Source organism: Proteocatella sphenisci DSM 23131, from assembly GCF_000423525.1.
Lineage (GTDB): Bacteria > Bacillota > Clostridia > Peptostreptococcales > Filifactoraceae > Proteocatella > Proteocatella sphenisci.
On sequence record NZ_AUID01000003.1, the window covers coordinates 1 to 57,671 of the forward strand.

Genomic DNA, 57,671 nt, shown 5'->3' on the forward strand with positions numbered 1-57,671 from the left:
GTCTATATTCTTAGACTTTGCAAATTTGACCATATTCAGTTTTGGCAACTTTATATAGTTGTCTTTTACATCTATATTTCCATTAACCATTTTTGTAGTGTATGATTGTAATGGATTTTTCTTGGATTTGAATTTTGGGTGCTTATTTTGTTTTTTATAGTACCTCGAATACCCATCGGCAAGGGTTTCAATACTTGCCTGAAGTGCTATACTGTCCACTTCTTTCAAAAATTCATAGTGTTTTTTTAGTTCAGGAAGGTCTTTGATTGAATCATATTTATTGAAGAATTTACTTTTATATTTATTAAATAGAAGTTGACCGCTTTGGTACATTTCTTCCGCGAGATACCAAAGATCCTCTTCATTTTTTTGCTGTGAAAGTGAGAAATTAAACACAAATCGGCTACAACCTATAGTTTTGTTGATTAGAACAACCTGTTCTTGTGTAGGATATATTCTAAATTTGTATGCTTTGTGTTTCAACATTTTCTTCACCTCACCTCAATGTTAATATATTAATATTATACCCCTATTATCTATACTTGTAACACTTGCAACCATTCATCTCCCGCCTTCATTCTCGCTAAAGCGAGCAAGGAGACTTAGAGGCGGGGTTATTCTCGGCACTACTGATAAAATCTATATTTACTATTCCATCTTTGTTATTTTGTCTATAATATTTATCACTGCTCCAAAAATAATCTTTAATATTCCTGCACATATTTGCACTCACTGGATTCTGGTGAACATACCTCAGTAACGAAAGCAAGTATTTGTCATCTACTACAAGTATACCTTTATATCTATTTTCAAAAACATGTCCTGTACGCTTATTTTTTCGATTATATTCTCTGCTAAACTGATTATTAATCCTGTGCATTATATCCTTGAGGGGAACGATTCCTAACCTGATTACCAAATGATAAATCCCACCAGGATATTCCAATCTAGGTTTTCTACTCAACAAAAACACCTCCTGATTTCATATTATCAGAAGGCGTGAATTTTAGCAATATTCCAAAAATATATTTTTTAAATATTCTTTTAGAGTAGGTTAGTGACCGGCACCGACACTGAATTCCATAAACAAGAGCATTAACCAAAGCTGGTTTTGGTCTACAGACTTATGGGTATAAATTATAATGAAAGATATTCAGTTAATAAACTGGCACTGAATTAATGCGCAAAGGTCATTTTCATGTACACTCATGGCTCCAACATAAAAATATTTATTATGTCTTGGAGCTACCTTGTAGAATGTGGATCTTTAGAAATTAATGATATAAAAGGGGGTACGAATTATGGGTTCAATTTTTTATATAGTTGGCGCGATCGTTGTTATTGGCTTTATACTAAAGGTTCTAGGAATATTATAAAAAGAAAACAATTTATTGGAAAATGACAATATTAATGAATGAGAATGCCCGCAGAACGGTCGAATGATAGCTCTGTGGGTTTTTTTATTTATCGTAAGATTCCTTCTCGATTCTCCATCTAAAGTTATTTGGATAAATATACGAGTTCATCAGGTGAATACATCTTAAGCTTATCCATCAGATTCTCTCTGTGCTTATGTTTATGATATTCTAAATATGGTTCTTTCCAAAGTTAATATAAGTTATTGACAGGCACCGGCATTTTATTGCACCATGATCTTACCGTTTTCGCGGAAGGTCTTCACGATTGGAAACCACTGAGAAAGTCTGTATTCGCAAGTAGTGTTGCTTAAACTCATTGCATAATCCTCCTAAAGTTTTTAGAGTTAACTTTAAAAACTTTAAAAAATCGCAAATTAGAGTTTTTAAAGCTTGATCAAATTCAATAAGAATATCATCTCATATCCGGAAGATTATTTTAAAGTACGTATAATTCACCGTATACATACAAAGAAATGGGTTATCAAGATTTAATCAGCTGCAAAAAAATAAGAGATACCTGGTTTAATATGCCAGGATCTCTGTTGTAAAAAAAAACAACATCTAACTATTCGTAAAACGCACATTTTTGGAATAGTTGGTTGTAAATACATGTTTTCAAATTGCATCCGTTTTTCATGAAACCAATGGAATTTATTTAATAAAAGCGGACATTTAATATTGTAATTTTTCACTTCTTCAGTAAGTTAATAAGTTAGTGATAAGTTAGTGACAGGCACCGACATTATTATCAATCCTATTACTAGTTTGTTGAGTAGCATTGAAAATAAAAAAGAAATTTCTTAGATTCAGGAAAGTATCATAATAAACTGTATCAGGAATAATATTTCTGCAATATAGTACACGTATTGCGGCAAGCATTGACCTAACTTGCTGATTTCTTTTAATATTAAAATATTCTATAGTTGGGTCAGTAGAATTGGTATCTGTAATTGATGAGTATGCTTCAGAATACTCAAATAAATCTTCCAGGAACTCTGCTAGTTCCTCTATAGCTACTTCCTCTTTAATGAGTTTATACACTGAATTAGCATTTTCTGCATTCTTCTATATGTAGCATTTCGTAAAATGGTTAATCAAATTATCAATATCACTTAAATGACTATTGTTTTCAATTATTTTAGTCCATTTTTCTTTCGCTTCATCTATAAAATCCTCTTGTCTAGGTTGGATATATTTCATTATGTGATTTTTTAACAATTCTATCTGCTTCAATTTTTGGCCTCGAGCATTTAAAACTTCAAAAATATTGTATATTTCTTCTTCTTGATCAGATATAATCTCGACAACATTAATTTCAAGTAAACGATTCAGAAACGTGTCCAAAGTACTAAAATCATAGGATTCAAACTCATCTGAAAAATACTTAAACAGATTATACATTTTATTGCTTCTGCTCAATGATTTTCCTTTTCTTGATGCATCAATAACCTCTTTGATATCATTATCTAACTCAGGATTATCAATCATTATAATTTGCTCAGAGTCTGCCGATAATGACACTATAAATGTACTGTATATATATTCTGCTCTTTTCTTTGAAACTTCAGAATCAATATTCTTGAATTGCTTATATAAGGCCAAAAGCATCAAATAAACTGTTGTAATCCTTTGCTGCCCATCAATAATTTCATAGTCAACAATGCCTTCAATTTTTTCGCTCTTTTTCTTTGCTGAGAAGCTATTTAAAACAATTGTACCTAAGAAGTGAGACCATTTCATTTTATCTTTTGCTTGCATTGTGAATTTAACATCAGTTAGTAATTCGTGCCAGTTTGATTCTTTCCAAACATATTCCCTTTGATATCTTGGTATGACATATCTACATGGTCGTTGATATAAATCTGCAATCTTTCTGTTTTCAGTATTGAATGCCACAATCTCACCTTCCTTTAATATAACAATAGATTCTTTTGTTCTACTTTCCCTGCAGCAACCTCAGCCAAAGATCCAACTTCCTTCTCAACAATTCCCAATAAGTACTGTAAGAAATCATCCCTCAAATCACTTCTTCTAAGAGCTGTCTCCACAGTTGCTTCTAGGAATCCTTGTTTGTTACCTACATCGTATCTTTTGCCGATGAAGTCATAAGCGTACATATCTTCTTTAAGTGCCAGCTCTTTCAGTGCATCCGTCAGCTGAATCTCTCCACCTTTACCAGGCTTCGTTTTCGCTAAAATATCAAAGATACCTGGATTGATGATGTATCTTCCCAGAATTGCAACATTAGATGGTGCTTCATCTACCGCAGGTTTCTCAACTAGGCCCTTCACGGTGTAAACTCTATCCGATACACGCTCTCCATCAACTATCCCATATTTACACACATCTTCATCTTTAACGGTTTGAACACCTAACACGGATGTCTGGTATTCATCATAAACATCAATCATCTGCTTAAGACATGGCGTGTCCTCATTATATACAACATCATCACCAAGCATAACTGCAAATGGTTCGTTGCCTACAAAGGTCTTTGCACAGTAAATAGCATGTCCTAACCCCTTGGCTTCCTTCTGTCTAATATAATGGATATCGACAAAATCTGTAATGTCTCTAACCACCTTCAATAGTTCTTCATTGGCTTTTTTCTCAAGTTCTAGTTCCAATTCAACATTTCTATCGAAATGGTCCTCGATTGCTCTCTTGCTCTTGCCTGTAATTATCAGAATCTCTTCAATTCCACTATCAATTGCTTCTTGTATAATATATTGAATTGTAGGTGTATCTACAATTGGTAACATTTCCTTTGGCATAGCTTTTGTAGCTGGTAAGAATCTCGTTCCAAGGCCAGCTGCTGGTATGACTGCTTTGCGTACTTTCATCAGTATCAATCCTCCCCGTTTTTCAAATCTAGACTTAGTTTGATAGCCCTTCTATGTTGAAACAGCCCTAAACGATGTTAGGGCTTGTCCATTAATCTCTACTAAATAAGTCTCTAGTGTAGACCTTGTCCACAACATCTCTAATCTCATCGGACAATCTGTTTGCTACAATGACATCAGAGATTTTCTTAAACTCATCAAAGTCCTTGATTACTCTTGAATGGTAGAATTCATCTTCATGAAGTGCAGGTTCAAACACCACAACCTCAATACCCTTGGCCTTGATACGTTTCATGACACCTTGGATAGCAGACTGACGGAAGTTATCTGAATCAGTTTTCATAGTCAGTCTATAGATACCGACAATTTTTGGTTGTCTTTTAATAATCATATCAGCTATATGGTCTTTTCTTGTGCGGTTAGCATCAACTATTGCAGACATCACGTTTTGGGGCACGTCTGAGTAGTTTGCTAATAACTGCTTTGTATCCTTTGGTAAGCAGTATCCACCGTAGCCAAATGATGGGTTATTATAGTGACTACCTATACGAGGATCTAATCCAACGCCTTCAATAATTTGTTGTGAATTAAGACCTCTCACCTCAGCATATGAATCTAGCTCATTAAAGTACGCTACTCTTAAAGCAAGGTAAGTATTGGCAAATAACTTAATAGCTTCTGCTTCTGTTGACTCAGTATAAAGAATATCAATATCCTCTTTAATGGCGCCTTGTGCTAGAAGCTCAGCAAATATCTTAGCTCTTTTAGACTGCTCTCCTACAACAATTCTTGATGGATAAAGATTATCATAAAGTGCTTTTCCTTCCCTCAAAAACTCTGGTGAAAATATAATGTTATCTGTTTCAAATTTCTCTTTTATTGATTCAGTATATCCAACCGGCACTGTAGATTTAATAATCATCACCGCTTCTGGATTAATTGAAAGTACATTTGCTATAACTGCTTCTACTGTCCTCGTATTAAAATAGTTCTTTTCTGGATCGTAATTTGTTGGTGTAGAAATGATGACATATTCAGCATCTTTGAATGCTTCAAAGTTATCAGTTGTTGCAGTTAAATTAAGGTCCTTAGTAGCTAAATACTCTTCAATTTCAGGATCTGCTATCGGTGACTTTTTGTTATTAATCATGTCAACTTTTTCTTTGATGATATCTAGTGCGATTACCTCGTTATGTTGCGCTAAAAGTATGGCATTGGACAGACCAACATAGCCTGTTCCAGCGATAGTTATTTTCATTGATTCTTACCCCCTTGTTTATTCTATTGATATTGATATATAAATTTCTAGTCAAACTTCCTTCTAATAATAATTGTGTTAATTTCTTCTTTGTACTTTAGTAACACTATCGTTACTGAAGAGATCATAATAAACCATCTAATGATAATATTATTGATGAGAATGTAATAAAATACACTTCCAACAAGGAGAATCAATATTGGTTTCATAACTAAACCGAGTGGAAATAACTTAGGTTCAAGTTTTCGTGAATATTTATAGTGCAATCCAAAAGAAATAGTGTATGAAAATAAAGTTGTAACAGCCGCTGCAAAATATCCATATTCAGGTATAAAGATATAATTCAAAATTAAATTAACAAACGCAGCTACAATTGTGTTCAAAGCAATTCTTCTAGTTTTTAGGTGATAATGCTCTATGTTAACAAATAACGTGTATATGAATATTATATAACTTGAAATAACAACGAATGGTACTATTGTTTTCCCTTCCCAAAATTCGCTCGGCGCAAGAACTTTCAGCACTTCCGGGGCTACAAAAAGGATTGAAAACGTTGATAGAGTCATAATGTTTATTATGATTTTAACTTTATTATTGATAGTTTCGTGTAGATCAGACTTTAATTTTTCAATAAACCAAGGCACCCATACACCATCAAGAGATAAGGAAATTACCATTGATATCATACTGAAATTGTATATTAGACTATATATTCCCGTTTGCGAAGAACTCGCAAGTGATGTAATCATTATTCTGTCTGACTGGCTTAAGACATTTAAAGCTAAGCCATGTGCAATTATTGGCACAGAAACCTTCAAGGCAAATAGCCAATACTCCTTAACTTTAATCACCTTACTCTTCATGAAGATTCTAATTACTATTAGAATCGCAAATATCAATAATACCATAAAACTTGGAATAATTTTCCCAAGATACTTATTTTCATCTAATAAAAAATAGATTACACATACTGAGATAATTGTAGTGATTAAATTTGGCAATATTAATAGAAGTGTTCTCAGTTTATAGTTAAATTTCATCATCAAATACATACTATAGTTACCAATCATTGCAGAAGCAAAACCTTGCATTAAACAGATTATTGCAAGTATAATATTAACCTGACTATTTAATAATGTCATAATAGTAACAATCAATGTTGACAATGTTAAAGCGTATAAAATACTAAAGAATGTAATTGATGACATAAAGTCATCAATATCTTCTTCATACTTTGTGAAAGCCGCTCGTATGCCATTTGTAAAAGTCATACCTAAAACTATAGATGCAATTGCAACAATAGATGAGTAAGTATTTATAATGCCATAATCCGCGGAACTCAATATTCTAGTATATATCGGTATAGTTAAAAAAGCGACGCCCTTATTGAATAAATTCCCAAACAAGTATAAGGAACCCGCTTTTATTATATTATCTTTTTTTCTCAAATTGGTTCCCCTTTTCGAATTTTATGATTCTACTGGATCTCTAATTAAATTATCACATCAAAACTTACCCTCTTAAAAACCTCAAGTGATCCACCTCGAGTTGCATTCATTATTTTAATACCATTTTTGTCGGCATATTTTTTTGCTGCTTCATATCCAACAGTCATTCTATCTCCTGCAGTTTTATATCTTGAATCATAATGGCCCGATTCAACAAAGTGCTGCTTGCTCATATCATTTGAATAATTATTATCACACCCTAATAGATATATTTCATTAAATCCTAGATATATAGCTAGTTGAATCATTGAAAAGGTCACACTAAAACCATCATAAACGACATCTTTACAATCATTGCTAAATTTCACAAAATACCTATTTCTGAATCTATATTCGAAAGCATTATAATACTTATTTAAAGGATATTTAGTCCATTCTTTGTTAACATTAAATTTTTTTGCAATATTATCTGAGACAAAAACTCTAGACAACCCTAATTCTTTCAGTTTGCTTTCCACCTTAGAGTATACACCTTCATCTTGAATACCGTAATATGTGGGCCTCCACTCGGTATTATCTAAAGCAAGACATATTGAATTCATGCTTATTGTATATTCATCTTTCAATTTTTCTAAATCAGATATCGTTAAACTTGGACCTGTGCAAATGATGAAACACCTTTCTCCTTTATGTTTATTCTTGAAATTTTCTAATTGCCTATATTCGTTACTTGATATGTTATACTTTCTAAGAAAAGCCTTTAACCTAAATATTATGTTAAAAAAATAATACTTAAATCTATAACCATTTATAAATAATTTGTATAGTTGATCATTACTCTTTATCAATTTTTTAATTCCTTTTATATTCATTTCAATCTCTCCTGAACTTTAAACTAAATAGATATTATTTATTCTTGACTCCATTTCATTGCAACTTCTGGATATCTATCTAAAACTGCTCTAATTTGTTTATCATTTAAATTCTGACCTACATTGACTTTTGTCAATGACACATCTCTGAATGCTATAATATCAACGTAAGTAATCGAGTTGCTATTAACTTTAACTGTTCTAACATTATTAATTGTAGCCATTGCTTTTAACCAAATATCATCAGCTAAAGGGCATAGTTCTTTTATCTGATTTTTGTCAAACAAATTTTCATTAAGTAAGTTAGGAGGATAAAGCACTCCTTGACAACCAATTGGCATAATATTGTGAGATGGTCCAATTACTCCATCTGATCCAGATTTCCATTCAGAGTACTTATTAATTTTTCCATCTTTAAAAGTTATTGCATGGGCTAAGTTGCAGCATACAGACTCTGGGTATTTTTTATGTGTCTCCAATAAATTTTCTAGTAATGACTCCGGATAAAAGGTATCATCATCCACAGTTACAATGATTTTTTCAGGATGGTGTAGCATCGAATAATAATATTTTTTATGAGAGCGTAGATCATCACAAAATTTTATTTCTAAACCATATTTCTGAAGTGCTAATAATCTTTTGGGCAACTCATCTCTCGATTCAAATTGAGATTCAGCCAGCCATAATATGATTTTTTGCGGTCTAACAGTTTGTCGCATAAGCGATTCTATTGTTAACCACACTTTATTTATTCTAGCAGGAAATGTCGTTAACGATATTATTACGTTTTCATTTTTGCAATTATACTCTCTATTCGAGTATTTTGAATGTAGGGGATAATAGATATTAAGAATTAATTTTACAATTCTGTAAATTATTAAATATCCTTTCTTTCCTTTCATTGAATACAACTTACTATAAATGAAATCAATCACTTCTCTTGCCTCCTTTTTTTGACAGTTTTACAAGCGCAAAAACTAATCCAAGTAGTATCCATATTGATTTTCTTTGCTCATTTGTAGAGGAAATCGACGAAAATATTGGAAATATTGATAAAATTGCGAAAGTAAAGTAGTTATAATTACATTTTTCGAAAAACAAATTCCTATACTTGAAAAGAATAAATAGTGAATAGACAATGATAAATAAGAACCCAGCAGTCCAAATAAAACCATAATCGGAAAAAATAAAAAGAATCATATTATGAGGTGCGGTAAAACTAACGTTGTAACTTGTCCCTAACCCAGCACCATGTAGAAAATTATCTACTCCTGTATTAATTAACGAGCCATAAAGATTATCTCTAGCGCTATAATACATTTGCGAACTGTCTATTTTAAGAAATTCATCAATTATATCATAAACATTGACCTCTAAAACTATTATAAAAATGGAAATAATACCTAATATAATGGGAATAGAGATTAATAATGAACGCATCTTAGAAGAGATTATATCCTTCATAAAGAATAAGAACAATACGATTAATGTCGATATCATTGCCAGTCTCGAACCAGTATTAGCTATTACAAAAAAAGTAGCTATTAATATTAAACTACCTTTTAGTATTTTTCTTTTTTGAAATAATGACATTATTACAAACGAGCCTCCAAAGATTAGAAATTGAGACAAGTCATTTGGATTTGTGAATGCAACCCCTGGATACCTTAATCCAAAATCAGTAATTCTATAAATAAATAACTCGTTGTTAAAAAAGAGATAATTGCCAGTGGCCATTTCATAACCCGCCATTCCAAGAATGAATATCACAAAATATTTAATTCCCTTAGTGAAAACAATTACTTCATCTTTATTAAGTGAGGCTATATAAAGCATAGTAATTATACCAGTTATCAGTGAAGTTAATATTCTAATACCTTCTATATGATTAGAACTCCAGAGAAGAGAAGCTATAGAATAGAATATAAAAAAAATAAAATAAAACACTATATAGTTAATCCCTGCATAACTCTTCTTCAAAAATCTCTTCAGTACCAATACAAAAAGAATCACTGAATACACATTACTTAAACCTATAGATGATATCTTTATAAATGCACCAAAAAAACTAGCAAATGGTATCATCATAATTATGAATAATTCAAATCTGCTTAAGCTATCCTCTTTTCTTGTTTTTATATCCATACAATTCCCTTCTTAGCAATTCTATTTATTTTAATGATTCTTTTGAAATATTGTAATAAGAAAACTTCTCACGCCCAAAACTTGATGCTACTTCTTTCATTTTATCCAAAGCATTTTTATTCTCAAATAAATAATTGATTTTATTTCTAATCTCTTCAACATTTTCATCATACAAAAACTCACAATTCCCTCCAATATCTATGTGAGTTGTGCCCTCCCAGTATTTTACGATCATAGGTTTTCCGAGTCCAGCCACTAATTCCCAATATACCGAGTGTCTCCCTGGAAAAACCACTAAATCTGCTGAAGCAAAAAGCTCATAACTTTGTTTCTCATTAGCCCAACCTATATACTGAATTTTTTCGCCATCACTCAATTGAGTAACTTTATCTTTTAATTCATCAACAATTGATCCAAAAACAAGTAATTTTACTTTCGGATTTTTGATTTCTTTAATAGCTTGCATTAGCAGAATAGTCTGCTTTTTTGCCAAATCTATCTTCCCGCCTGTAACAATCAAAAAATCGTCTTCTTCAATACTGAACCTATTCCGTATTTTAATATTTACCTTGTCATCCAATGCTTCACTAACTTTTTCATCGTCGGCTCCCATAACCAATAGTTCGATTTTTTCTGTAGGCAACCTATAAACACTATTCAAGAAATCTACCCTTGCTGGTAGAACTCCATAAAATTTGCGTGTGTAAGGTTCTATGCTTTTTGCACAAAATCTCCATATTACTCCATGAAGCACATTATTTGAAATCCAATTTGAAGCACTGTTAGAGAAATCTGTATGGCTATCAATATACAATTTTGTTATAGGATTCTTCTTAATATACTTTATGATTTTAAAAATATCCAAAAATTGAATATTGTGTAGAAATAAAATATCTGGTGATTCTTCTGATATTGTATGATAAACTCCTTGATATCTTTTAAACCTAAATGATTGTTTGTGATTGTTCTTTATTGCTAATCTTAACATCTTACATCCGTTGACATCATAATACTCACTGCGATTATCTATTCTAAGTCCACCCTTATCATCTCTAACCCATTGAGAAGTTATGATTGTGACTTCATGACCTAACCTTTTATGATATTTAGTTAATAAGTTTTCCTGATACGCCCATCCATCAGTAACACCAATACCAGCTAAACACACATGAACAATTTTCATATTTATAACTCCTCAACTTAATTTTATCTTTTTACTCTTCCAGAACTATCCCCATCAACAAGAGCTTTTACATCATTTACAGAAACTCTGTTAAAATCCCCTTCTTGAGTATGTTTTAAGCAACTGGCAGCTACTGCAAATTCAACTGCGTCCTGGGCTGTAGCTTTATTAAGTAATGAATATATAATCCCTGCTGCAAAACTATCTCCACTACCAACTCTATCTACTATATCAATCATATATTCTTTTGAAAGAGCATATTTATCTTCATTTGATGAATACAACATTCCAGCCCATTTATTTGATGATGCTGATAAGCTTGTTCTGAGTGTAATAGCCACATACTTACATCCAAATTGATTGCTGATTTTCTTTGCAACTTCTTCGTAGCTTTTATGATCCACACTACCACTTAGAACATCTGTGTTGTTTGCTCTTATTCCAAATACATTGTCAGCATCCTCTTCATTACCGATACAGACATCTACATAGTTCATTAATCCGCTCATTGTTTCTTTTGCTTGATCTTTTGTCCATAACTTGCTTCTGTAGTTTAGGTCACAACTTATTGTGATGCCTTTATCCTTAGCAGCCTTGCATGCTTCTAAAGATATATTTGACATGCTTTCACTTAATGCAGGGTTTATACCTGAAAAGTGAAACCACTCTACATCATCAAATATCTGGTCCCAATCAAAATCTTTAGCAATTGAGTTAGCTATTGCTGAAGAAGCTCTATCATAAAGAACCTTTGAGGGTCTTTGACTAGCACCTTTTTCTAAATAGTATAGTCCTAAACGCTCTCCACCCTTAATCACTTTTGTAGTATCTACGCCAAAGTATCTCAGTGAATTAATTGTAGCTTGTCCCACTTCATTATCTGGAACTTTTGTTACAAAGCAAGAATCAATCCCATAATTCGCAAGCGACACAGCTACATTAGCTTCTGCACCACAAAATGAAGTCTCAAATATATCATTTTGAAAAAGTTTTTTATGTCCTTGTGGAGCTAATCTTAATAGTATTTCACCAAAAGTAATTACTTTCATTGAGATTCTCCTAACCTAACAAATCTCGGTGTTGTAATAAACTCAATATCAATCACTTCTGCAAATCGATTTAACATCTTCTCCATACCTGTATTCATTGCATCCATGACGGTAGCATTTTTAATAAACGCCATATCTTTTTTAGCAAAGTTATCATAAATGTCATGTGAATAACCATCTAATCCAGCAAGCTTAATTTTGTTTACTCCAATATCTATTAGAAGTTTAATTAGCATCATACCGGCATTGTCCTCAACAGCTTCTACATCATTCAGTAAATCTGAGTAATTAACTACAATCCCTTCAACATTACCATTCTTAATATTCGATGTTTTTATTAGCTTTAAATCATCATTATTCTTGAGGTCCTCATAACGCCTTAGATTACTAACAAAAACATAATTACATTCAAACTTCTCTGGCTTAAAGTTGATAGCAATAGTATGATGATTTTCGTCAGATATCACATCAGAAATTTTTTCTTTTTCTTCGTTAATACTACTTCCGGGTGCAATAATGACAACAGTTTTATTCTTAATTTGGGATGCAAGCTGTTTTTTAGCCTTATCATCAGCAATTGCTCTATTCTGATATTGCACATAAAGCTTTTCAATATAATCCTTATCAAAATTGTTTCTCTTAGACTCTTCAAGCCCTTCAAGAATTTCGTTAATGTTCTCAACCGTTAAAGTGCTTTTGTCATCTAAATAAGAAGCATAGTTAGGATGACAGTTATTCATAGCAGATACATAGTGAGGTAATGAGTATCCCCAGAAGTTGCTCGCGTAAATAGAACTTAAAACCTGATCAATTATCTTCAACAGCGGCTTAATTTTATACTTGCTGCCATTTAATTCGTTAAGATATTCGATAAATAACTCTGTATTCAAATTCCCAGCACCACGTCCCATGCCAAATACACTTGAGTCAATTATCAGTTTTCTTTTCGTTTTAAGATCAACTAAGGCCTGCGCATTTGAGTATGCCATTTGAATATTGTTATGAGAATGGTAACCAACGAAAATATCATTAAAGAGATTATGATCAACTAAATAGTATAATCTCATCAGGTCTTTTCTTTTCATCACTCCAAAACTATCTACAATATAAAATGCATAAGGGTTTAACTCATTTGACCTATTTATTAAGTTAATAAACTCTTCATCGGTATATGATACTGATACCATTGGTTGCATGAATAGCTTGTAGCCTTTGCTAATTATTGTTTCGCACATCTTTAATGCTTCATCTAGATCTTTTTTATGAAAGGCAACTCTTATACCATCTATTGAGGTACCATCATATTGAGGTAAGTTCTCAACATCATATTCCCCATAATTAATCATACACACAGTCATGCTATCTTTTCTATGGATCGGAAGATATTGTGCAATTCTCTCAATACTATCAAACAATGATGAGTCTTGATTTCGCTCATTTTTTTCTGTTAAGAATCCACATTCGACTATATCAACTTTTGAGTCTATAAGACTGCTAATTATCTTTTTTATATTTTTTTCGCCAAACTGCCATTGGTTAATATATCCGCCATCGCGCAATGTGCAGTCAAGCACATTTATTTTATTCATTTATATTCCCTCTTTTCGTTTCTTTCATTATTTTTCTTACCTTTTCCAAATCATTTGGAGTATCGACTGCTACGGTATCTGAATCGACTTCTATAAATTGAACTTTATAGCCACTTTCTATAAATCTTAATATTTCAATATCTTCAATACTTTCAACTTTTCCTCTTGGACTATTACAATAAAACTCTAGTGCCTCAGGCTTAAAACCATAAACACAAACTTGCTTATAGTAAGAGTAATCAATACTTCCTTTAGGATAAGGCGCAGCACTTCTTGTCAAATAAATTCCAATTCCATCCTTATTCGTTATTACTTTTGGAACTGTAAAATTCACTACATCAACAGGATCCTTTATGATAGTCATTAGATTGGACACCTGAAGTTCTTTATTACCATAAAATGGCTTGATTGCTTCAATGATTGTCTCCGGTTCAATCATTGGCTCGTCACCTTGGATATTTACATATAAGTCAGCTTCAATTTTTCTAGCGACTTCACCTATACGATCTGTACCTGTTTTATGTTCATCAGATGTCATTATTACGTTGACACCAAGTTCTTCACAGGCAATTTTAATTCTTTCATCTTCGGTGGCTACATAAACAGCTTCAAATTCTTTAACTTTAATGGCTTGTTGATAAACCCACCAAATCATTGGTTTTCCACAGATGTCCGCTAATGGTTTCCCTTCAAATCTACTTGATTTATAACGTGCTGGTATTACTCCAATAATTTTCATATGGCTAAGCCTCCTAATTTATTTTTTCTTTTCTAATATCCATTCAAATAATTTGTCCATCGAATTGAATGCCTTTATACTTTTGTCTTGTAATGACGGAAAAGTATTAAATATTACTTTATCCTTATTATTAATCAAAATCGCAGCAGCATCTGAATTGTTGTAGACAGCTTCTAATAAAATTGTAGATTTCCTTGAGATGCATATATTCTTACTTATGGATGAATTAAAGTCTTCTACCAACTGTATATCTTTTGAATACTTATCATAATCTGATTTCTTGTCTTTTGGATGTAGCTTAACAAACAATTGGAGATTCTTGGAGTTGAGTAAAGGAATTAAACCTTCAATAATTTTAAAATTCACTTCAACTTCTCGAGGTTCTGTAAAGAAAACAATATCTCTTTCACTTTTCTTATTCTCATAATTCACTGAAAACATATTTTTAGCTATATCCTGCCTGTAAATGAACTTATTGGTATCGTACAATTGATTAAGATATAATGAAGCATTAAAGCTGGTTGTGTAGAACTCATCTCCAATAAAACAATATGGAAGTTTGAATCCATACTCTAATCCATGAGGTATGCAAAGAGTATGAATATTGTGCTTTTTGGCAGCTGCTTCTTCTATTAAAGCAAATCGATCCAAGTTATTACCTGTGTAAAACTTCTTGCCTTCATTATTAGCTAAAAAAACATCTATAACTATTGAATATAAAATAGTGTGTACAACTCTTTTCCCATAGTATTTATAAGCATTCGCTGAGCTAAAAGGCCCAATGATATTTTGTATATATTTACTGTAATTTTTCATTTCTTTATAAGAAGTTATCCAGGATTTTGTAACCCAGTAAATCCTTTTATGTTTACTAAAACAGTTGTAAATAGAATTTTTATCATTAAAATCTTCATATCTAAAATCAATATCATTTAAAAAACTAAGCTTCTTCTTAGATGCAGGAGTTCGTATCAAAGATATTTTTTCTTTGTTAGAGCTGACTTCTGATTTATGAGGGATTTTTAGCATTTTTAAAATCAAATAAATCGAAGTTAGAATTAGATTAATTTGACCATAGAACACATTCTTTACCTTATAAAAATTTGAGCTCCCTTTTACTGTAATTCCTTTATTCTTTGCGAAATCTAAGACCAGTGGTAACAAGTTATTATCAGGATTTTCGAGTTCAATGCTTTCTATATCAAGACCAGACAGAAAGATTTCTATTGCTTTATATGGTTGTACACGATTTAAAAAAACTTCATTAACAACCCATATTTCACCAACGTATTTTTCAGCTATCTCGTTGCATTCTTCAAAAACATGATCACTAAACATATCATCTAGTTCATAAATTGTATTATTATATTTAAATTTATTGCCCTGTATAAATAATGAGTTCAAATGCTATCTCCCCCAAACCACTCTATTTACATAATCTGTATATGATAAAATAATTCTCAACACTTTATCTGACACATTTGGCATACTATAATCCGCAACCAACTTCAGTCTATCTCTCTCTTGTGTTTCTAACACTTCTAATCCTTGTAGAATCCTTTCTTTCTTAAGTCCTACCATCATTACTGAAGCCTCTTCCATTGCTTCTGGTCTCTCATGTGCTTGTCTTATGTTTAGTGCCTTAAATCCGAGAATTGATGACTCCTCACTTATTGTTCCACTATCACTCAAAACAGCTTTTGCATACTTCTGAAGTTTCACATAATCATTAAATCCAAGAGGCTTCATTATTTTCACCAATGGATTAAACTCGATTCCTTTAGCTTCAATCATGTTTCTCGTTCTTGGATGTGCACTTAATATTAATGGCATCTGATATTTTTCAGCAATCTTATTTAAGCTATCTACTAAATCCGTGAAATTCTGTTCAGAGCTGATATTTTCTTCTCTATGAGCTGATACAAGAAAGTACTTCTCTACTTCAAGTCCTAACCTTTCAAGTACATCTGACTTCTCAATGTCTTCTTTTCTAGAATTAAGAACTTCAAACATTGGGCTCCCAGTTTTTATAATTCTATCAGCTGGCAGGCCTTCTCTTAGAAGATACTCTCTAGCAATGTCGCTATATGTCAGGTTAATATCTGCTGTATGATCTACAATCTTTCTATTAGTTTCTTCCGGAACTCTCTGATCAAAACATCTGTTTCCTGCTTCCATATGGAAGATTGGAACGTGTCTTCTTTTGGCTGCAATTGCACAAAGGCAACTATTTGTATCGCCTAATACAAGAAATGCATCTGGATTTACTTCCTCGAGAATTGGATCAATTTTAACAAGAATATTACCTATTGTTTCTACTGCACTGCCTGTCGCCGCATTTAAAAAATAGTCTGGTTTTTTTAATTTGAAGTCTTTAAAAAACACTTCATTAAGCTCATAATCATAGTTCTGTCCTGTATGAACTATTATATGGTCTATTGCTTCTGATTCTTCTAATTTATTTATAACAGCTGACAGTCTAATAATCTCTGGTCTTGTACCAACAACTGTCATAACTTTTAATTTCTTCATCAATTATACCTCCAAAAAATAAGTGTCAGGTTTACTTGGGTCAAAGGCTTCATTGGCCCACATTATAGTAACCATATCTGTATCGCCAAGGTTTTCTATGTTATGAGTATAACCTGTTGGTATATCCACAACTTCCATTTTATCCCCATTTACAAAATACTCGATTATTTCATTTGAACCTATTTTTCTGAAACGGATTACACCTTTACCGCTTACAACTAAAAACTTCTCATTTTTGGTATGGTGCCAGTGGTTTCCCTTTGTGATTCCTGGTTTAGAAATATTTACTGAAACCTGACCCCTATCAGGAGTCTTTATAAACTCTGTAAAAGAACCCCTCTGGTCTATATTCATTTTAAGCTCATAACTGAATTTATCTTCTGGCAGATAACTTAAATATGTGCTGTATAGTTTCTTTGTAAATGAATCAGACATATTTGGAACTGACTTGTCTTCTCTGCTTTTTTTAAATGAGTAAATCAAATCTACTATTTCACCAAGTGTTATAGTATGTACTGTTGAAACTTCACAAAATGATTCTGCTTTATTTTCTTTTCCCTCAAGGGCATTGATGAGTTCTGCTACTAAATCATCTATATAGAGAAGGTTCATCACTGCACTTCTGTCATTTACCTGAATAGGCAAATCGTGTGCTATGTTATGACAAAAAGTTGCGATAGCGCTGTTATAATTTGGCTTGCACCACTTTCCAAATACATTAGGAAATCTGTAGACAAGAACCTTTGCTCCTGTCTCTTTACCATAATTAAACAGCAAATCTTCTCCTGCTTTTTTGCTTTCACCGTATGGATTTTTTAATCCAGCTTGAGTTGATGATGAAATCATAACTGGGCAAGTATTATTATGTTTTTTTAGAATATATAAGAAATCTGAAGTAAATCCAAAATTCCCTTCCATGAACTCTGATTGTTCTACTGGACGGTTTACTCCTGCAAGGTTGAATACAAAATCAGCTTGCTTGCAATAATCTTGAAGCAGTGAGACATCTGTGTCTCTGTTATATTCATAAATATCGTTATAATTTCTATTTTTTAGCTCTGCTATCAGATTTTTACCAATAAAGCCATTCGATCCTGTTACTAATATTTTCATTATCTATTCCAACTTTCCAATTGCTCTCTTACAAAATCAAGCTGTAATAGTCTTTCTTTAATCTGCTCTATATTAAGGCGCTCTGTATTATGTGAATTATACTCATTTTCTGATGATAGCTTTTGATCTCCTTCTACAAAGTATTTATCATAATTAAGATCTCTCTTATCAGCAGGTACTTTATAAAAACCGCCCATGTCTTTTGATACTACATGTTCTTCCTTTGTGAGAAGCGTCTCATACAATTTTTCACCGTGGCGTGTTCCAATCACTTTTATCTCATTGTCTGCATTAAAGAGTTCTTTAACCGCCTTAGCCAAATCTCCTACTGTAGATGCCGGTGATTTTTGAACCATTATATCTCCCGCTTCCGCATTTTGGAATGCAAATATAACAAGCTCTACTGCTTCTTCAAGGCTCATCAAGAATCTCGTCATATCTGGATCTGTAACTGTTAAGGTCTGCCCGCTCTTGATTTGTTCAATAAACAAAGGGATAACCGAGCCTCTAGAGGCCATTACATTTCCGTATCTGGTTCCACAAATTAGGGTTTTTTCAGGATCAACGGTCTTTGCTTTTGCAACAAATACCTTCTCCATCATAGCCTTAGATATTCCCATAGCATTAATAGGGTAAGCCGCCTTGTCTGTTGAAAGACATATAACCTTTTTTACACCCATTTCAATAGCACCCGTAAGAACGTTGTCTGTACCAAGTACATTGGTCTTTACTGCCTCTAAAGGGAAAAACTCACAAGAAGGTACCTGCTTAAGAGCTGCTGCATGAAAAATATAGTCTACTCCATGCATCGCATTTTTTACACTTGCAAGATCTCTTACATCTCCAATATAAAATTTAAGCTTATCATTTTTATATAGTTTCCTCATATCATCTTGTTTCTTCTCATCACGAGAGAAGATACGAATTTCTTTAATATCTGTATCTAAGAATCTTTGCATAACTGCATTTCCAAAAGATCCTGTGCCACCTGTGATTAATAAGGTTTTATTTTTAAACATACTACCGCCTCTTTTCTGTATTAAAATGTTCCTCTAATATTTGAACAGACTTTTTAATGTCGAATTTTTTTTCAATATAACTTCTGCCTTTTTTCCCCATATTTTTAAGTTCTGGGTTCTTAGCCATTCTTCTAATTGCTTCAACAATTTCTCCTTTATCACCAGACCAAACCCATTCACCGCATCCAGAATCTTGAATTAAATTTCTTAAATCTGTAACTTTATCGGTTGCCGCAAGTACGGGTTTTGCATATTCCATATAGGATAATACTCTTGATGGATAATTCGGAATTGTAAATCGCGGATCTAAAATTATAAGTCCGACATCACTTTCTTTAGTAATTTGTTCATATTCATCTCTTGGTAAATTCTCAATTACTTTTGCATTGTTAATGGATTCAGATTTTATTGTATTTTCCAGTATATATCTTTCTGTACCTCGTCCTACAAAAAGAAAAAATATATCTTTATCGTTCTTACAATCTATAATTACCTTACTTAGTAAATCGACATATTGTGGTTTTCCCATGTTTCCACCAAAAAGAAATACACACGCATCCTCCGGAATAGAATATTTTTGTCTCATTTCTATTGCAACAGGCTCAATATAATTAGTTATTTTTTTTGTATTAGGAAATAATTCTATCTTACTCTCGTCTAACCAGGGATTGTGGTTAATAATGTATTTCTTGTTCGCTTCAGACATGCAACCAATAATATCTGCCGACTCATATAATTTTTTCTCTTTATATTTGAAAAACTTAAATATAGGGCTATTATTTTTCATTATCCCTATATCAATAGCATTCTGAGGGAATATATCTTTTAACATTAAATATGAAGGACACTGAAAATGCTTCTTAGCCCAACTCACCAAACTCGAATTCGTTACTGGAGGTGCTTCATATAATATGAAGTCAAAGTTCATATCACTTAAATATTTAGAAATCCCTTTTTTCATTAAAGTTGGGATTCTTAAAGTTGTAATTCCTTTTTCTATAAGACCAACATCATAATAGTTCCCAGTTACAACTCTAAGAACACCAAATCCGCGTTCTTTTTTCATCTGCGTTTGGCTTGAATTTCTCGCCTGTTCTGAAACAGCCACTGTTATTTCATGTCCTGATTCACTGAGAGCTTCAGCCAAATCGGTATAGATTGTCGCGCCTTTATTGGGTTCTGGAAATGACGTTGCTATATATAAAATTCTCATTTTACAATCTCCCTGCTATTTCCCACAAATGATACACACTACCACAACTCACATACTTAAATCCCATAGCAGTATAAAACTGAGTAGCAGATATGTTATTCACTTGTGTTCCAACTTTTATTTTTTGTATTCCTTGATCTATAACAAATGATTCCATCGTGTGAATCAATGACTTTCCTACTCGTTGTCCTTGATATTTTTCATCAACAGCAATTAGTTCAATTACACTGCTATCTTCATTAAGAGAAAAAAGTATATAACCTGCTACATTTCCTTCTCTTTCAGATATAACAAAGTATTTATTCTCCTGACCAAAAGCGCATTCAGTCCAGTGGAGATAGATATTCTTTGCTTGTTCTTGAGGTAACTTTGGATCATTAAAAAATCTAGAATAATTAAATGACTTTCTTGCAATATCAACTATCTGCTCATTTCTAGACAAGTTGTTTGTTACATTAGTTTTCTTATCTTGACAGTCTGGCTTATCCCCCAAAATCTTTAGAAACTGAATATTCATATCAGCAAGAAATGCAGCCGTTCTTTTGCCTATCCAATAATTGTTTTCTTTTATATTGTCTAGATTCGAGATTGTAACAAATTCATAGTTTTTACAAAACTCTATTATCTCATATTGACCTTTTTTATCTACAATTCCATTGAGATTCACTCTAGCAGAATTCACTCCAAAGTAATCTGTATCCCATTGTAGCAGCTTGCACTCATAATTTTTATTAGACATTAGCTTTCTCACTGTTCTTGTTACCTTATTTCTGATCTACAAATACAGCTTCTCTTTTAAGTACTGAAACTGCAGTTTTAAAAAAGACTTTGATATCCATCCACATCGTTAAATTGTCAATGTAATAGATATCATTCTTGATTCGTTCCTTCCAGGGAATTGTATTTCTAAAATATGCCTGGTTATACCCAGTAACGCCTGGTCTTATCTCAAGCTTTCGCGCTTCATTTCCTTCATATAGCTCCATATGCTCCGGAAGATCTGGCCTTGGACCAATAATACTCATATCACCCTTGATGATGTTAAGTAGTTGTGGGGTCTCATCAAGGCTTGTTTTTCTAATAAACTTACCTATCTGTGTTAATCTTGGATCATCTTCTGCATTAAAAGTAGAACCATCTTCATTTCTCAAATCAGGCGCATTTATCTTCATTGATCTGAACTTATACATTTTAAAGATTTTTCCATCTTTTCCTAATCTAGACGCATTATAGAAAATTGGGCCTTTGTCCTGAATGTAAATCATAGGACCGACTATAACCAAAATTATAAACCAGAACGGAAGTGCTATAATTGCCAATACTAAATCAAATATACTCTTGAAAAAATTCCGATACATCCCTTCACCCCATTACCTAAGCTCATCAATAGCTTCTTTTAATTTACCCACCACATACTCAATATCCTCATCCGTCAATAAAGTATGCAGTGGCAATGTAATCTCATTTTTATACATATCAAATGCATTAGTATAATCTTCCATCTTAAACCCTAAATTCTTATAGGCTGAATGCATTGGAAGTGGTTTGTAATGAACATTAGTCGCTATTCCTTTTTCAGCCATCTTCGTAATCACATTATTTCTGAATTCTTCATCTTTCCCATTAAGTCTTAACAAGTAAAGGTGTCCGCTTGATGTAAACGTTTCGTCATAATGTTTGATTGGCGTTGCTTCTAATTCACTTAATAAAGAATCATACTTTTCTATGATTTCTTTTCTTCTTTTAAGAATCCCCGGATATCTCTTGAACTGCGCAAGTCCAAGTGAAGCCATGATATCAGTCATATTACATTTATAGTTTGGAGCGACGATATCATATTCCCATGCTCCAAGATTAGTTTTCGCAAGTGCATCCTTTGATTGTCCGTGAAGTGAAAGAAGCATATATTCCTTGTAAATTTCTTCATTATCAATGCCTTCTATATCTCTCCAGGTAACCATTCCGCCTTCACCTGTTGTAAGATTTTTTACAGCATGAAAAGAAAAAGACGTAAAGTCTGCAGCTTCACCACTCATCTTTCCTTTATAAGTAGCTCCTATTGAATGAGCTGCATCTGCAATAACAACTACTCTTCCAAATGCTTTTTGTAGTTCATTTTCAGGTTTGAATAGATTCTTTTTACTTTCAATAGCTTCAAAAATTTTATCGTAATCACACATAACGCCTGCTATATCAACGGGAATTATGGCTTTGGTTTTTTCAGTAATTGCACCGGCAATAGCTTCATAATCAATGTGGAATGAATCTTTACCGGAGTCCACAAGGACTATTTTTGCGCCAACATGATGTATTACACTCGCTGATGCTGTATAAGTATACGCCGATGTGATAACTTCATCTCCAGGGCCAATCCCCAAAAGTCGTAAAGTTAACTCCATTGCAGCTGTTGCCGAATTCAGGGCTGCTGCTTTTGATGTATTACAATACTCAGCAATTTGTTTTTCGAATAGTTTGGTTTTTGGTCCAGTCGTAATCCAACCCGATTTCAATGTATCTACTACCTCATTGATTTCTTCGTCGGTTATATCCGGCGGTGAAAATGGAATCCTTCTAAATTCAGTCATCTGATTTACCCTCTCTAAATTGTTTATTTTTTTATGATGAATATATTATCCCCACCAAAAAACAGCCTTCATATCAAATTCCCCACGCAGGCTGTTCAATATTTTTGTTCAATGTTTCTTATCCTGCTATTTCATTTATTTCTTCTGGTGTTTTGAATGTGTCTACCAGTTCTTTGAGCTTTGATACGGTGATGGTGCTGTTGTAGTGCTTCATGTTATGTTCTACATCTTGTATCCATTCAAATATTTTATCTTCTCTTACTTCATTTGGTTTTCCTATAAATATCTTTGCGCTGTCTGTCTTTGTGATGCCTTCTTCTGCCATGAGTAGTTCTTCAAAGAGTTTTTCTCCTGGCCTCAGTCCTGTAAATTCTATGTTTATGTCTTTTCCTGCTGTTAGTCCTGCAAGTTTTATCATGTTATCTGCAAGGTCTGTTATCTTGACTGGATCTCCCATATCAAGCACGAATATTTCTCCGCCTTTTGCCATTCCTCCTGCGTTTAGAACGAGTGACACGGCTTCTGGTATGGTCATGAAATACCTTATTATATCTGGATGGGTAACGGTTACGGGGCCGCCTTTTTCTATCTGTTTTTTGAACAGTGGAATTACTGAGCCGTTGCTTCCGAGTACGTTTCCAAACCTTACTGCTGCGTATCTGGTATGTTTAGATTTTTTATTCATGGCCTGTATTACCATCTCGCAGGCTCTTTTGGTCGCTCCCATTACGTTTGTAGGATTTACGGCCTTATCTGTGGAAACGAGTATCATCCTGCCTACACCGTATTTGTCACACATGGTTGCTACGTTGTAGGTTCCCAGTATGTTGTTCATTACTGCCTGGTCTGGATTATGCTCCATGAGTGGTACGTGTTTGTGCGCTGCTGCGTGAAACACTACATCTATTTTACCATATTTATCCTTGAAATTACAGAAGAACTTGTCGAGTGTATCTTTTTCTCTTACGGTTATGATTTCTACCTGTGGCACGTAGCCATAGTCGCGCTTGAGTTCTTGTTCTATATCGTATGCGTTATTTTCGTAGTTGTCGATAATGACGAGTCTTTTTGCTCCAAAGTTTACTGCCTGCCTGCATATCTCGGATCCTATTGAACCACCGCCGCCTGTGACAAGGATGTTCTTGCCTTTTATATATGATTCGATGTCTACTTCGTTTACTTTGATGCTGTCTCTTGAAAGAAGGTCTTCTACGTTTATGTTTCGCAGTCTTCCCATAAGCTCGGTCTTGTCGTCATGAGATTTTAGTACCAGCGGTATGCCTGGCAGTATTTTTACTTTGCATTTTGTATCTGAGCATTGTTCTACTATGCGTTTTTTGTCACTTGATTCTAGGCTTGGCATTGCGATTATTATTTTTTCAATCTTTTTACGCTTTACTATTTCCTGTATTTTGTCTGTCGGTCCGTATATAGGTATCCCCAGTATTGATCTTCCTGTCTTTTTAGGATTGTCGTCCACAAAGCACACTGGCTCATATTTAAGGTTTGGGTTGTTTTTTATTTCTTTTAGAAGCTGTACGCCCGCGTCTCCTGCTCCTATTATTGCCAGCCTTTTTTTTGCAACGTGTCCTGTTTGAGCTTCTGATTTATCGCTGTCAGAGAAGATACTGCTGATTAGTCTTTTTCTCTGCTGCAAGGCCGTCTTGTAGGTTATCCTGCTTGCTATAACTATTCCCATGACTATAAGTGGGGCTGCTATCTGTATTCTTACTGGAACGTTGTATGAAGCAAGCTCGCTCAGGACTATAAAAATTCCACCCGCAAAAATAGACGCCACTGAGCACAGCTGATATTCGTCTGCGTCTGCATAGCGCCACATCTGGCCATATATTCCCATAAAATAGTATACGATAAGATATATTACAATAAACAAAAAGAAGGTCTGCTTAAATAGAGGTATGTAGCTTATTACCTGCTCATTGTTAAGCGTCATTACGTATGCAAAGAAATAGCCTACCCCAGCTATTGCCATGTCTATCAGCATAAGAGTGCTTCTTCTGCTAAATATTTTTTGTCTTGTATTCATGATTCCCCCCGGAAATACCTTTATCCCAATTTGTTTATATATTCTTGCTGTTTTTTCATCTTTATGTCATTGTATTCGTCTCTGCAGGCCTGGACTTTGGAAACTTCAAAGTCATATTCTTCGAGTTCGTTTTGCATGTCATAAAGGGCTGCGTATACATTGTTATCACTTTGCGATTCTAGTGCAAATATCTCTTCTTTATATGCTTCGAGTGTGGTGGCAAGAAGTGCCTCGTCTGTTATGTTGTTTTTTGCATATCTCATATTTCCTACTATGCTCTCTAGCTCCCCTGTATAAGATCCCTCGAGTGACTTGAGTTTTTGATAGTATTTGCTCTCTATTGCCGCCTTTGCAGCTTCTGTGCCTGGCTCGCCTTGAGCTGATGGAGCTGCTTCCCCTGCGCCATCCGATTCTACGGCGTATGCTTCTGATATTTCTGTGGCTGACTGGGTACTTTGATCATCTTGCTCGTTTTGATCCTGCTGAGTTGTTTTTTGCGAAGCTCCCTCAGCTTTTTCCATTAAAGCGCTCTGGCTGATTCTGGCTCCTGTCCCTATTATGAACAGTGTTGCTACTGCTATTGCCGTCATCATTGCCATCATCTTCTTTTTTGAGCTCGGACTGTTTTTGTTTCCTGTTTCTAATTTTTGAGTATAAATTTCGATTCCTGCTATAAGCATCTGCGGATTTTTTATGAATATCTTTTCTGCTTCTTTTTCGCCTTCAAGTTCTACTACTTTTTGATATGAAGAACCCAGTAGTGGCTTTCGATGCTGATCTCCATGTGCGTCTGAGGCTACAAAATCTACACTGCTCTTTTTGAGGAGTGTCTCACAAAATGAGGCGATTTTTTTACCTCTTTTTCCGTTTATGCTTGCTGATGTAAGCTGTATAAGGGCTCCCTGATTTCTCAGTTCACAAGCTTTGTCAGGTTTTTTTGTCAGATCTGGATACATCTCTGCATGGGCAATTATGGGCCTTAGTCCTTGTATCTTAAGCTCGTGGACTACTTCACTCATGCGCTCGTATTTGACTTCTCGATCAAATTCTATAAGTATATACTTTGTAGAGTTTATGACAAGTTCTTCTCTGCTTTTTTTGACCACCTCAATATAATCATCTGTTATATAAAATTCAGCTCCAAGATACAAATCGAAATCAGGATAAAGATCCAGAACTGAGGCCTTGAGAAGCTGGAATGAATTCATTACTGAATCCTGAGGCCTGAAATCTATTGGATGATTTTTGTGGGGCGTTGCTATCATAGCTCTTACGCCGTCTTGGTATGCCATTTTTATCATGTTCAGGGATTCCTCGAGTGAAAAGGATCCATCATCTACCATTGGAAGTATATGACAGTGTGTATCAAACATTATTTATCTCCCTTTCCATCGTTTTGATGGTAGTAATAGTAGTATGCATATTTTTTTGAATCTACGGGTACTTTGTTAAGCACTACACCAAGGATGTTTGCGCCTACTTTGGTCAGCGATTCTCTGGTCTTTTTTGCCATTTCTATATTAAGGTCTCCTGATGCGCACACAAGGATAACCCCGTCTATATAGGTGGACATTATAACTGAATCAGTAACCGGTACCACTGGTGGAGCATCTATCATTACGTAATCATAGTCATCTTTGAGCATCTCTATGAATTTTTTCATCTTTTCTGATGAAAGCAGTTCTGATGGATTTTTGGGAATGTTTCCCGCTGTTATTACCGATATGTTGTTATAGTCTATTTTGTGAACGAATTTCTTATAGTCCTGGCCTTTTAGAAGTATATCTGTAAGGCCAGCGGCATTGCTAAGTTCAAAGAATTTGTGAATTCTGGGTTTTCTAAGATCACAGTCTAGTATGAGCACTTTGTTTCCGTTATCTGCCATTGCGGCTGCCACATTGCACAGTGTAGTCGTTTTTCCTTCTCCTGCAGTGGCACTGGTACAAAGTATTGTCTTGAAGTTTTTGTCTATATTTGCAAACTCCAGATTGGTCCTTATTCCTCTGTAAGCCTCGGAAATGGGAGATTTTGGTAATTTTTTGAGTATCAGTTCTTTCATTTTGGCTCCCCCTGTTCATTTAAAACCATTGCATGATCTGGTATAAGACCAAGTATTGGCAGATCAAGGTATTTTTGAACATCATTTTCTGTTTTTATTGTGTTATCCATATATTCAAGAATAAAGGCAATAAAAACTCCTGCCATCAGGCCAAGTATCATGGATATGGCAAGGTTGAGGGCTGTATTTATGTTTATCGGCTTATCTATAGCTATAGCCTTGTCTATGGTCTCTACGTTATTTACCTTAAGTATTCTCATTACTTCTTTTACAAAAACGCCTGATATTTTGTTTGCTATTATTGCTGCATTTTTGGGATCTTCATCCTCCACTGATATCTTGAGGATTTCTGTACCGCCTAATTGCTGGGCTGTGGTTTTTTGGAGCAATTGCTCATAAGTCATGTCCAGTTTAAGGGTTTTTATAGTCTGCTCTAGTACTATCCTTGATTTGACTATTTCTCCATAAGTAACAACAAGCTTCTGGCTAAGGTTTATACTTCCCAGGTCAAGGCTTGAGGCTATGTCTGTCATGTTCTTTGCTCCATTTACCATCATAGTTGTCTCGGACTTGTATAATGGCGTTATCATAAACACGCTGTATATCCCACCTGCCAGAGTACATACCACTGTCAGTATTATAATCAATAGCTTTCTTTTTAATAGAATCTCGAGGAGCTCCCGCAATTCTATGATTTCTTCATTCATAATGCCTCCGGTTATGTCCTTAAATGACTATTTTTTAAGATCAAAATATTTGTTGAGATTATCCAGGTCTTTGGCTGGAATGTTTCCTGTTATTGCATTTTTGAATGCGTTGTATTCAGCTGTACTCATTTGAGATATTTTTGATTTTGCATTCTCAACGTCTGAGTCTATTGAATAGTTGTTATTGGCAATATATTTTGAAAGTGAAGATGAGATTGCCTCAGCTGTCTGTTTTTGAAGATTTGTAGTCAATTTTGGCTGTACCGAACTTTTAAGTTCCTCTACTACAGAGTTTAGGCTTTCTTTAACCTGCTGCGCTGATGGCAGCTTAGATCCTCCACCTCCTGATGATGAACCTCCGCCTGTTGATGAACTTGTGCCCGTTGAAGGCGTTCCTGTTGAAGGCGTTCCTGTTGAAGGTGTGCCGGCTGGATCAGTTTTTCCAGTTTCTTTGCCTGCTTCTTTTTGGATTCCTGAAACTATCCTGTCCAGAATAACTATGCATTCTGCCCTTGTCACAGGTTTCTTTGGTCCAAAGGTTCCGTCCTCATACCCTCCCATGATGCCATTTGACACGACTCTCATTACTGAGTCTGCCGCCCATGGAGATACTTTGCTTAAATCTTTTATAGTAACGCTTTTTGCGCTGTTTTCAAGTTTATATATATTGTTAAGTATTGCTGCCGCCTGTTCTCTTGTTACAGGAAGGTTTGGACCAAATGTTCCATCTGGAAATCCGCCAATATAACCGGCTTTTGTGGCAGCCTTTATCTCACCGTATGCCCAGTGTGAGCTGTTTAGATCTTTGAACTGTGAATCTTGTTGATCTGTAAATCCGTTTATTTTGTTTACTATAGCCACAAATTCTGCTCTTGAAATATTTGAGGCCGGTTTGAATGTTCCGTCTGGAAATCCGCCAACATAGTTTTTTTCTGACATTCTACTTATAGATGCCGCCGCCCAGTTTGAATCCTTTACATCATTGAATCCATTCGCATATATGCTTGATGTCCCCGTAAGCATAAGTGCCAAAGTTAACCCCAATACCCTCTTCTTGTACATGCAGTCCTCCGCTTTAAAATCCAGGAGCCTTTTTTCAAAGGCCCTGGTTATATGTTGATATAAATTTTATTGATATTCTTATTATTTTACTATCTTTAGTGAAAGCGTAGTTTTTGAACCAGTAAGCCCAATCTTTACTACTTCTTTTCCTGTAGCATCAGCAAATGTAACTTCTTTAAGTTTAGAATCTATAGTAGATACTGCACTTGCTATTGCTCTTTCAGCTACTGAAAGTTCAGTTCCCATTACACTCACGCTTATTTTCGCTGGTATAGCTTCACCTTGGAACAGAATTGCAAGGTCTGAAAGTATTGAATCAATTCCTGCTTCAACAAGTTTTTTTGTAAGAAGATTCATGTTGTTTTCAACATTGTCTTTAGCCGCTATTTTTCCTACATAACCTGCAACAACACTATTTTTATTGAATACTTTTAGTGTAGTAGCACCTTTGTAATCTTGGATAGCAGAGTCTAGTACTTTTACATATTTGTCGCCTTTAGCATTTTCTAGATTAAGAATGTCTTTTACTGTAGGCATCGCCTGATTGATAGAATCGTCGCTAACAGGTATTGCTTTGTAAACCTCGCTTACTACTGCAAAGCTCATTTTTGTATTCTCTTTGAAGTCTTTTTTCATTATGCTTATAGGAGTAGTTCCGCTTTTATCAGTTTTTGATACTACAAAGTTATATTTGTATGTGTTGTATGATGGAGCTGTCCCACCGCCGCTGCTGCTTCCGCCGCCACCGCCGCCTGCTATTGAATCTTTTTTGATGCCATCAGTCGTTACAGATCCTGATGTATTTCCTGCTACTGCTTGTTTGTTTATAACTGTACCTGTTACGTCTTTAGCTACTGTGAATTTTGTTCCTACGATGTTAAATGTTACACCGTCTGCTCCTATTGTAGCTTTTTCAACAGTTCCTTCTCCAGATATAACCGCTTGCTTAGCTTCTGGCTTTAATGTAAGAAGTGTTACATTTGAGCCTTTACCTACAGATATCTTTGCGTTTGGAACTCTGATCTCGATCTCTCCTATGAAAGATCCTGTCTCAGCAACTTTTGCTCTTTTTTCTTTCGCCTGAGGCTGAACAGTAGTTTTTATTTCTAATGATGTATTTTCACCCATTACTACTACTTTTTTTGCTCTAACGTTTTCAAGAGTGATAACGCCTTCGCCTTCAGTTGGAGCAACCCATAGAGTGTCTACAGTTTTTCCACTGATTGTTTCGCCATGGCTCTTTACTAGAATATCATTTGCTCCAAGAACTATTCCACCGTTTTGAGATGCTTCTCTATCCTTGATAGTTCTGTTCGCAACTGCCGCCATTGTAGCTCTTATAACATTTTCTGATGGTCTTATAGTTCCATCTTCGTATCCGCCAAAAAGCCCTTTTTCTACTGCTGCAGCCATATCAGATTTTAATGAAGCTGATATTTTTGCATTGTCTTTGAATTTATCAAGCGCACTATTGTTTTTTGAATTAAGCTCCATTGCCTGAACAAGCATTGATGAAAGCTGCTCTCTTGTAGCTGATGCATTTGGATTTAATTTTTCTCCAGGTGCAACTTTTGCAAGATATCCGTTTTCAACAGCTATTGCTATCTCATTTGAGTACCATGCATTCTTTTTAACGTCTGTGTATGTTATTGCTGATACATTTCCGTTTCCTTCAAGCTTGAGAGATTTGTTGATAAGCTTTATTGACTCAGCTATCGTAACTGACTGCTGTGGTCTCATAGTATTATCTGGGTATCCCCCCATTATGCCTTTCTCTGTCATGCTAGTCAAATCACTTACCGCCCAGTGACCCGATATATCAGAGAATCGATCCAATACCTTGCTGTCTGCAAATGCAGGTGTAGCTGTGCTAAGTACTAATGCTGCAGATGCTACAAGAGCTACTGCTCTGTTAAAATGTTTTTTCATTTGTTCCCCTTCCAAATTTTAAGTTTTTTTGCCCCAAAATCATTATAAATGAAATACCCCTCTATATGATTTTACGCAATATTACAATATTATCACAAAAGTTTAGTTATTTCAATAAGTTTAGATAGTTTTTCATTAAATTAAATTATAAGTTTTTATTTATAAAGTAAATAAGCAAAAAGGCGGGATTAAAGAACTTTAACATTCTTCAATCCCGCCACTATAAAACTGGGTTTAGTAACTATTTTTATTTTTGTGTTCCACAATATACTGTCTTAAAAATACATAAAACACTCCCGCCATTAGGCCAAGTACAAGGCCTATAGCCAAATTCATCATAGTGTTGGGTCCTGATTTTGATAGCGGAAGTCTTGGATTTGAAAGCAGCTGGATATTTTGTGCCACAAAGTCGAAATTTTTGGACTCAAGTTTTGTCTCGTCTCCAGTTTCGTTGTATGCATCTATCTTTATATTCATATCCTCTATTTCTTCAAGATACTTTTCATAAAGTATATTATCTTCTAGAAGTTGATTTATCTGCTGTTCTTTTTCAATTACGGTTGTGCTGGCTCCTGCATATCCAAGTGCTTCTCCTAGTGCTACATAGTCTATTGCACCGTATTTATTGCTACTTTTTATACTAGAATTAATATTATCCGTTACTTTTTGTAGAGTTTTGCGGTCACTTTCAAGTGATTTTCCAAGGTTTGATATCTGATTCTGATTCTGTTCTATCTTTACATTGAATGTATTTTCAAAGGTTGATAGCGCCCTTGTCTTGAGTACTATATCCAGATATTCATAGTAATTTTGATATGCCGTCTGAGCAAGTTTTACTGCTTCTTCCGGAGAATTTGCTGAAACTGATATATTCGCAATATTAGATTCTTTTGTAGGAAGTGTGAATTTAGATCTCATAGAACTAAGATTCACCCCTTCGTATCCCATGTCATCTGATGTTTTTTGCATTACAGTCTGCTCAGTAAAAAGATTTATATACTCCAAATTGTTTTCAATAGGCATTGTAATATCGCCATATTTTGTATTCATTATTTCTGGCATATTTATTGATATATTAAGGTTTGTCTCATAAACAGGTTTGATGATGAACACGGAAAGTAGCAGGGCAACAAGTCCAAATACGGCTGTAGTAACAATTATTGTCTTTTTGTTTTTCCATAATATCATCATGAGCTCCCACAGCTCTATTTCGTCATCGTAGCGTGTTAAGTCTGTGTTTAAGTTTTGATCCATGAAATTATCCACCATTTCCTTTATTCTGAAGGTTTGAATGTGTCCACAAGCAATCTAAGCTGCTCTATTATATTACTACTGCTATAAGAATATCTATTCTTCTCCATGTTATCTATCCAGTCAAAGAGCTGTTCTTTGTCTATTGTTCCAGGTTTTCCGATAAATATTTTTTCACTTGATGTAAGTGAAAGCCCTTCTTCTGACATCAAAAGTTCTTCATAAAGCTTTTCTCCAGGCCTAAGACCTGTAAACTCTATATCTATATCTCTTCCCAGCATAAGTCCTGAAAGTCTTATTATATTCTTTGCAAGATCTACTATCTTTACGGGTTCTCCCATATCAAGAACGAATATCTCGCCACCTTTTGCCATCCCTCCCGCATTTAGCACGAGTGACACTGCTTCGGGAATAGTCATAAAGTACCTTATTATGTCGGGATGAGTAACAGTAACCGGCCCACCTTTTTCTATCTGTTTTCTGAAAAGTGGTATAACCGATCCATTGCTCCCAAGCACATTTCCAAATCTTACCGCCGAATAGACCGTATGGTCCGATATGTCATTCATGGCTTGAACTACCATTTCACAGACTCTCTTGGTTGCACCCATTACATTTGTAGGATTGACTGCCTTATCTGTGGAGACAAGTATCATTTTGTCAACTTTGTACTTGTTGCAAAGCTTGGCAACGTTGTATGTTCCTGATACATTGTTTGCTACCGCTTGATCTGGATTGTGTTCCATGAGTGGTACATGTTTGTGAGCCGCAGCATGAAACACTACGTCTATTTTACCATATTTATCAATAAAATTACAGAAAAACTTATCGAGTGAATCATATTCCCTTACAGTAATTATCTCTACCTGAGGAGTAAATCCATAATCTCTCTTAAGCTCTTGCTCTATTTCGTATGCATTATTTTCATAATTATCTACTATAACAAGTCTATTCGCTCCAAAAGTCACTACTTGCCTGCAGATTTCAGACCCAATGGATCCTCCTCCACCTGTTACAAGTATGTTCTTCCCAGAAATGTAAGACGCTATATCTACTTCACTTACTTTTATGCTGTCTCTTGCCAATAGATCTTCTATATCTATATTTCTTAGCCTTCCAATGAGTTCGATATTTCTTTCATAATCTTCAGCTGCAAGCATTACCGGTATGCCTGGAAGTATCTTTATCTTACAGCTTGTATTGGAGCATTGCTCAACTATCCTCTTTTTGTCAGATGAGTTCATACTTGGGACAGCTATTATTATAGTCTCTATTGCAGATGTCTCCACAATATGTTCAATATCTGCAACTGGGCCTCTTATGTCCACTCCATAAATGGTCCTGCCGATTTTCTGGGGGTTGTCATCAACAAAACATACCGGATCATATCTTAGGCTCCTGTTGTTTCTTATCTCCCTTAGTAGCTGAACGCCTGCGTCCCCAGCCCCAACAATGGCAAGTCTGTTATTCTTGTTTTCCTTATTAATATCTGTTTTATTTCTTGAAATTTCAACATGGTTTTGATGTGCTTTTCGGCGTTCTTTTTGAATTACAATTTTATAGATAATCCTGCTTGCTATAACAAGTCCCATTATTATTACCGGAGCTACAATCTGTATCCTTATAGGGACATTATAACCTGCTATTTCTCCAGCGACTACAAATATAGCTCCTGCCACCATCGAAGAAATTGCACACTTCTGATACTCTGAGGCATCCGCATATCGCCACATCTGTTCATATATATGTGTGAAATAAAATGTCGCCGAATATATTACTGCAAGTATGAAGAAGCTCTGTTTAAAAGTATAGGTGTAGCTTGCGACTTGGTCCGCACTCAGTGTAATCAGAAATGCTGCAAAATAACCAATTACCGCAAGCAGTACATCTATAAGCATCAGTGTATTTCGTCTGTTGAAAATCTTATTTTTCATATTTAAATTCCTCTGAAACTTCGGCATTTTCATGCTTATCTATATAGTTAAGCGCGTATCCAGCAGCAATAATTACCCAAAATACCGGCGTTATAACTGGTACAGAGTCATTAAATATACCAGTCGCAAGGTATGCTACTACTGCGCCAAAGCATGCCATTTTATAGTAATATGCTTTAGTTTTATTTTTAGATTTTATTATATTTTTAAATGAAGATACGACATAAGCAAACCACAGCACAAGTGCAGCCAAAAGACCTGTTAAACCACTGTTAACTGCATATAACAGATACATGTTATGCGGTTTGTCTGTTATCATACCTATATTTCCACCATACGCATGTATCTTTGCAAGCATATCATGCTGAGGAAAATCGAGAATAAAGGTGTCTGGTCCATAACCAAAAATAGGTTTGTTTAAAATAAGAGGAAGGGTCCGTGACCAGATATACCCTCTGTTAGAACCAATGCTTTCTTTCCCTTCGAATCCAATGTGTGGAGCTGGCCCCCATTCATATACATTGGATCTATGGTCTATCATTTCTATGCCTTCTCCTGCATACCATTCAAAAATAAAATAGATTTGACTATTGTAAGTGATTCCAGTTTGCACATGGTGTTCCTCTGAATCTTTGGAGACGTTAAAACCTATCAATTCAAAAGGTGCCTTAAGCATATATTTTTTAGACTCAGCATCATAGCTTGCAAGCATATCATTTCCATTTTCATCTCTTAACTCCAACATCCCTTGGCTATTGAAAGTCGTAGATATGGTTCCAAACTGAGTGTCAATTTCTGCTGTATCTTGAGAAAATTTAATATCCTTTATTGCAAAACCATAGGATGGGTCATGTACATAAGCAGAATCTCTGGTAAACAGGGATCTAGCATCATTGGCTGTATTTTTGATGTCATTCACAAAAGAACCTTGCGTTGCAATATTTACGGATAACGATATTATAATTACCGCCATTAAAACTGCAATCAGTGTTTTTGGGCTCTTTATAATATTTTTGATATTCACCGCAGTAATCGCTAAAATGCCTGCTGCAACTCCAACCATGCCTGCCTGTGAGCCCGATTTCACTAACACAAAGATGGTAACAAGCGCTATTATTATACTTGCTATTCTTATCTTTATGTCTTCCTTTTTTGAAGTTGCCAAGACAGTAAAAAACAATATTACCATACTTGCATAACTACCCACATAATTTTGATTCATAAGCGTAAGATATACAGTTTTTCCTGTGTCGATTTTTTCAAGTGCATCGTATCTTGATGCTGGAATAATTAACCTTCTTACAAACTCTGTATTGACAATGTTTTTACCTATAGCCTGGGACACCCCAATTATGGCCATTCCAGTAGCAAGAACTATCATTGCCCACTTTATATATTTAAAATCCTCCACCTTTCTTACAGAAAGATATGTGTATATAAATATAATCGCATAACAAATATGAATAATAAGACCTTCGTGCCTTTCGGGAGCTCCCCATATTGCAGTATCTTTATAATCTGAAAACAGCGTACTTATTAGAAGGCTTAACATTAGCGCTCCCATCGAGCTATATATCACCTTTGAAATTCCATCTTTTTTTATGGTATCTTTTTTGAATGTAAGATACATAATTACAAGCATTCCCAGCGATATAATCATTGTCGCAATGGTCTTTCCATATGTATAAAGATCAGACTCAACATTTGACGACCATACCTTGCCCATAGAATAATCGAGAGGATTTGACATCAGTCTTAGTATAAAAGGCACCATTGCTATAATTAGAATTATTGGCATCATTTCTATTAAATTAAAATACTTGTTATTTTTCAAACTCACTATTACAGCCACGTCTTTATTTTTTGCTTTCTTTGCTATGTTCTTTTTTTTACTCATTTAAACTCTCCCTATTTATATTTTACCTACCCAAATATTATATCTTATAATATATTTAGTGTCCAGTTTTAAGAGTATATATGTAAAAAAAGAAGCCCGAAGGCTTCCTTTCTTTAAGATTTATTATGTTTATATAATTATCCTATTATTGTTACAGTTTTTGTAGCAGCATCCCACTGAAGCTCTACTCCGAATGCAGAAGCAAGAGATCTAAGTTCTATAAAAGTAGAACCGTTTTTGATTTCAGCTTTAGCGTTTAGAGGAATTGGAGTACCGTTTACATACATAGTGCTAGCTCCCATTGTTACTGAAGCAACTTTTGAATCGTTAGAGAATGTAGCAGTCTTAGTGTTTGAATTCCAATCAGCTGTTAATCCTAAAGATTCAGCAAGTGCTCTTACTGGTAACATAGTGTAACCTTTACCAGCTATAAATGGTGCTTCGTTAGCAGTCATCATTTCGCCGTTTACTGTGTAAGATTTTGATCCGATTACGAATACTGTTGTAGTAGCAGTAGCTCCGTACTCTTTAACAACATTTACATAGTCAACTGCATACTCAGCATCTGGCTCTGTTCTGTCTATAAATTCTACAGCGTCTTTCATTTTTGAAACATTTCCTGAGTATTGATCATTAGATCCATATGTGTAACTTCTATCTTCAACTACATATACATCAATAGTCTTAACTCCATCAACTGTAGCTCCATCAACGTTAACTACTACATTTGATATAGTTATAACGCCAGCTTCTTTAACTGATGATGATTCGATTTCAACAACAAGAGTGCTAAGAGCATTTTTAGATCCGCCTTCTTCGTTGAATATGTCTTCATCAACTTTTAATCCATTTGTAGCTTCTACTTTGTAGTCAGATGCAAACGAAAGAGTTTCTCTATTTTTATCGTTAAGGTTAAGAACAATAAATTGATCTGAACCAAGTATTCCAGCCTTAGCTTCTTTTATTATTACATCAGCTGTTGCAAGACTTTCACCTTTTTTAATATCTGTTATTTTAGCTACTTCTACAGTGAATGCAGGAGTAACTTTTGCAATTTCGCACTCAAGTGTTCCGAAATCTCTTGACTCAGCTGTAAGAGTAACAGCTCCATTTTGTGCATAGTCAGCTGAAATTTCTAAGTTGAATTCAAGTTCGTCTTCGTTAGAACCATTTACATAGTAAGTGAACTCGCCATCGTCTTCATCAGTTACTATTCCGCCATCAAGCTTAGTAGCTGACCCACTTATAGATGAAGTAGTTATGTCAGCGCCTTTTACTGTAAAGTCTATAGCTCTGTTGTCAGAAAAAGTACCTTTAACACCTTTAATTGTAACTTTTATTGTAGCATCATCTCCACCATAGATAGAAGGTATTTCTTTTTTCCCTTTTTCTACTGCTGTCATTGCTGCTTCAAAGTCAACAAGTTGTCCAACAACTTCACTTGCAGTTTGTTTAGCTCCGCCTGTAGCAGTAACTTTAAGAGTTATATCGCCCATTGAAGAGTCTCTTCTGTCTACTTTTACTTCAGGTTGGAATAAAACTGAATCAGCATTTGTAAGGGATGAATCTGTAATACTAGCTTTTTCAAAATCACTTGGATTACGTGTTGCAGTTTTCATAGCACCGTCTACAGATACAGCGAATGTTGTATTTGCCCAAGAAAGGTAATCTGGAAGTTCAAATTCTAAAGTAGTTGTATTAGCATCAAAATCTTTAACTTCTACTTTAGAAAGCTGTCCGCCATCCATTCCAAGTTTTTTTTCTGAATCAGCAACTACTATTTTGAAGTCATCTGAAGTAGCTTCTTTGATTACAGCAACTTTTATAGGATCCGCAACACTAAGTTTAGAACTGTTCATTTCATCAACTGTAAGTGTAACATCTCCAGCATTTAACTCTTTGAAATTAGCTTCAAGTCTAAGAAGAATGTCCATTGCATCTTTTCCTACTTGAATATCATTATTAAGAGTAACATAAGCTATGTTTTTAAAAGCAGCGTCGATTGTAACACTAACATCTGCAGCAGGTACTGCATTTGAATTTGTAGTCGATGCATATGTGATTGGATCACCACCAGCATTAAATATAACCGACTGTTGAGCATCTGTTGTGAATTCTGCATCATTGCTTAATGTAAGTTTAGCAACCTTACCTCCGCCTTTAATATCAGAGAATGCACCTTGTGTTAATTTTACACTAAAATCTTCTGCAGTAGCATTTTCGTCAGTGTCATCAAAGCTAAGAACTCCGCCTGTCATAGAACCAGACGCAGCGAATACAGACATTGGTACTAATGATAGAACCATCATTAACACCATTAATAGAGATAATCTCTTTTTCATTGTGTTTTTCCTCCTCGAAAATTTAATATATTTTTATTGAGAGTTAACAGGGTCTCTCTCCCCTATCCAGTATAATTACTCGATATTACGTTTCCCATTATACCAACACCCTCTTGTGATGTCAATTATAACAAGTTAAATGTAACAAAACTGTAATTTACAGGATTTATAACTTAAGTATATTACTTAAATCATTATACCATATCATACTACATTTTTATGTTACAGGTCAATTACATTTTTTTGATTAATTTGTTACAGTAGCGGTTTTTTGAATGTTATCCCATGATATATTAACTCCAAATATTGTTGCAAGTGATCTAAGTTCTATCATAGTTGCTCCATTTTTAATCTCTGCAGGTACTGCAAGTTTGTAAGAAACGCCGTTTACTATCATTTCCCCAGCTCCCAGTTTTACAGTTGCTACTCTTGTCTTGTCTGTAAATGTTGCTGTTTTAGTGTCATTATTCCAGCTTGACGAAAGTCCCAGTGCTCCAGCGAGTGCTCTAACTGGAAGCATAGTGTAACCTTTGTTTATATATGGTGCCTCTGTCGCCTCTTTAGATACTCCTGCTTCTGTGTATGTTTTATTTCCAATTTTAAATACAGTTTCTGATTTTGTCATTCCCAGTATTGTTACATAAGGAGCATCAAATATTACATCACTATTATGTTTTATTTCCATATTAGCAACTCCGCTTACTACCGTTTCAAGCGAATAGACCTTTACTCCTGAAAGTATTATTGTCGATGCTGAGCTCAGCCCGCCCTTGAGTACTCTTAGTTCAATATTTGAATTTGAATCAAGTTTTGGTTCAGAAAACTGTAGCCCGCCTGTAGCTGTTACTGCCAGGTTTTCTATATCGAATCCCATTTTTGTATTATCAAGCGAGAAGTACAATTTATCTCCTGTGCTTAATGTCCCAAGTTTAGATTCTCTTATTTTAATATCATTTGTTTTTGATGATGTTCCTTTTTGACCGAAGGTAGTCATAGGTGCTTCTATAGAGAAGTTTGATGATATGTCTGCTATTTCAACTTTTTTCATGCTGAAATGATCTGCTGTTATTTCCATTGTCGCCTTGCCACTCTCCGCCGGGTCTGCACTTATATCCATCATAAGACTTATAGTCTCCACGCCTGAATTGAGTATTTTTATAGAAAATTCTCCGTCTTTGTAAACTTCTTTTCCATTTATAAGGTTCTTGTCTTCTTTTCCGTTGGATTCTCCAAGTATCATAATTTGTCCTTTAGGTGCTTCTACTGTAACACCCTTGAATACAAGACCAACTCCATTTACATCAAAGTCTATATATTCGCCCTTTGGGAAAGTTTCTTCAATTCCTGAAAGAGTAAGCTCTACAGTTCTTGTCTGCGAACTCTGCATTGAAGGTATAGTTGATTTTCCCTGCTCTGTCACTTTGATATCAGGAGAATTGTCTGTAATTCTTCCTATTTGTGCTGTTTCTGAGTCTGTTATTTTATTTCTTACCTTATATTCTACTGTCACATTTACATTTTTGTATTCTATATCTTTGTCAAGGTCAATTTGTGGGATAACAGTTATCGATCTGTTTGAACTGTTTACTCCGCTTATTCTCATTTCAGTTCTGTCTGTACTGTATGAAGGAGTTATTGCCTTGTTATCAAGTTCAACTTTTGTATTTCTTCCAAAGCTCATGTCATCAGTCAATCTGATCAAGACTTCATTATTTGAAGCAACTGAGTCAAGTCTGTCCATTGTCTCTATCATGAATGCAGAAAGCTCTCCACCATTTTTACCAATTCTCATCTTATCATCATTTACTCTGATGTTCATGTCTCTTTGCATGTCTCCAACTTGATATGCTATTGTCTCAACATGGTCCTTTACACCAGTCTGGTCTCTGTCTCTTATCTCAAGATTTATGTCTCCAAGTGATGACTCTCTAAAGTCCAGTTTCATCATCAGATATATCTTTATATTGTCTTTCGCCTTGTTTTCAAGGGTATTCCCGCTTACCTTCATTACGAATTCATTTTCGCCACCATCAAGAGGCTTTTGAAATACCGTCTCGAATCTGAGCGTTGTACCTTTTGTTATCTCTTTGCCGTCTTGGACTAATTTATAGCTTACAGGATTGCTTGCATTTGCAAGATAAGCATTTTTTAGCTTGAAGCTTACGTAACCTTCTCTTAGTGATACATAGTCTCCAAGTTCTACAACTACTGTTATTTCTTCATTGTCATAGTCTTGCGCTACTTTTGGGGCTCCGTCTGTAACATAAACATTCTCTGAATCCTCTGCCGCAAATGCCGAGAAAGGAAGCAGTGATGTTGTCATCATCATTACCATTAATAAAGATAGTTTCTTTTTCATTTTTTCTCCTCCTTGTATAATTAAATGCCTGAAAATCTTTAAATCTACACTAGTCTTTGTACCCATTGTAACATATTTTATTCATTTTTGCACAGGAGTAACCCCCTTGTACAATCAACTTAACCGTTTTGTAATAAAAGAATGTAGTATTTCTGTTATAATATATACAGTATTTAAGATTATTTATTAATGGGAGGTAATTATGAAATACAACAAAAAAATCGTTGCAGGAATACTCTCTGCATCACTATGTGCGGGTTCATTTGCTTTTGCGGCACCTGCAATGACAAGAAACATTGGCGTTAACTACAACCTTAAATTAAAGGTTAATGGACAAGACTATACTGTGACCGATGAAAACCAAAGACCTTTTAAGACAAGTGACGGAAGATCTTATGTATCTGTAGCTTCTCTTAATAGTATGGGAATAGCTACGTCTACTTACGCGGACAATACTGTGACTATAAAAAATGTTGCATCTGGTCCAAGCTCAACTGAAGTTCAAAGCCAGCTCAATGCAGTCATAGCTCAAAATAACGGTCTTATGACTACAAACAATAATCTGATGACTGAGAATGCAAAACTAAAGGCTGAGTTAGAGACACTTAAGGGATCATCTAGTTCTTCGGATAATACTGGTGATGCATTTGAGGATCTTAGATCAAGTGACAAGAGAGAACTTGTAAGTGATATAGAATCTGACCTTAGGTCTATAAGAGCTGATTCTATATTCCAGAGAAGTCAAAGATTTATAGTAAGTGCTTCTATTGATGATGATTCCGTTTCGCTCGAGCTTACTCCTGATGTAGACTGGACAGCAGCAGAAATCAAGGACTGGAATGATATACTTGATGATAATAACGACTACGATGATCTAGAAGAAGACTTTGAAGACTTTGTTCAAGATGTATTAGATGAACTCAAAGATACTCTAGATGACTACAAGGGATATGATGTAAAAATAGAAATACACTCTGATAAAGATGCTAAAAATCTAGTTGTGGACGCTGAATACAGATCTTCAAAAGATAAAATATATGTAGATTTTAATGATGCAAAATAACATATTATAAATATATTTTATAACAAACAAAGGCCGTAAATATCATTTTTAGCTGATATTTGCGGCCTTTTATGTTATAATTACATAATTACAACTTCGAAGGGAATAATTTTTTATGAACATAATCAATCCATATCTAACTGTATTTTTACTCGCTGCCACTCCTATAATAGAGCTGCGTGGGGCTATACCCGCAGGGGTAGCTCTGGGGCTTGATCCCTGGACTGTATATCTGCTTGCTGTTGCAGGCTCTAGTCTGCCAGCACCTTTTTTGATACTTTTTTTCAGAAAAATCCTTGATTTTTTGGAATATAAGGGCTGGTTTAAAGGCCTTACTGATTTTTTGCACAACCATGTTCAAAAAAAGGCCCACAAACTAAAAAAGGCCTCTGTATTAGGCCTTTTTCTTTTTGTTGCTATTCCTCTGCCATCTACTGGTGCTTATACCGGATCTGTACTTGCATCTGTATTTGATATAAGGCTCAAATATTCTTTTACTGCTATCCTTGCAGGTAATTTTGCAGCTGGGTTTATAATGATGATGATTTCGCATATTATCCTATAATTCACTCCCATTATCCTTTTTACTCTTCCTTATTCCCAAAATATCTCACTATCCCTCTGGCATATGCTTTTGCAATGAGCATACGTTTTTGAGGGGTATTTATTTTGTTTATGTCACCTGAGTCTATGAAGGCACACTCGAGTATGGCTCTGGGGCAGTTGACGCTCTTTAAGAATCCAAAGTAGTCGTATCCGCTGGCATTTTTGCGGGTCTTTATGCCCCGGCTCCTCTGGCCCGTCTTTTGTATTTCTTCTTCTATGAGCTTTGCCAGTCTGAGGGATTGACAGGAGTCTCTATAGAGGGGAACGTATGCCTCAAACCCTGTACCGCCTCCTGCGTTGGTGTGGACATCTAGTGCAAGGTCTGATTTTGACATGTTTGCCACATTTATCTTCTGATAAAGGGCCTGGCTTGAATCTGATGTTCTTGAGACTATTGCCGTAACTCCATACTTTTCGAGCTCTGATTTTAGCATAAGGGCTATATCCAGGTTTATGTCTTTTTCTTTAAAGCCCTGGGATACTGCTCCTGGATCTCTTCCTCCGTGGCCAACTCCTATAAATACTCTCATTTTTTCTCCTTTCCATTATATAGAGGTGCAGCGTTTTACTGCTTATACTAATATATATGGAAGAAGTTTCTTTATTTGGCATCAAAAAAAAGATGAAAATTGCTATACCTGTTTAGGGAATTGCGGTCCTGCTTTACGAAGTCCCAGGTTTGCTGGTAGTTTCCTTTGACTGCGAACTCGGGATTATTTATAAATTCTATAAATTCTTGTTCTCTTTTGTAAAACATGTCTGCAAATTCTTCGGCCTGTATCCTTTTTTTGCGATCTGGCATGTCTATATCGCCGTGGAGGACGTGCTCGAGATTGCAGGAGAAATAATATACATTATATTTTATGCCCAGTATGGTTGGCTGGTCGCAAAGTACGTCTAGTATCTCTCGTTTTTTTTCGTTGCGCTCTTGTACAAATTTTACGCTTTTGGCGTATATATGTTTTGTGGTATATTTGAGGCCACCGGCTTTGACTCTTTCTATGTGTTTATCGTCTATATAGGCTCCGTCTGAGTCTACCAGGTGGACTATCTGTGATATGTCTGTTCTTTTTAGAAAGTTGTTTTTGCAGTACCTGCTTATTCTTGAGGCCATCTTGTCTACGGCGTTTTTCTGGTTTGTAGCGCCATCGCTGGTCACGTCTCCGTTTATTATATAAAATCTTACTTCCTGATTTTTTATTAGCTTGCTGATTATTTCTCCCAGTGAAATCTTGTCGGTGATGCCTTCTACTATAAAAAGCATTACTTTTTTAGTCTTCATGGTTCATTCTCCCTGCTCTTCTGAAGGCTCTTGCAATCTCAAAGTGGTCTGTCTGTTCGTAGAGGTTTTCTTTTTGGCCTCCCAGGCTTATGCACCTGTAGTATTTGCTTCTCAGGCTTTCTTTTTCGTTTCCGCCCCTCAACCTGTAGTACCTGTTTTTGGGGTTGGTGGTAGTAAATATTAGAGAGTCTGCGCTGAGTTTTTCGAGTGGTCTGAGGTTGTGGGAAGTAAATATGAGCTGGCCTCTTGCGTTTTGGGTAAGGATTTCGAGGAGTTCGCCAAGCAGGTATTCAAATATGCCGGAGTCTAGTTCGTCAACTACAAGGCACACTGAGGGATCATTATACATCTTTATCATAGACCCCAGCATGTATATGATTTTTTTTATTCCGCCCGATTCGTATCTTAGAGGGATTTCCAAATCTTGCCTTTTTGACACCATCTCTATTCGCACTCCACTGGTCCCATCTGGACTCAGCTGGGGTCCATAGTTTTTTATGTCTACTTCCAGCCCTGGTATTATTGCGCTTATGACTATATTGACCTGGGCCAGAGTTTTTTTCATAGTTTCAAAGGCCTCAAGACTAACCAGCATAGGTTTCATGGCTGGCATGTCTTCTTCTTGAATTTTATAATCGTGGTCCATTATAAAAAGCTTTTGTCTGGCATATTGTCTGAGGGCAAATATTATATCTCTATACTCTACAAAGTCATATGAATTTTTGAGGATTTCTCGGGTTTCGTCGCTGAATATGAATGAGGTCCTGTTTTTTTGTGACATTTTTTTTGAAACGAGGAGATCTACATTGTTTTCAGGACTTTTGTGATTGAGCCTGTTGAGGTTTTTGATCGGCCTAAATGCGTAGCCTTTTTCATCTGCATCAAAGTCTATTATGGTCTCTTTTTGCCTTGGTTCATGAGCTTGTTTTATCTTGTATGAGAGTTTTTCTTTATTTATTGTCAAATCCCCATTTTCTGTTCTTGTAAGCTGGGCCTGATAATACAGTGTGCTCTCATGCTGGTGGAGCTGGAGGTCAAATTCAAAGCTCAGCTCTGAACTGACTGCTGATTTATGGATTTTATCTGCTGCGTTTTGGGGAAGGGGATTCCCGCTGAGTATGTGTTTTAGTATAGCCAGGGCTTCTACTACAGCGGTTTTCCCAGACCCATTTTGACCGTATATTCCTATTATCTCGGATTCCATATCTTGGCTGAGCTCTGAATGCGACCCAGGAAGATTTATGGTTCCGTTTTCGACATTTTTGAAGTTACTTAGTCCTATCTTGCGGATTCTTATTATTATTTTAATACTCCCTTTCTTTATATGTTGTATGAAGGATTTTGTGGGCCTTGTGGCTGCCTGGCTCCCCAAAATATTCCTCATAAAGGGTCTTTATTACCGGGCTCTCATGAGATTTTCTAAGGGGAAGGTTTTTGTCTTCTTCGTAGAGGGCTTTTGCTCTTTCGGTTTTTAAATCTACAAAGTTTCTTACTGACGCGGGTTGTACTGGCTGTCCTCCGCCGTTGATGCAGCCTCCCGGGCATCCCATTATCTCTATAAAGTGGTAGGTTTTCTTGCCTTCTCTTATCTCGTTTAAAAGTTGTCTGGCGTTTGCAAGGCCGCTCGTTACTGCCACGTTTACTTCGAGATCGCCTACTTTATATGTTGCTTCTTTGATTTCTTTGGTTCCCCTTACTTCTGTAAAGTCCAGATTTGTCAGCTCTTGTCCTGTAAGTTTTTCTACTGCGGTCCTAAGGGCTGCCTCCATTACTCCGCCTGTTGCTCCAAATATGGCTCCTGCTCCTGTTGATACTCCAAGGGGATCATCAAAGTCGGTGTCTGCAAGTTTTTTGAACTGGATTCCTGCTCTTTTTATCATTCTTGCAAGTTCTCTTGTAGTTATCGCTATGTCTATGTCATAAACTCCGGCTGCGGACTGATTGTCTCTTCTGGCCTCGAATTTTTTGGCAGTACATGGCATTACTGAAACTACTACTATATCATGCGGATCGAGGTTGTTTTTTTCTGCGTACCAGGTCTTTACTACTGCTCCAAACATCTGCTGTGGTGACTTGCAGCTTGAAAGGTTTGGTATAAAGTCATGGAAGTTATGCTCGCAGAATTTTATCCAGCCTGGGGAACATGAGGTAATGAGTGGAAGCGGGCCTCCGTTTTGGATTCTGGTAATTAGTTCTTGTGATTCTTCTATTATGGTAAGGTCTGCGGCTATGTCTGTGTCATACACTCCTGCAAATCCAAGGTGCTTGAGGGCTGTTACCATCTTGCCTTTTACGTTGGTTCCTACTGGCATTCCAAATGCTTCTCCAAGGGTAACTCTTATGGATGGAGCCGTAGCTACTATAACGTGTTTGCTCTCGTCTGCAAGTGCTGCCCATACTTTGTCGGTATCGTCTTTTTCGGCGATTGCTCCTGTTGGACATACTACTATGCACTGGCCGCATGATACGCAGTCGGTTTTTCCAAGGTCTTCTTCGAATGCGCATCCTATATGAGTCTTGAATCCTCTTTCATTAACTCCTATAACTCCTACACTTTGAAGTTTGCTGCAGGCTGCCACGCATCTTCTGCACAGTATACACTTGTTGTCGTCTCTGTACATATGAATCGCTGAGTCGTCTGTCTTGTATACCTGATTGTGGCCGTCATATTTGGCTTCATCGTCTACCTTGAAGTCATGACAGAGCTTTTGGAGCTCGCAGTTGTCACTTCTTATACAGGAAAGGCAGCTACGGTCATGTGTTGAAAGTATAAGCTCAAGGGTTATTTTTCTGGCCTTAAGCACTTTTTCTGAATGGGTTAATATATCCATGCCTTCTGAAAGCGGATGTACGCATGATGCTACAAGGTTTTTTGCTCCCTTTACTTCTACTACGCATATTCTGCAGGCGCCTATTTCGTTTATTTCTTTGAGATAACAAAGGGTTGGCACCTCTATGTTTATCTGATTGCAGGCCTGCAGTATGGTAAGTCCCTTGGGAAATTGATATGATATATTATTTATTTTAACGTTTACGGTACTCATCGTTTCCTCCTGACTGTTTCAATAGACTATTTTTTTATTATAGCGCCGAATTTACATTTTTCTATGCAGGCTCCACATTTGATACATTTTTCAAGATCTATCTTGTGAACCTTTTTCACTGCTCCTGTTATCGCATCTGCCGGACATACTCTTGCACAAGCGGTGCATCCTACGCATTTATCTTCTATAATATAGTAGCTTAGAAGGCTGCGACATACTCTTGAAGGGCAGGTCTTGTCTTTTATATGAGCTATATACTCATCTTTGAAATAGTTTATTGTTGAAAGCACTGGGTTTGGAGCTGTCTGTCCGAGTCCGCACAGTGAGTTTTGTTTTATATGGTTGCTCAGCTCTACAAGCTTGTCCAGATCTTCCATCTCGCCCTGGCCTTTGGTTATTCTCTCAAGGATTTCAAGGAGCCTTTTGGTTCCTATTCGGCAAGGTGAGCATTTTCCGCAGCTCTCATCCACAGTGAACTCAAGGAAGAATTTTGCTATGTCTACCATGCAGTTATCTTCGTCCATTACTATAAGTCCGCCTGAACCCATCATAGATCCTATGGCTATAAGGTTATCGTAATCTATAGGGGTGTCTATAAGGTGGGCTGGTATACAGCCTCCTGATGGTCCACCTGTCTGAGCTGATTTGAATTTTTTGCCGTTTGGAATTCCTCCTCCGATTTCTTCTACTATCTCTCTTAAGGTGGTTCCCATAGGTACTTCTACAAGTCCTGTGTGATTTATTTTTCCGCCCAGTGCAAATACCTTGGTGCCTTTGGATTTTTCGGTTCCCATGGATGCAAACCAAGGCGCTCCGTTTTGGATTATTCTTGGTATGTTTGCGTAAGTTTCAACGTTGTTAAGGACTGTAGGTTTTCCAAAGAGCCCTTTTTGCGCTGGGAATGGCGGTCTTGGACGTGGTTCTCCTCTTTTTCCTTCGATGGAAGTCATGAGGGCAGTTTCTTCGCCACATACGAATGCTCCTGCTCCAAGTCTTATCTCGAGGTCAAATTCAAAGCCTGTGCCAAGTATGTCTGTTCCGAGCATTCCTCTTTCTTTGGCCTGGTCTATGGCTATCTGGAGTCTGTGAACCGCTATTGGATACTCTGCTCTTACGTATACAAAGCCTTTTGTAGCCCCTATTGCATATCCTGCTATTGCCATTGCCTCTATTAGTACGTGTGGATCGCCTTCTAGTATACTCCTGTCCATGAATGCTCCAGGGTCACCTTCGTCGGCGTTGCAGCATACGTATTTCTGGTCGTCGTCGTTGGCCTTTGCCAGTGCCCATTTGATGCCTGTAGGGAATCCCCCGCCGCCTCTTCCTCTAAGGCCTGAGGCTTTGATTGTGTCTATTACCTGGTCTGGCGTCATGGTTGTAAGTACTTTTGCTATTGCCTGGTAGCCATCTGTTGCAAGATATTCGTTGATGTTTTCAGGGTCTATTACTCCGCAGTTTCTAAGGGCTACCCGCTTTTGCTTTCTGTAGAAGTCTGTATGTGTAAGGGGCTCTATCTTGCCGTCTTTTATAGTTTCCTGATAGAGGAGATGCTTTACTACTCTTCCTTTTTCTATGTGTTCTGATACTATTTCTTTTATATTTTCTGGCTCTACTCTTGAGTAGAACGCGCCTTCTGGATAGACTATCATTATTGGGCCAAGTGCACATAGTCCAAAGCAGCCTGTCTTTATTACTTTGGCTTCGTCCTCCAGGCCTTTTAGTTTTATTTCTTCTTCAAGAAGCTGTATTATTCTTTCGCTGCTTGATGAGGTACAGCCGGTTCCTCCGCAAACTAGTATATGTGAACGGTACATAATTACCTCCTCCTATGCCTTGGTATATTCAGTAACTACCTGATTGCCTGATATGTGTTTTTCTATTATATCTCTCATTTTTTGTGGGGTAAGGTTGAGATATGTCGTCTTTTTTCCATTTTTATCTATAACTTCTGCGGTAGGCTCGTAATTGCACATGCCCATGCAGTCTGTCTGCACCAGTGCTATATCGTGAAGGTCAAGTTTTTCGAGTTCTTCCATTGCTGTATGTACTATTCCTTTTGCGCCTTTTTCGATTCCACAGTCGTCCATTGCTATATTTATTCTGTACCTCCAGGTATCAGCTTCTCTTATTCCAAGCTGTTTTTTTGCCTCTGCTGCTGCCTGATTGAGTTCTTGTACGTTTTTCATATTTTCCTCCTCATTTTTAGGATAGGTGTATCTTAGCCTTTTGCCTTGTATGTGGCTATTATCTTTTCTACGTCACCAACTGTCAGCCTTCCATGTACGTCTTCGTTTACGGTTATAACCGGTGCGAGTCCGCATGCCCCTATGCAGCGGCAGGCCTCGAGAGAAAACATTCCGTCTTCGGTGCAGGCTCCGTCTTTTACGCCGAGTTCTCTTACGAATTTTTCGTAGATATCACCTGAACCTTTTACATAGCAAGCAGTTCCCAGACATACTGAGACCTTGTATTTTCCTTTTGGAGCCAGTGAAAACTGTGAGTAAAAGGTCACTACGCCGTACACTTCTTCAAGTGGTATCTCCAGTCCTTTTGCTATCATTTTTTGAACTTCTATGGGAAGATAGCCATAGAGGTCCTGGGCCTTTTGAAGTATGGGCATGAGAGCTCCCTGCATTTGTTTGTACTCTTCTATTATGGCCTTTAGTTTTTCTTCTTGTTCTACGGTGCCTGCAAATTTGACACCTTGTTTACAATCACACATGTCCCCTCCTGTAATGCTACAAAGTTTAAATGGTTAAATTTCCTCTTTATTGTACTACGTTTTCAGTTTATTTACAATATTATGAATAAACAAATATGTTTTCAGGGTAAAAAAAAGCAGGGGCCTACTCCGATATAAAGAGATATGGCCCCTGTCTTGCGAATTGATCTAATTGAGAAGGTCTTTGAGATATTTTTTAAACTTGTCTCCCAATTCCTCTTTTTTGAAGGCAAATTCTACGGTTGCTTCAAGAAATCCAAGTTTATCACCTACGTCATATCTTCTGCCTTCAAATTCGTAGGCCAGGACTTGGTCTTTTGATGCGAGTTCTCTGAGGGCATCGGTGAGCTGGATTTCGCCACCTGCTCCTGGCTGGGTGTTTTTAAGTATTTCAAATATTGCGGGACTTATGATGTATCTCCCAAGTATAGCTATGTTTGATGGGGCTTTGTCTACTGGTGGCTTTTCAACAAGGTTTTTTACCTGGTATATTCTGTCTTCTATCTGGTCTCCATCTACTATACCGTATTTGTTTACTTCACTTTCGCTTACTTTTTGTACTCCCAGTACTGAGGATGAGTATTTGTCATAGACCTCCATGAGCTGGGACAGACAAGGTTTTTCTGAGTCTACTATATCGTCTCCAAGGAGGACTGCAAATGGTTCGTTTCCTACAAAGCTCTTTGCGCAAAGTATGGCGTGACCCAGGCCTTTGGGCATATGCTGCCTTACGTACTGGATGTTGACCATATCTGATATTGCCCTTACTTCTTGGAGGACATCTAATTTGCCCTTGGACTCAAGTTCCAGCTCCAGCTCTATGGATCTGTCAAAGTGGTCTTCGATTGCTCTCTTGTTTCTGCCTGTTATTATCAGTATGTCTGTTATGCCGCTTTTTACAGCTTCTTCTATAATATATTGTATGGTCGGCTTGTCTACTATAGGCAGCATTTCTTTGGGTTGGGCTTTTGTGGCAGGTAGAAATCTGGTCCCCAGACCTGCTGCTGGAATAACTGCTTTTGTAATTTTCATATTTAATTCCTCTCTTCTGATTCGATTTCGTCTATATTCACTGAAATAGTATGGTCAATTTGATGCCACACGGTCTCTTTTTTTATCATACATGCTATGTTTATAGGAATCCAGCTGAATACAAAGACCCAGAAGTAGCTTATGCCTTTTCTCATCTTGTATGGCCTTTTGTGAGCCATGATGACCGCAATTGTGCTCATCATTATACAAAATATATATGAGAGGACAAAGGCTCCTGACAGGCGATAGAGTATATACATGGGGGTCATAAGGCCTGAGTTTACCAGTTCATAGTCTACAACTGCGGTAAGAAGTATGGCCACTATATATAGAATCTGTCCTAAAAGCGCTGACATAAACATTATGACGTCAAAACTCTTTAGACTGCCCTCTTTGAGGGTTTTTTTGATGAGTGGCCACAGATACAGCTCTGTGACTTGTATAAGTCCTGTCGTCCATCTTTTTCTTTGTATCCATGACTGCTCAAAGGCAAGGGGCTGCTCGTCATATATTTTTGCATCTGGTACCCAGTAGACCCTGCAGTCCATGAGTACGCATTTTGCAGTGAGCTCTATATCTTCTGTCATGGTCTTTGTGTTCCAGCCACCCATCTTGCGGACAAGCTCGTGACTTATCATAAATCCACTCCCACTTATGAGGGCTGAGAGTCCTATGTGGCTTCGTGCATGGTTAAAGAATCTGTTGGCTGCGTAATAATATATGGCATAGCTTCCTGAAACTGGGCTGTCATAAGGATTTTTGCTGTCCCTGTAGCCCTGAGCCGAGTATGCCCCTGATTCAAATGCCCTGTTCATGGAGTCTATAAAATCCTCGTCCACCAGATTGTCTGCATCAAATATACAATAGGCATCATAGGCCTCTCCCTGGTCTTCTTGTGACATCATATGGTCAAAAAACTCTGAGAGTACTTCTCCTTTGGATTTGATATTTCGCTTGCATTTGAATATTTTTGCCCCGCTCTTGAGTGCTTCTTGCTCTGTATTGTCTGTACAGTTGTTAGGTATGACTATTATATCGTAGAGGTCCTTGGGATAATTCTGTTTTTTAAGGCTCTGGACGAGATTGGCAATGACTTCTTCTTCATTTCTGGCGGCTATTACGGCTGCAAACCTGTTTTTCTTTGTCGTTTGTGGATACTTTGGGTCTGGGCTGAATGAAAACAGGCATATTATAAGGAAATACATGGAATATAAAAACAGTCCCACTGTTAACGATACCCTTATTATTTTTATAGTTTCCATAATGTTAATGTTAAAGATTTCCATAGTAATCTACACGGTTCCTTCCATTTTGCTTGGCTCTATAGAGCATACTGTCCACTTTTCTTATACCCTCATCAAGGTTAGAAATATCTGGCGTAAATTCAAAGACTCCAAAGCTTGCTGTAAATCTTATCTGTCTTTTGTCCTCAGAGCTTACGTATGAGTCCTGTATGGCCTGCCTGGCTTTTTCTGTAAGCTCTACAGCTTCTGCAAGCGGCAGATCTGGAAGCACCACCAAAAACTCTTCGCCTCCATACCTGGAGCTGAATGTCTTTTCCCCAAACTTTTCTTTAAGTATCTTTGCTGATTCTACTATAACAGCATCGCCATTTGAATGGCCGTAGCTGTCGTTTATCTTTTTAAAGTGGTCTATATCTGCCATGGCTATGCAAAGTCTCCTGGAGCCGGGACTCATTAAAAATTCTGAGCAGGCAGTCTGTCCTATATTCATTATTTTTTCTCTTGTAAAGAGACCTGTGAGGTAATCATAATCGGCCGCGTATCTGGCAGATTCTATAAATTTGGAGTTTTCTATAGCTATGCCCATATATGATGCTATTATTCTTAGCTTTTTGTATTCAGATGAACCAAAGGCTTTTTCTTTACTGCTTTTTACACGGAGCATGCCCAGGTATTTTTCTCCCGCAAGGACTCTTTCGCTCATCACGGATTTGTGGATCATTGTTCTCTTTAAAGGAAGTTGCTCTTTATTTTCATCAAATTCGACTTCCAGATCGTCTGCTACAAGATATTTACAGAGCTCATGGGTTACGGTTCTTACAATGTCTTCTCTGCTTATGCCCGTCATTACTACCTTTCCTATCTCGGCAAGTTCTTTTATTTCTCTGGTCTGGTTTTTTACAAAACGGGTGTGTCTTTCTGTCTGTTTTATCTTCATGCCTGCGATGTATATGTGACTGTTTTTTTGAATTAAACTGTCTGAAAACTCCTGTGCGAGTTTGAAGTACTCCAGTGACTGCCTGTAGTTATTCTGATTTTTTTCTGCTTTTGCAAGGCCTGTATAGATTTTAAGAAGCTTGCCTTCTGATAATCTGCCAGACAGGGCTTGTTTTGCGGCAAAGAATTTGTCTTTTGCCTCTTCATATCTGTATTTTTTTATATAGAGCTCACCCCACTGTATATATATATCTGAAATGAACGATAAGTTTCCTGTTCTGTGAGATTCTTCTATAGCCCTTTTGAATGCCTCTTCCGCCAGATAATACTGACATCTTTTTAGATATATGCAACCTTTTATAAATATCATCTCTGGCAGATCCCAGTTATGGTCTTCTTTTTCTGCTATCTTATAGCATTTTTCAAGGAGCCTTTCTACTTCTTTGGTATTATTAAGAGATGCTTCGTTGTGCGCCCGGTTTATATAAAGTCCCAGTTTATGAATTTGTTTGGCTTCTGATTCAAGAGACTCAAGCCGTTTGTACATTTCACTCGCTTCTGTGTATTCCCCCAGCTTTTCGTATGCAAAAGCCAGATTGATACCTGCCATAAAAGAATGTTTATATTCCTGATTTTTTTCACATATCTCCATAGTGAAGTTGCCCCAGTGTATGGCGTCTATATATTTTTCTATCATTAAATGTGCAAGCATTATCTCATTACATATTTCTATTAATGCAATGGTATTGTCGGTTTTTATAAAATATTCATAGGCCTCTTTTGCATACTGAATGGACTTTTCATATTCCATTTTTTCGGTGAAGTATATGCTGCTCAGGTATTTTGCACGGGCCCCTGCCATATGCATCTTGTTCTTTGATGTGATACTTAGCAGCTTATCTATTATCTCTCCTGCTTTGTCAATATCTCTTAATATGTTATCTTTCAAATTTTCTACTATTTCTTCGATATGATTTTCATTTTGTGCCAGTAACTCAAAGTCTCTTTCAAATTCGAAATCCACTGTACTGTTCATATTATCCCCCAATTAATACCCTTTTTTTATGATCTTACTTGCGAAGTCCGGTTTCTGCCGCTTCGTTTTGCTTCATAAAGAGCCTCGTCCGCGACTCTTAGTCCATATTCGAATTCTTGTATCTCAGATGCATCATATTGATATACTCCAAAGCTTGCTGTAAAGGAAATCTTCTGCCCGCAGTCTGTTAATACAAGGCCTTTTTCAAACTGTTCTCTTATTCTTTCGGCAACCTTTATGGCCCCTTCAAGATCTGTATCTGGAAGCAAAAGTATAAATTCTTCCCCTCCGTATCTTGCACTTATGTCGCCTGTGCGTGAATTGATTTTTATTATATCTGAAACCTCTATGAGAAGCTGATCTCCCGCCTTGTGACCGTATATGTCATTTATCTTTTTGAGATGGTCTATGTCTGTCATAATTATCGAAAAATTGCCGCCTGTCCTCATGCATTCGTAATACTTTTTCCTGCCTTTTACAAATAGTTCCTTGCGACTCGAAAGCCCCGTAAGAAAGTCGTGGCTGGATGAATACTCGATTTTGTGATAAAGCGCTGAGTTTTCAAGTGCTACGGAAAGATATGCTGCTAATGTTTCCAGTTTATAAATGTCTTCTTTTTTATATTCATTTTTTCTGTAGCTCTGTATACTTATGTAGCCTGTCAAGCTCTCTCCTACGAAAAGAGGGCTGTACAGTAGCGACTGCGGATAGGGTCTGCCTGCTATTAGATTTGTCTTTTCGGGATTGGTATATTTGTTATATTCAAGGTCTCTGTCATTTATAAGTATACTCTTTTTTCTGGTCAGTGCATATTCTCCGATGGTAGTGCCTTCTCCCGTGGCAAAGCCATGGACATATTTTTTATGACCGTCTTCCATGTATACTGCCCTGTTTATGCGAGATGTTTCCTGGTCATATTCGGCAAGCAGGAGGATATCCAGATTGAAGATTTTTCCAGCTTCAGCGTAAAGCATCTCTACTATTTCGTCATATTCAAGCTTGGAATTTATTTTTTGACATATGGTGTATATTTTATCAATATCTGCGTACTGTTTTTCATATGTACGCGTTTTTTTCCTTATCTTGCTGTATCTTTTCTGTACAAGTGCCATGAGGCTCTGGTATTTAATCAGATTCTTTTTGTGATATGACATGCTTTCAAGATGTTTCAGTGCATTTTTGTAGTCCTGCTTTGTTTCGTATATAAATGAGAGCTCTTTGTTTATCTCAATTTGATATTGGTCGCTTCTCATTTCCCGTGCGTATGCCTGAGCGTTTTCAAGATGCATCAGTGCCTCATCATACTCCTCTTCTGTAATCAGCATTTTTGCAATCGCATAATTTATCCGGGAATGGCATCCCAGTGTATATGTTCGGTCAGTTCCCTTTGCTTCAGAGCTTATATGATCCGAATTTAGCTCATATTCTACCTTAGTAAGATGCAAGGAGACGTCTTTGTAATTATTTTCTCTTATATGTTTTTCTGCTGTCAGCAGGTGTATCCTTGCTGATTCGAGTGCAGAAAAAACCACCTCGAATTCTTGAAGCTCCTGTATTCTTTTTTCAAATTCTGTAGTGCAAAACAGATTGTTGTTATTGCTGGCATTGCAAATACTGCTGAATATCTCAAGCAGCTGCAGCCTCAGCTGGGGTATAAAGTCATTTATTTCATTTATCGCACATTCTTTAAGCCCTCTTTTTACCCAGTCGGCTGCATATTCGTACATGCTGAAGTGACTGAACACACATGCAAGTTTTGAGCAGTATGCTATCTGAGCTCTTATGTCCCCGGCGGCTTTGCTTTTTTCATATTTTTCTATATATCTTTCGGCCTGGTCTTTGCGAATCAGCGCTGCCACCCCCTTTTTTATCAATTATAACATGCTTTTGAGGCAAACTGAACATTTAAACAAGATTTTGTTGGAAAAACCCCGCTTCTGCGGGGCTCATGGTATTTCAATCCAAAATGTGCTGCCTTCTGATTCGTCTGATATGGCTCCGCAGCTTCCACCGTGAAGCTCTGTTATCGATTTTACTATGGAAAGCCCGAGTCCGCTGCCTTTTACGGCCCGGTTGTGCGATTTGTCTGACTTGTAGTACCTCTCCCAGATATGAGGAATGTCCTCCTGCGATATTCCCCTGCCTGTGTCTGAGACCTCTATGCGGACTGTCTCCGGCTGAATTATCTGCCTTACTCTCACTTTTTTGTCGCTTCCTGTATAATTGACTGCATTTATCAGGATATTGTAAAATGCCTGTGATATCATTTTTTCGTCTGCCCTGACCGTGACATTTGCATCATGCTCGAATGTGATGTCGTAGCCTTCCAGCCTCAGAAGTTCTGCGGTAGTGGAGATTATTGAGCTGAGCATCTCTGTGATGTCAAACTCACTGCAGTCTGCCTGCTGTGCGCCTGACTGAAGCTTGCTTATCTCAAGAATATCATTTACAAATTCTGAAAGGCGCCTGGTCTCGTCTATTATGATCTGGGCGTTCTCTGAATTATTCTCTCCCGGGAGGTCTCTCATCGCCTCGGCATATCCGCCTATGAGGGTGAGCGGGGTGCGAAGGTCGTGGGATACATTTGCGAGGATTTCTCTTCTGTAGCCCTCTGCCTTGCCCAGCTCACGCGCCGCTATGTTAAGGGTGTCTGAGAGCTCCCTGATTTCGAGGTAGCCTGAAGCGCTGAAGTTGACATCGTAGTTTCCTGTGGAAAGGACTTTTGCACTGCGGTTTATGTTCTCTATGGGCTTTGATACCCTGCCTGACATTATGAATGCAAGTATTACTGAGGCCATTATCATCAGCGCGGTTATGAAGTACAGCTGAGTGCGGAGCGTGTCCGTGGTGGCATCAAGCGGCACTATGCGGGTGCTGGCCATGACCATGAAGGAGCTCCCGGCTTCTGCGCTGAGGATCTCGCAGTAGATTATGTTGTCCACAAAGGGTGGCTTGCCTTCCTGGAGGGGGAATACGTCATGTCTTCCAAGATATCCTGTAAGAGCGCCTCCGCTTTGCAGCGCCTGAAGATATATTCCGTACTTTTCTGAGGCTGATATCCGGCTGAGCAGGGGATCTCTGGTACCCTGCGAGGAGTAGAGCGTGTTTCCGCTGCTGTCTGTGATCTCGATATCGAGGTCTCTCGCCCGGGTCAGGTCCTGCATGTCTTCGAGTTCCTCTAAAGCTGGCAGCTGAGCCGCTTTGTTCGAATAGTCCGCTGTCATTTTCTCTGTCACTTCAGAAACTGTCTTTCTGAGCTCTGAGGTCCTTATGGCCTTGTAGAACTCATCCAGGAATGCAATCTGAAACAGCCACAATATGATGAGGAGTATGGCACTGAAGCTGAGAAGGTACATGAACAGCTTCCATTTGAGGCTTATTTCTTTTTTTTTGCTTATATTTCTTTTTTCCATGCTAACCCTCGAATCTGTATCCCACGCCTCTGAGCGTGGTTATCCGGTCGCTGTAATCCCCAAGGGATTTTCTGAGCTTCTTGATATGGGTGTCGAGCGTCCTGTCGTCACCAAAGAAGTCATAGCCCCATACATTGGTTATAAGGTTTTCTCTTGAAAGTGCTATACCTCGGTTTTTTATCATATAAAATATAAGGTCGTATTCTTTGGGTGTCAGGTCTATGTCGATTCCGTCTATAGTCAGTTTTCTTGCTGTAAAGTCGGCTACGAGTTCCTGGCTCTCATATGTTTCGTGGGCCCGGGTTTCTCCGTTCGGCTTTTTCACGCGCTTCATTATGGCGTCTATCCTCATCATGAGCTCTTTGGAGGAGAAGGGTTTTACCACGTAGTCATCGATTCCTGTCTCAAAGCCATGGATACGGTCGTATTCTTCACCCCTTGCCGAGAGCATTATTATGGGGGTATTGCTGTGCTTTCTGATTTCTTTTACGGCGCTGAAGCCATCGAGGTCAGGCATCATTATGTCCATTATGATTATGTCAAATTTTTCGCGGCGGCAGAGCGCTAATGCTTCCATGCCGGTGCCTGCCTCTGTTACGCTGTGGCCTTCGAAGATCGCATATTTTTTGATCAGCGCTCTTATTTTTTCTTCATCGTCTGTTACTAATATTCTATACATTCATCTACACCTGTTCTGCAG

48 protein-coding genes (1 of these 48 running past the window's edge) are annotated in these 57,671 nt (G+C 36.7%); 2 read left to right on the forward strand and 46 right to left on the reverse strand.

Translation table 11 applies throughout. The features are described 5' to 3' along the window. From G558_RS0101770 to G558_RS0101925, 32 genes are all read right to left on the reverse strand, one after another. On the reverse strand, positions 1–486 hold a 486-nt coding region (locus tag G558_RS0101770), incomplete at its 3' end, for a helix-turn-helix domain-containing protein (RefSeq protein ID WP_028828636.1). Positions 487–583: 97 nt separating this feature from the next. Further along, complete coding sequence (locus G558_RS0101775) at positions 584–967, reverse strand: hypothetical protein (RefSeq protein WP_156888490.1); 384 nt, start codon at positions 965–967, stop codon at positions 584–586. 1,516 nt (positions 968–2,483) lie between these two features. Beyond that, positions 2,484–3,314, reverse strand: coding sequence for a DUF262 domain-containing protein (locus G558_RS12040; RefSeq protein WP_051188397.1), 831 nt, complete (start codon positions 3,312–3,314; stop codon positions 2,484–2,486). Positions 3,315–3,328: 14 nt separating this feature from the next. Next, positions 3,329–4,261 (reverse strand): UTP--glucose-1-phosphate uridylyltransferase GalU, encoded by a 933-nt coding sequence (galU, locus tag G558_RS0101785; RefSeq protein ID WP_036931382.1) that lies wholly within the window; start codon positions 4,259–4,261, stop codon positions 3,329–3,331. A 91-nt stretch (positions 4,262–4,352) separates the two neighbouring features. Then, a complete protein-coding gene (locus tag G558_RS0101790; protein WP_028828639.1) occupies positions 4,353–5,519 on the reverse strand; it encodes a nucleotide sugar dehydrogenase in 1,167 nt (388 codons plus the stop codon). Between the two features lie 47 nt (positions 5,520–5,566). Then, positions 5,567–6,967, reverse strand: coding sequence for a lipopolysaccharide biosynthesis protein (locus tag G558_RS12045; protein ID WP_051188398.1), 1,401 nt, complete (start codon positions 6,965–6,967; stop codon positions 5,567–5,569). A gap of 44 nt (positions 6,968–7,011) precedes the next feature. Then, complete coding sequence (locus tag G558_RS0101800) at positions 7,012–7,839, reverse strand: 6-hydroxymethylpterin diphosphokinase MptE-like protein (protein WP_036931383.1); 828 nt, start codon at positions 7,837–7,839, stop codon at positions 7,012–7,014. A 38-nt stretch (positions 7,840–7,877) separates the two neighbouring features. Then, complete coding sequence (locus G558_RS12050) at positions 7,878–8,774, reverse strand: hypothetical protein (protein WP_051188399.1); 897 nt, start codon at positions 8,772–8,774, stop codon at positions 7,878–7,880. Further along, entirely contained in the window at positions 8,767–9,984 is a 1,218-nt protein-coding gene (locus G558_RS0101810) for an O-antigen ligase family protein (protein ID WP_028828641.1), read from the reverse strand. Before G558_RS0101810 ends, G558_RS12050 begins: the two co-directional genes overlap by 8 nt. 25 nt (positions 9,985–10,009) lie before the next feature. Then, positions 10,010–11,167 carry a glycosyltransferase family 4 protein gene (locus G558_RS0101815; protein WP_028828642.1) on the reverse strand — a complete coding sequence of 386 codons (1,158 nt, stop codon included), beginning with the start codon at positions 11,165–11,167 and terminating at the stop codon, positions 10,010–10,012. A 23-nt stretch (positions 11,168–11,190) separates the two neighbouring features. Beyond that, positions 11,191–12,216, reverse strand: coding sequence for a sugar kinase (locus G558_RS0101820; protein ID WP_330363768.1), 1,026 nt, complete (start codon positions 12,214–12,216; stop codon positions 11,191–11,193). After that, positions 12,213–13,805, reverse strand: coding sequence for an aldolase catalytic domain-containing protein (locus G558_RS0101825; protein WP_028828644.1), 1,593 nt, complete (start codon positions 13,803–13,805; stop codon positions 12,213–12,215). The genes G558_RS0101820 and G558_RS0101825 overlap by 4 nt, the downstream gene beginning before the upstream one ends. Continuing rightward, positions 13,798–14,544, reverse strand: a complete 747-nt coding sequence (kdsB, locus tag G558_RS0101830; RefSeq protein WP_028828645.1) for a 3-deoxy-manno-octulosonate cytidylyltransferase — start codon at positions 14,542–14,544, stop codon at positions 13,798–13,800. The genes G558_RS0101825 and kdsB overlap by 8 nt, the downstream gene beginning before the upstream one ends. Positions 14,545–14,562: 18 nt before the next feature. Continuing rightward, a complete protein-coding gene (locus G558_RS0101835; RefSeq protein ID WP_028828646.1) occupies positions 14,563–15,948 on the reverse strand; it encodes a hypothetical protein in 1,386 nt (461 codons plus the stop codon). Between the two features lie 3 nt (positions 15,949–15,951). Beyond that, positions 15,952–17,076 carry a non-hydrolyzing UDP-N-acetylglucosamine 2-epimerase gene (gene wecB, locus G558_RS0101840; protein WP_028828647.1) on the reverse strand — a complete coding sequence of 375 codons (1,125 nt, stop codon included), beginning with the start codon at positions 17,074–17,076 and terminating at the stop codon, positions 15,952–15,954. Positions 17,077–17,079: 3 nt separating this feature from the next. Further along, positions 17,080–18,189: a capsular polysaccharide biosynthesis protein CapF gene (locus tag G558_RS0101845; RefSeq protein ID WP_028828648.1), complete on the reverse strand. Its 1,110-nt coding sequence runs from the start codon at positions 18,187–18,189 to the stop codon at positions 17,080–17,082. After that, positions 18,189–19,208, reverse strand: coding sequence for a polysaccharide biosynthesis protein (locus G558_RS0101850; RefSeq protein WP_028828649.1), 1,020 nt, complete (start codon positions 19,206–19,208; stop codon positions 18,189–18,191). Before G558_RS0101850 ends, G558_RS0101845 begins: the two co-directional genes overlap by 1 nt. 1 nt (position 19,209) lies before the next feature. Beyond that, positions 19,210–20,421 (reverse strand): glycosyltransferase family 4 protein, encoded by a 1,212-nt coding sequence (locus G558_RS0101855; protein ID WP_028828650.1) that lies wholly within the window; start codon positions 20,419–20,421, stop codon positions 19,210–19,212. Position 20,422: 1 nt separating this feature from the next. Continuing rightward, entirely contained in the window at positions 20,423–21,172 is a 750-nt protein-coding gene (locus G558_RS0101860; RefSeq protein ID WP_028828651.1) for a GNAT family N-acetyltransferase, read from the reverse strand. A gap of 13 nt (positions 21,173–21,185) precedes the next feature. After that, positions 21,186–21,779 carry a sugar transferase gene (locus G558_RS0101865; RefSeq protein ID WP_028828652.1) on the reverse strand — a complete coding sequence of 198 codons (594 nt, stop codon included), beginning with the start codon at positions 21,777–21,779 and terminating at the stop codon, positions 21,186–21,188. A gap of 12 nt (positions 21,780–21,791) precedes the next feature. Next, positions 21,792–23,006 (reverse strand): DegT/DnrJ/EryC1/StrS family aminotransferase, encoded by a 1,215-nt coding sequence (locus G558_RS0101870; protein ID WP_028828653.1) that lies wholly within the window; start codon positions 23,004–23,006, stop codon positions 21,792–21,794. Positions 23,007–23,124: 118 nt separating this feature from the next. Then, complete coding sequence (locus G558_RS0101875; protein WP_028828654.1) at positions 23,125–25,053, reverse strand: polysaccharide biosynthesis protein; 1,929 nt, start codon at positions 25,051–25,053, stop codon at positions 23,125–23,127. Positions 25,054–25,073: 20 nt separating this feature from the next. After that, complete coding sequence (locus tag G558_RS0101880; protein ID WP_028828655.1) at positions 25,074–26,426, reverse strand: tyrosine-protein phosphatase; 1,353 nt, start codon at positions 26,424–26,426, stop codon at positions 25,074–25,076. Then, complete coding sequence (locus tag G558_RS0101885; RefSeq protein WP_028828656.1) at positions 26,426–27,112, reverse strand: CpsD/CapB family tyrosine-protein kinase; 687 nt, start codon at positions 27,110–27,112, stop codon at positions 26,426–26,428. Before G558_RS0101885 ends, G558_RS0101880 begins: the two co-directional genes overlap by 1 nt. Beyond that, positions 27,109–27,819, reverse strand: coding sequence for a YveK family protein (locus tag G558_RS0101890; RefSeq protein WP_028828657.1), 711 nt, complete (start codon positions 27,817–27,819; stop codon positions 27,109–27,111). The genes G558_RS0101885 and G558_RS0101890 overlap by 4 nt, the downstream gene beginning before the upstream one ends. Positions 27,820–27,846: 27 nt before the next feature. Further along, positions 27,847–28,881 (reverse strand): S-layer homology domain-containing protein, encoded by a 1,035-nt coding sequence (locus tag G558_RS13285; RefSeq protein ID WP_028828658.1) that lies wholly within the window; start codon positions 28,879–28,881, stop codon positions 27,847–27,849. Positions 28,882–28,962: 81 nt separating this feature from the next. Further along, positions 28,963–30,810, reverse strand: a complete 1,848-nt coding sequence (locus G558_RS0101900) for an S-layer homology domain-containing protein (protein ID WP_028828659.1) — start codon at positions 30,808–30,810, stop codon at positions 28,963–28,965. 234 nt (positions 30,811–31,044) lie between these two features. Next, complete coding sequence (locus G558_RS0101905; protein ID WP_028828660.1) at positions 31,045–32,064, reverse strand: Wzz/FepE/Etk N-terminal domain-containing protein; 1,020 nt, start codon at positions 32,062–32,064, stop codon at positions 31,045–31,047. A 20-nt stretch (positions 32,065–32,084) separates the two neighbouring features. Beyond that, a complete protein-coding gene (locus tag G558_RS0101910) occupies positions 32,085–33,995 on the reverse strand; it encodes a polysaccharide biosynthesis protein (protein WP_028828661.1) in 1,911 nt (636 codons plus the stop codon). Then, positions 33,985–35,892 (reverse strand): O-antigen ligase family protein, encoded by a 1,908-nt coding sequence (locus tag G558_RS0101915; RefSeq protein ID WP_028828662.1) that lies wholly within the window; start codon positions 35,890–35,892, stop codon positions 33,985–33,987. Before G558_RS0101915 ends, G558_RS0101910 begins: the two co-directional genes overlap by 11 nt. A gap of 137 nt (positions 35,893–36,029) precedes the next feature. Then, the gene (locus tag G558_RS0101920; RefSeq protein ID WP_028828663.1) at positions 36,030–38,234 is read right to left on the reverse strand and encodes a stalk domain-containing protein; all 2,205 of its coding nucleotides are present in this window, start codon (positions 38,232–38,234) and stop codon (positions 36,030–36,032) included. 247 nt (positions 38,235–38,481) lie between these two features. Further along, positions 38,482–40,593, reverse strand: a complete 2,112-nt coding sequence (locus G558_RS0101925; RefSeq protein ID WP_028828664.1) for a stalk domain-containing protein — start codon at positions 40,591–40,593, stop codon at positions 38,482–38,484. Between the two features lie 202 nt (positions 40,594–40,795). Between G558_RS0101925 and G558_RS0101930 the strand changes: the two genes are divergently transcribed. Together G558_RS0101930 and G558_RS0101935 are read left to right on the forward strand one after the other, a co-directional pair. Next, a complete protein-coding gene (locus G558_RS0101930; RefSeq protein ID WP_028828665.1) occupies positions 40,796–41,656 on the forward strand; it encodes a hypothetical protein in 861 nt (286 codons plus the stop codon). 115 nt (positions 41,657–41,771) lie between these two features. Then, on the forward strand, positions 41,772–42,221 hold the full coding sequence (locus tag G558_RS0101935) for a COG2426 family protein (RefSeq protein ID WP_028828666.1): 450 nt from the start codon (positions 41,772–41,774) through the stop codon (positions 42,219–42,221). Positions 42,222–42,240: 19 nt separating this feature from the next. On the opposite strand, the gene G558_RS0101940 is transcribed toward G558_RS0101935, so the two are convergent. The 14 genes from G558_RS0101940 to G558_RS12060 all read right to left on the reverse strand — a co-directional run. Then, the gene (locus G558_RS0101940; RefSeq protein WP_028828667.1) at positions 42,241–42,792 is read right to left on the reverse strand and encodes an N-acetylmuramoyl-L-alanine amidase family protein; all 552 of its coding nucleotides are present in this window, start codon (positions 42,790–42,792) and stop codon (positions 42,241–42,243) included. A 71-nt stretch (positions 42,793–42,863) separates the two neighbouring features. Beyond that, entirely contained in the window at positions 42,864–43,544 is a 681-nt protein-coding gene (locus G558_RS0101945) for a hypothetical protein (protein ID WP_028828668.1), read from the reverse strand. Next, a complete protein-coding gene (locus G558_RS0101950) occupies positions 43,534–44,916 on the reverse strand; it encodes an AAA family ATPase (protein WP_051188400.1) in 1,383 nt (460 codons plus the stop codon). Before G558_RS0101950 ends, G558_RS0101945 begins: the two co-directional genes overlap by 11 nt. Next, positions 44,849–46,588 carry an NADH-dependent [FeFe] hydrogenase, group A6 gene (locus G558_RS0101955; RefSeq protein WP_028828670.1) on the reverse strand — a complete coding sequence of 580 codons (1,740 nt, stop codon included), beginning with the start codon at positions 46,586–46,588 and terminating at the stop codon, positions 44,849–44,851. Before G558_RS0101955 ends, G558_RS0101950 begins: the two co-directional genes overlap by 68 nt. A 26-nt stretch (positions 46,589–46,614) precedes the next feature. Continuing rightward, positions 46,615–48,402 (reverse strand): NADH-quinone oxidoreductase subunit NuoF, encoded by a 1,788-nt coding sequence (gene nuoF / locus G558_RS0101960; protein WP_028828671.1) that lies wholly within the window; start codon positions 48,400–48,402, stop codon positions 46,615–46,617. 12 nt (positions 48,403–48,414) lie between these two features. Then, positions 48,415–48,774, reverse strand: a complete 360-nt coding sequence (locus tag G558_RS0101965) for a (2Fe-2S) ferredoxin domain-containing protein (protein WP_028828672.1) — start codon at positions 48,772–48,774, stop codon at positions 48,415–48,417. Between the two features lie 32 nt (positions 48,775–48,806). Then, positions 48,807–49,310, reverse strand: a complete 504-nt coding sequence (locus G558_RS0101970; protein WP_028828673.1) for an NADH-quinone oxidoreductase subunit NuoE family protein — start codon at positions 49,308–49,310, stop codon at positions 48,807–48,809. 168 nt (positions 49,311–49,478) lie between these two features. Then, entirely contained in the window at positions 49,479–50,342 is an 864-nt protein-coding gene (gene galU, locus G558_RS0101975) for a UTP--glucose-1-phosphate uridylyltransferase GalU (protein ID WP_028828674.1), read from the reverse strand. A 2-nt stretch (positions 50,343–50,344) separates the two neighbouring features. Next, on the reverse strand, positions 50,345–51,628 hold the full coding sequence (locus tag G558_RS0101980) for a glycosyltransferase family 2 protein (protein WP_051188401.1): 1,284 nt from the start codon (positions 51,626–51,628) through the stop codon (positions 50,345–50,347). Then, positions 51,615–53,558: a tetratricopeptide repeat-containing diguanylate cyclase gene (locus G558_RS0101985; RefSeq protein ID WP_028828676.1), complete on the reverse strand. Its 1,944-nt coding sequence runs from the start codon at positions 53,556–53,558 to the stop codon at positions 51,615–51,617. Before G558_RS0101985 ends, G558_RS0101980 begins: the two co-directional genes overlap by 14 nt. A 26-nt stretch (positions 53,559–53,584) precedes the next feature. Continuing rightward, positions 53,585–55,432, reverse strand: a complete 1,848-nt coding sequence (locus tag G558_RS0101990; protein ID WP_028828677.1) for a sensor domain-containing diguanylate cyclase — start codon at positions 55,430–55,432, stop codon at positions 53,585–53,587. Between the two features lie 72 nt (positions 55,433–55,504). Then, positions 55,505–56,971, reverse strand: coding sequence for a sensor histidine kinase (locus G558_RS0101995; protein WP_028828678.1), 1,467 nt, complete (start codon positions 56,969–56,971; stop codon positions 55,505–55,507). A 1-nt stretch (position 56,972) separates the two neighbouring features. Next, positions 56,973–57,650, reverse strand: coding sequence for a response regulator transcription factor (locus tag G558_RS0102000; RefSeq protein ID WP_028828679.1), 678 nt, complete (start codon positions 57,648–57,650; stop codon positions 56,973–56,975). After that, positions 57,635–57,671, reverse strand: partial view of an ABC transporter ATP-binding protein gene (locus G558_RS12060; protein ID WP_051188402.1) — the end only. 710 nt of this gene lie beyond the right edge of the window; 37 of the gene's 747 nt are visible here — the last part of the coding sequence; its start codon lies off the right edge, out of view — the gene reads right to left on this strand; the stop codon is at positions 57,635–57,637. Before G558_RS12060 ends, G558_RS0102000 begins: the two co-directional genes overlap by 16 nt.

Coding starts and splice junctions, on each gene's coding strand:
- G558_RS0101820 (WP_330363768.1), bottom strand. CDS start 12,216: ATGAAAGTAATTACTTTTGGTGAAATACTATTAAGATTAGCTCCACAA.
- galU (WP_028828674.1), bottom strand. CDS start 50,342: ATGAAAATTACAAAAGCAGTTATTCCAGCAGCAGGTCTGGGGACCAGA.
- G558_RS0101865 (WP_028828652.1), bottom strand. CDS start 21,779: ATGTATCGGAATTTTTTCAAGAGTATATTTGATTTAGTATTGGCAATT.
- kdsB (WP_028828645.1), bottom strand. CDS start 14,544: ATGAAAATTATTGGAGTAATACCAGCACGTTATAAATCAAGTAGATTT.
- G558_RS0101800 (WP_036931383.1), bottom strand. CDS start 7,839: ATGAATATAAAAGGAATTAAAAAATTGATAAAGAGTAATGATCAACTA.
- G558_RS0101870 (WP_028828653.1), bottom strand. CDS start 23,006: ATGACTGAATTTAGAAGGATTCCATTTTCACCGCCGGATATAACCGAC.
- G558_RS0101920 (WP_028828663.1), bottom strand. CDS start 38,234: ATGAAAAAGAGATTATCTCTATTAATGGTGTTAATGATGGTTCTATCA.
- G558_RS0101935 (WP_028828666.1), top strand. CDS start 41,772: ATGAACATAATCAATCCATATCTAACTGTATTTTTACTCGCTGCCACT.
- G558_RS0101850 (WP_028828649.1), bottom strand. CDS start 19,208: ATGTTTAAAAATAAAACCTTATTAATCACAGGTGGCACAGGATCTTTT.
- G558_RS0101875 (WP_028828654.1), bottom strand. CDS start 25,053: ATGAATACAAGACAAAAAATATTTAGCAGAAGAAGCACTCTTATGCTG.
- G558_RS0101915 (WP_028828662.1), bottom strand. CDS start 35,892: ATGAGTAAAAAAAAGAACATAGCAAAGAAAGCAAAAAATAAAGACGTG.
- G558_RS0101825 (WP_028828644.1), bottom strand. CDS start 13,805: ATGAATAAAATAAATGTGCTTGACTGCACATTGCGCGATGGCGGATAT.
- G558_RS0101815 (WP_028828642.1), bottom strand. CDS start 11,167: ATGAAAATTGTTCATGTGTGTTTAGCTGGTATTGGTGTTACTGATGGA.
- G558_RS0101930 (WP_028828665.1), top strand. CDS start 40,796: ATGAAATACAACAAAAAAATCGTTGCAGGAATACTCTCTGCATCACTA.
- G558_RS0102000 (WP_028828679.1), bottom strand. CDS start 57,650: ATGTATAGAATATTAGTAACAGACGATGAAGAAAAAATAAGAGCGCTG.
- G558_RS0101965 (WP_028828672.1), bottom strand. CDS start 48,774: ATGAAAAACGTACAAGAACTCAATCAGGCAGCAGCAGAGGCAAAAAAA.
- wecB (WP_028828647.1), bottom strand. CDS start 17,076: ATGAAGAAATTAAAAGTTATGACAGTTGTTGGTACAAGACCAGAGATT.
- G558_RS0101890 (WP_028828657.1), bottom strand. CDS start 27,819: ATGAATGAAGAAATCATAGAATTGCGGGAGCTCCTCGAGATTCTATTA.
- G558_RS0101910 (WP_028828661.1), bottom strand. CDS start 33,995: ATGAAAAATAAGATTTTCAACAGACGAAATACACTGATGCTTATAGAT.
- G558_RS0101955 (WP_028828670.1), bottom strand. CDS start 46,588: ATGAGTACCGTAAACGTTAAAATAAATAATATATCATATCAATTTCCC.
- G558_RS0101970 (WP_028828673.1), bottom strand. CDS start 49,310: ATGTGTGATTGTAAACAAGGTGTCAAATTTGCAGGCACCGTAGAACAA.
- G558_RS0101790 (WP_028828639.1), bottom strand. CDS start 5,519: ATGAAAATAACTATCGCTGGAACAGGCTATGTTGGTCTGTCCAATGCC.
- G558_RS0101925 (WP_028828664.1), bottom strand. CDS start 40,593: ATGAAAAAGAAACTATCTTTATTAATGGTAATGATGATGACAACATCA.
- G558_RS0101845 (WP_028828648.1), bottom strand. CDS start 18,189: ATGAAAATATTAGTAACAGGATCGAATGGCTTTATTGGTAAAAATCTG.
- galU (WP_036931382.1), bottom strand. CDS start 4,261: ATGAAAGTACGCAAAGCAGTCATACCAGCAGCTGGCCTTGGAACGAGA.
- G558_RS0101880 (WP_028828655.1), bottom strand. CDS start 26,426: ATGTTTGATACACACTGTCATATACTTCCAATGGTAGATGATGGATCC.
- G558_RS0101985 (WP_028828676.1), bottom strand. CDS start 53,558: ATGAACAGTACAGTGGATTTCGAATTTGAAAGAGACTTTGAGTTACTG.
- G558_RS0101885 (WP_028828656.1), bottom strand. CDS start 27,112: ATGAAAGAACTGATACTCAAAAAATTACCAAAATCTCCCATTTCCGAG.
- G558_RS0101810 (WP_028828641.1), bottom strand. CDS start 9,984: ATGGATATAAAAACAAGAAAAGAGGATAGCTTAAGCAGATTTGAATTA.
- G558_RS0101945 (WP_028828668.1), bottom strand. CDS start 43,544: ATGAAGACTAAAAAAGTAATGCTTTTTATAGTAGAAGGCATCACCGAC.
- G558_RS0101980 (WP_051188401.1), bottom strand. CDS start 51,628: ATGGAAATCTTTAACATTAACATTATGGAAACTATAAAAATAATAAGG.
- G558_RS0101940 (WP_028828667.1), bottom strand. CDS start 42,792: ATGAGAGTATTTATAGGAGTTGGCCACGGAGGAAGAGATCCAGGAGCA.
- G558_RS13285 (WP_028828658.1), bottom strand. CDS start 28,881: ATGTACAAGAAGAGGGTATTGGGGTTAACTTTGGCACTTATGCTTACG.
- nuoF (WP_028828671.1), bottom strand. CDS start 48,402: ATGTACCGTTCACATATACTAGTTTGCGGAGGAACCGGCTGTACCTCA.
- G558_RS0101900 (WP_028828659.1), bottom strand. CDS start 30,810: ATGAAAAAACATTTTAACAGAGCAGTAGCTCTTGTAGCATCTGCAGCA.
- G558_RS0101855 (WP_028828650.1), bottom strand. CDS start 20,421: ATGAGAATTTTATATATAGCAACGTCATTTCCAGAACCCAATAAAGGC.
- G558_RS0101905 (WP_028828660.1), bottom strand. CDS start 32,064: ATGGATCAAAACTTAAACACAGACTTAACACGCTACGATGACGAAATA.
- G558_RS0101995 (WP_028828678.1), bottom strand. CDS start 56,971: ATGGAAAAAAGAAATATAAGCAAAAAAAAAGAAATAAGCCTCAAATGG.